At 70.5% G+C, this 56,302-nt stretch carries 47 protein-coding genes and 1 pseudogene (2 of these 48 cut by a window edge); 23 read left to right on the top strand and 25 right to left on the bottom strand.

Translation table 11 applies throughout. The features are described 5' to 3' along the window. Window positions 1-376, top strand: the 3' portion of a protein-coding gene (locus ACODT0_RS01010) for an energy transducer TonB (protein WP_479672811.1). The gene continues 149 nt to the left of window position 1, outside the view; 376 of the gene's 525 nt are visible here — the last part of the coding sequence; its start codon lies beyond the left edge, outside the window; the stop codon is at window positions 374-376. 48 nt (window positions 377-424) lie between these two features. Here the strand turns inward: ACODT0_RS01010 and ACODT0_RS01005 are convergent, their stop codons facing one another. Next, entirely contained in the window at window positions 425-1,303 is an 879-nt protein-coding gene (locus ACODT0_RS01005; protein WP_489040287.1) for an aldo/keto reductase family oxidoreductase, read from the bottom strand. A gap of 108 nt (window positions 1,304-1,411) precedes the next feature. On the opposite strand from ACODT0_RS01005, the gene ACODT0_RS01000 reads away from it, so the two are divergent. Continuing rightward, window positions 1,412-2,314: a LysR family transcriptional regulator gene (locus ACODT0_RS01000; RefSeq protein WP_489040286.1), complete on the top strand. Its 903-nt coding sequence runs from the start codon at window positions 1,412-1,414 to the stop codon at window positions 2,312-2,314. A 9-nt stretch (window positions 2,315-2,323) separates the two neighbouring features. On the opposite strand, the gene ACODT0_RS00995 is transcribed toward ACODT0_RS01000, so the two are convergent. Next, window positions 2,324-2,806: an Lrp/AsnC family transcriptional regulator gene (locus tag ACODT0_RS00995; protein WP_489040285.1), complete on the bottom strand. Its 483-nt coding sequence runs from the start codon at window positions 2,804-2,806 to the stop codon at window positions 2,324-2,326. A gap of 248 nt (window positions 2,807-3,054) precedes the next feature. Between ACODT0_RS00995 and ACODT0_RS00990 the strand changes: the two genes are divergently transcribed. Beyond that, window positions 3,055-4,446, top strand: a complete 1,392-nt coding sequence (locus tag ACODT0_RS00990) for a tryptophanase (protein ID WP_489040284.1) — start codon at window positions 3,055-3,057, stop codon at window positions 4,444-4,446. Here ACODT0_RS00990 and map read toward each other — a convergent pair. The 4 genes from map to ACODT0_RS00970 all read right to left on the bottom strand — a co-directional run bounded on the left by map (window position 4,443) and on the right by ACODT0_RS00970 (window position 8,320). Further along, entirely contained in the window at window positions 4,443-5,237 is a 795-nt protein-coding gene (gene map / locus ACODT0_RS00985; protein ID WP_489040283.1) for a type I methionyl aminopeptidase, read from the bottom strand. The two genes, ACODT0_RS00990 and map, sit on opposite strands and share 4 nt — an antisense overlap. Further along, entirely contained in the window at window positions 5,234-5,512 is a 279-nt protein-coding gene (locus ACODT0_RS00980) for a ParD-like family protein (RefSeq protein WP_057589954.1), read from the bottom strand. The genes map and ACODT0_RS00980 overlap by 4 nt, the downstream gene beginning before the upstream one ends. Window positions 5,513-5,588: 76 nt before the next feature. Next, entirely contained in the window at window positions 5,589-7,055 is a 1,467-nt protein-coding gene (locus ACODT0_RS00975; RefSeq protein WP_489040282.1) for an NAD-dependent succinate-semialdehyde dehydrogenase, read from the bottom strand. Then, window positions 7,052-8,320 carry a 4-aminobutyrate--2-oxoglutarate transaminase gene (locus ACODT0_RS00970; protein WP_489040281.1) on the bottom strand — a complete coding sequence of 423 codons (1,269 nt, stop codon included), beginning with the start codon at window positions 8,318-8,320 and terminating at the stop codon, window positions 7,052-7,054. The genes ACODT0_RS00975 and ACODT0_RS00970 overlap by 4 nt, the downstream gene beginning before the upstream one ends. 117 nt (window positions 8,321-8,437) lie before the next feature. Here ACODT0_RS00970 and pdxR point away from each other — a divergent pair, with 117 nt between their 5' ends. The 3 genes from pdxR (at window position 8,438) to ACODT0_RS00955 (ending at window position 11,926) form a co-directional block, all read left to right on the top strand. Then, entirely contained in the window at window positions 8,438-9,913 is a 1,476-nt protein-coding gene (gene pdxR, locus ACODT0_RS00965; RefSeq protein ID WP_489040280.1) for a MocR-like pyridoxine biosynthesis transcription factor PdxR, read from the top strand. Between the two features lie 113 nt (window positions 9,914-10,026). Beyond that, window positions 10,027-10,776, top strand: coding sequence for an extensin-like domain-containing protein (locus ACODT0_RS00960; RefSeq protein WP_489040279.1), 750 nt, complete (start codon window positions 10,027-10,029; stop codon window positions 10,774-10,776). Between the two features lie 22 nt (window positions 10,777-10,798). Continuing rightward, a complete protein-coding gene (locus tag ACODT0_RS00955; RefSeq protein WP_489040278.1) occupies window positions 10,799-11,926 on the top strand; it encodes a hypothetical protein in 1,128 nt (375 codons plus the stop codon). Window positions 11,927-11,941: 15 nt separating this feature from the next. Here ACODT0_RS00955 and ACODT0_RS00950 read toward each other — a convergent pair whose 3' ends face one another. Further along, window positions 11,942-12,574 carry an ankyrin repeat domain-containing protein gene (locus ACODT0_RS00950; protein WP_489040277.1) on the bottom strand — a complete coding sequence of 211 codons (633 nt, stop codon included), beginning with the start codon at window positions 12,572-12,574 and terminating at the stop codon, window positions 11,942-11,944. A gap of 134 nt (window positions 12,575-12,708) precedes the next feature. Here ACODT0_RS00950 and ACODT0_RS00945 point away from each other — a divergent pair, with 134 nt between their 5' ends. Further along, entirely contained in the window at window positions 12,709-14,367 is a 1,659-nt protein-coding gene (locus ACODT0_RS00945; protein WP_479669570.1) for an AAA family ATPase, read from the top strand. Beyond that, entirely contained in the window at window positions 14,364-15,080 is a 717-nt protein-coding gene (locus ACODT0_RS00940) for an alpha/beta hydrolase (RefSeq protein WP_296740078.1), read from the top strand. Before ACODT0_RS00945 ends, ACODT0_RS00940 begins: the two co-directional genes overlap by 4 nt. Window positions 15,081-15,195: 115 nt before the next feature. On the opposite strand, the gene ACODT0_RS00935 is transcribed toward ACODT0_RS00940, so the two are convergent. From ACODT0_RS00935 to ACODT0_RS00925, 3 genes are all read right to left on the bottom strand, one after another. Continuing rightward, a complete protein-coding gene (locus tag ACODT0_RS00935; RefSeq protein ID WP_296740077.1) occupies window positions 15,196-15,477 on the bottom strand; it encodes a ribbon-helix-helix domain-containing protein in 282 nt (93 codons plus the stop codon). Then, window positions 15,456-16,523: an RNA methyltransferase gene (locus ACODT0_RS00930; RefSeq protein ID WP_489040276.1), complete on the bottom strand. Its 1,068-nt coding sequence runs from the start codon at window positions 16,521-16,523 to the stop codon at window positions 15,456-15,458. The genes ACODT0_RS00935 and ACODT0_RS00930 overlap by 22 nt, the downstream gene beginning before the upstream one ends. A gap of 78 nt (window positions 16,524-16,601) precedes the next feature. Continuing rightward, complete coding sequence (locus tag ACODT0_RS00925; protein WP_489040275.1) at window positions 16,602-19,130, bottom strand: excinuclease ABC subunit UvrA; 2,529 nt, start codon at window positions 19,128-19,130, stop codon at window positions 16,602-16,604. A 116-nt stretch (window positions 19,131-19,246) separates the two neighbouring features. Here ACODT0_RS00925 and ACODT0_RS00920 point away from each other — a divergent pair, with 116 nt between their 5' ends. Beyond that, window positions 19,247-20,536 carry a phospholipase D-like domain-containing protein gene (locus ACODT0_RS00920; RefSeq protein ID WP_489040274.1) on the top strand — a complete coding sequence of 430 codons (1,290 nt, stop codon included), beginning with the start codon at window positions 19,247-19,249 and terminating at the stop codon, window positions 20,534-20,536. A 10-nt stretch (window positions 20,537-20,546) separates the two neighbouring features. On the opposite strand, the gene ACODT0_RS00915 is transcribed toward ACODT0_RS00920, so the two are convergent. The 5 genes from ACODT0_RS00915 to ACODT0_RS00895 all read right to left on the bottom strand — a co-directional run bounded on the left by ACODT0_RS00915 (window position 20,547) and on the right by ACODT0_RS00895 (window position 26,388). Then, on the bottom strand, window positions 20,547-21,875 hold the full coding sequence (locus tag ACODT0_RS00915; RefSeq protein WP_489040273.1) for an aminotransferase class III-fold pyridoxal phosphate-dependent enzyme: 1,329 nt from the start codon (window positions 21,873-21,875) through the stop codon (window positions 20,547-20,549). Next, window positions 21,875-22,786, bottom strand: a complete 912-nt coding sequence (locus ACODT0_RS00910) for an alpha/beta fold hydrolase (protein WP_489040272.1) — start codon at window positions 22,784-22,786, stop codon at window positions 21,875-21,877. The genes ACODT0_RS00915 and ACODT0_RS00910 overlap by 1 nt, the downstream gene beginning before the upstream one ends. 140 nt (window positions 22,787-22,926) lie before the next feature. Continuing rightward, window positions 22,927-23,895 carry a LysR family transcriptional regulator gene (locus ACODT0_RS00905; protein ID WP_422098719.1) on the bottom strand — a complete coding sequence of 323 codons (969 nt, stop codon included), beginning with the start codon at window positions 23,893-23,895 and terminating at the stop codon, window positions 22,927-22,929. A gap of 32 nt (window positions 23,896-23,927) precedes the next feature. Then, window positions 23,928-25,592, bottom strand: a complete 1,665-nt coding sequence (locus tag ACODT0_RS00900) for an MFS transporter (protein WP_261206155.1) — start codon at window positions 25,590-25,592, stop codon at window positions 23,928-23,930. 40 nt (window positions 25,593-25,632) lie between these two features. Next, a complete protein-coding gene (locus ACODT0_RS00895) occupies window positions 25,633-26,388 on the bottom strand; it encodes an SDR family oxidoreductase (RefSeq protein WP_489040271.1) in 756 nt (251 codons plus the stop codon). A 255-nt stretch (window positions 26,389-26,643) separates the two neighbouring features. Between ACODT0_RS00895 and ACODT0_RS00890 the strand changes: the two genes are divergently transcribed. Further along, window positions 26,644-27,864, top strand: a complete 1,221-nt coding sequence (locus tag ACODT0_RS00890; protein WP_489040270.1) for an amidohydrolase — start codon at window positions 26,644-26,646, stop codon at window positions 27,862-27,864. A gap of 99 nt (window positions 27,865-27,963) precedes the next feature. After that, entirely contained in the window at window positions 27,964-29,442 is a 1,479-nt protein-coding gene (locus ACODT0_RS00885) for an amidase (protein ID WP_479669581.1), read from the top strand. A gap of 9 nt (window positions 29,443-29,451) precedes the next feature. Here ACODT0_RS00885 and ACODT0_RS00880 read toward each other — a convergent pair. Further along, window positions 29,452-30,122, bottom strand: a pseudogene (locus ACODT0_RS00880) (HD domain-containing protein). Between the two features lie 272 nt (window positions 30,123-30,394). On the opposite strand from ACODT0_RS00880, the gene ACODT0_RS00875 reads away from it, so the two are divergent. The 4 genes from ACODT0_RS00875 (at window position 30,395) to ACODT0_RS00860 (ending at window position 34,724) form a co-directional block, all read left to right on the top strand. After that, entirely contained in the window at window positions 30,395-31,012 is a 618-nt protein-coding gene (locus tag ACODT0_RS00875; protein WP_479669582.1) for an amino acid synthesis family protein, read from the top strand. 92 nt (window positions 31,013-31,104) lie between these two features. Beyond that, on the top strand, window positions 31,105-32,781 hold the full coding sequence (locus ACODT0_RS00870; protein WP_479669583.1) for an MFS transporter: 1,677 nt from the start codon (window positions 31,105-31,107) through the stop codon (window positions 32,779-32,781). Between the two features lie 76 nt (window positions 32,782-32,857). Beyond that, window positions 32,858-33,781: a LysR family transcriptional regulator gene (locus tag ACODT0_RS00865; RefSeq protein ID WP_489040269.1), complete on the top strand. Its 924-nt coding sequence runs from the start codon at window positions 32,858-32,860 to the stop codon at window positions 33,779-33,781. A 43-nt stretch (window positions 33,782-33,824) separates the two neighbouring features. Further along, window positions 33,825-34,724 carry a dihydrodipicolinate synthase family protein gene (locus ACODT0_RS00860; protein ID WP_489040268.1) on the top strand — a complete coding sequence of 300 codons (900 nt, stop codon included), beginning with the start codon at window positions 33,825-33,827 and terminating at the stop codon, window positions 34,722-34,724. A gap of 38 nt (window positions 34,725-34,762) precedes the next feature. On the opposite strand, the gene ACODT0_RS00855 is transcribed toward ACODT0_RS00860, so the two are convergent. From ACODT0_RS00855 to ACODT0_RS00845, 3 genes are all read right to left on the bottom strand, one after another. Next, the gene (locus tag ACODT0_RS00855; RefSeq protein WP_489040267.1) at window positions 34,763-35,443 is read right to left on the bottom strand and encodes a class I SAM-dependent methyltransferase; all 681 of its coding nucleotides are present in this window, start codon (window positions 35,441-35,443) and stop codon (window positions 34,763-34,765) included. 34 nt (window positions 35,444-35,477) lie between these two features. Beyond that, a complete protein-coding gene (locus ACODT0_RS00850; RefSeq protein ID WP_489040266.1) occupies window positions 35,478-36,233 on the bottom strand; it encodes an SDR family oxidoreductase in 756 nt (251 codons plus the stop codon). Between the two features lie 236 nt (window positions 36,234-36,469). Beyond that, the gene (locus ACODT0_RS00845) at window positions 36,470-37,444 is read right to left on the bottom strand and encodes a GlxA family transcriptional regulator (protein WP_489040265.1); all 975 of its coding nucleotides are present in this window, start codon (window positions 37,442-37,444) and stop codon (window positions 36,470-36,472) included. A gap of 234 nt (window positions 37,445-37,678) precedes the next feature. Here ACODT0_RS00845 and ACODT0_RS00840 point away from each other — a divergent pair, with 234 nt between their 5' ends. The 8 genes from ACODT0_RS00840 to ACODT0_RS00805 all read left to right on the top strand — a co-directional run bounded on the left by ACODT0_RS00840 (window position 37,679) and on the right by ACODT0_RS00805 (window position 50,641). Next, complete coding sequence (locus tag ACODT0_RS00840) at window positions 37,679-40,573, top strand: ATP-binding protein (RefSeq protein ID WP_489040264.1); 2,895 nt, start codon at window positions 37,679-37,681, stop codon at window positions 40,571-40,573. Between the two features lie 177 nt (window positions 40,574-40,750). Further along, entirely contained in the window at window positions 40,751-41,698 is a 948-nt protein-coding gene (locus ACODT0_RS00835; protein WP_479669589.1) for an amidohydrolase family protein, read from the top strand. Window positions 41,699-41,808: 110 nt separating this feature from the next. Continuing rightward, a complete protein-coding gene (locus tag ACODT0_RS00830; protein ID WP_489040263.1) occupies window positions 41,809-44,766 on the top strand; it encodes a type VI secretion system Vgr family protein in 2,958 nt (985 codons plus the stop codon). Window positions 44,767-44,806: 40 nt separating this feature from the next. Further along, complete coding sequence (locus tag ACODT0_RS00825; protein ID WP_489040262.1) at window positions 44,807-47,455, top strand: DUF2169 family type VI secretion system accessory protein; 2,649 nt, start codon at window positions 44,807-44,809, stop codon at window positions 47,453-47,455. Then, complete coding sequence (locus tag ACODT0_RS00820) at window positions 47,452-48,504, top strand: pentapeptide repeat-containing protein (RefSeq protein WP_489040260.1); 1,053 nt, start codon at window positions 47,452-47,454, stop codon at window positions 48,502-48,504. Before ACODT0_RS00825 ends, ACODT0_RS00820 begins: the two co-directional genes overlap by 4 nt. 45 nt (window positions 48,505-48,549) lie before the next feature. Beyond that, complete coding sequence (locus ACODT0_RS00815) at window positions 48,550-49,179, top strand: DUF3540 domain-containing protein (protein ID WP_489040259.1); 630 nt, start codon at window positions 48,550-48,552, stop codon at window positions 49,177-49,179. A 7-nt stretch (window positions 49,180-49,186) separates the two neighbouring features. After that, window positions 49,187-49,582, top strand: a complete 396-nt coding sequence (locus tag ACODT0_RS00810) for a DUF4150 domain-containing protein (protein WP_489040258.1) — start codon at window positions 49,187-49,189, stop codon at window positions 49,580-49,582. Between the two features lie 108 nt (window positions 49,583-49,690). Further along, window positions 49,691-50,641 carry a helix-turn-helix transcriptional regulator gene (locus tag ACODT0_RS00805; RefSeq protein WP_489040257.1) on the top strand — a complete coding sequence of 317 codons (951 nt, stop codon included), beginning with the start codon at window positions 49,691-49,693 and terminating at the stop codon, window positions 50,639-50,641. 15 nt (window positions 50,642-50,656) lie between these two features. On the opposite strand, the gene ACODT0_RS00800 is transcribed toward ACODT0_RS00805, so the two are convergent. The 6 genes in view from ACODT0_RS00800 to ACODT0_RS00775 are tightly spaced (at most 36 nt apart) and all read right to left on the bottom strand, a layout consistent with a single transcriptional unit that may run on beyond the window. Beyond that, window positions 50,657-51,787 (bottom strand): SMP-30/gluconolactonase/LRE family protein, encoded by a 1,131-nt coding sequence (locus ACODT0_RS00800; protein WP_489040256.1) that lies wholly within the window; start codon window positions 51,785-51,787, stop codon window positions 50,657-50,659. Window positions 51,788-51,823: 36 nt separating this feature from the next. Continuing rightward, complete coding sequence (locus ACODT0_RS00795; RefSeq protein ID WP_489040255.1) at window positions 51,824-52,714, bottom strand: alpha/beta fold hydrolase; 891 nt, start codon at window positions 52,712-52,714, stop codon at window positions 51,824-51,826. Then, complete coding sequence (locus tag ACODT0_RS00790) at window positions 52,711-53,526, bottom strand: shikimate dehydrogenase family protein (protein ID WP_489040254.1); 816 nt, start codon at window positions 53,524-53,526, stop codon at window positions 52,711-52,713. Before ACODT0_RS00790 ends, ACODT0_RS00795 begins: the two co-directional genes overlap by 4 nt. Further along, window positions 53,519-54,337 carry a sugar phosphate isomerase/epimerase family protein gene (locus ACODT0_RS00785; RefSeq protein ID WP_489040253.1) on the bottom strand — a complete coding sequence of 273 codons (819 nt, stop codon included), beginning with the start codon at window positions 54,335-54,337 and terminating at the stop codon, window positions 53,519-53,521. Before ACODT0_RS00785 ends, ACODT0_RS00790 begins: the two co-directional genes overlap by 8 nt. After that, window positions 54,334-55,776 (bottom strand): FAD-dependent oxidoreductase, encoded by a 1,443-nt coding sequence (locus ACODT0_RS00780; protein ID WP_489040252.1) that lies wholly within the window; start codon window positions 55,774-55,776, stop codon window positions 54,334-54,336. The genes ACODT0_RS00785 and ACODT0_RS00780 overlap by 4 nt, the downstream gene beginning before the upstream one ends. Window positions 55,777-55,799: 23 nt before the next feature. Beyond that, window positions 55,800-56,302, bottom strand: the 3' portion of a protein-coding gene (locus ACODT0_RS00775; protein ID WP_489040251.1) for an alpha/beta fold hydrolase. Its footprint extends 325 nt past the window's final position; the window shows 503 of its 828 coding nt (coding positions 326-828); its start codon lies beyond the right edge, outside the window — the gene reads right to left on this strand; its stop codon occupies window positions 55,800-55,802.

The following is a 56,302-nucleotide window of genomic DNA, read 5'->3' as shown; positions in this document are numbered from 1 at the left end:
TCCGCCTCCCATGACAAGACTGATTCACGCCCTGGCTTTGCTCGCCGTGCTGGGCGGTTGTGCGTCCGGTGCAAAACCTCCGCCGGAGGCCATGCCCGCGATCCCAAGCCCCTTCATGTCCGTGTGTCGAGACTTGGGAACGCCCACATTTCCCACACTTGTCTTTCCGCGAGCGGCCCGCGAAGCCCGGCAGGATGGCTGGGTCATCCTGGAACATGACGTGGCCGATGGACGAATGACCAACATCAGGGTGATCGCATCGAGCCCCCAGGGCATGTTCGAGGAATCGGTGACCACCTGGGCACCCTCTGTCTACTTTCCATTGCGAAAGGATGGGCGAGGATGTCGTCGAGCGATCGTGTTCCACAACCAATAGAGGTCTTTGACTTTTCTGGAACACGGAGCAGGCATCGACGCCCGTCCTTCAGTGCCTTGCCCCAGCGCCAATGGTGTCCAGCCGCGCCACAGCCTCGGCCGGCAACTTCAGCCCGGCCGCCGCCAGGTTCTCCCGCAGATGCCCCAGCGACGAAGTCCCCGGAATCAGCAGCAGGTTCGGCGAGCGCTGCAGCAGCCAGGCCAGTGCCACCTGCATCGGCGTGGCCCCGAGTTCACCCGCCACATCCGACAGCACCCCCGACTGCAGCGGCGTGAAGCCCCCGAGCGGGAAGAAGGGCACATAGGCAATGCCCTCGCGCGCCAGCTTCTCGACCAGCGCGTCGTCGCCGCGGTTCGCGAGGTTGTACATGTTCTGCACGCCGACGATCGGCACGATGCGCCGGCCGTCGTCGACCTGCTTCGCGGTCACGTTGCTCAGGCCGATGTGGCGGATCAGGCCCTGCTGGCGCAACTCGGCCAGCGCGGTCAGCGGCGCCTCGAGCGAGCCTTCGGCCGGCCCGTGCACGCCCAGCATGCTGCGCATGTTGACGACATCGAGCACGTCGAGGCCGAGGTTGCGCAGGTTGTCGTGCACCGCCTGGCGCAGCTCGGCCGGCGAGGCCGCGAGGTTCCACGAGGCATCGGCCCCGCGCGTGGCGCCGACCTTGGTGACGATGGTCAGGTCGTCGCGGTACGGGTGCAGCGCCTCGCGGATGATCTGGTTGGTGACGTGCGGGCCGTAGAAGTCGCTGGTGTCGATGTGGTCCACGCCGGCCTCGAGCGCGGCGCGCAGCACCGCCACGGCGGCGGCACGGTCCTTCGGCGGGCCGTAGACGCCGGGGCCGGCGAGCTGCATGGCGCCGTAGCCCATGCGCTTCACGTCGCGGCTGCCGAGGCGGAAGGTGGAGATGTCGTCGAGCGGGTTCATCAGGTGTCCTTTCAGGTTGACGCTGAATGTAGGCACCGCGGCGGCGTACGATAAGCCGGCTCGATGCGCACGGGTCGTGCGGAAAAACGAACAATCGAAAGACAGGCGATGACGGAACAGCTCGGCGATCTGGCGGTCTTCGTGGCGGTGGCGCGCGCGGGCGGCTTTCGCGAGGCGGCGCGGCTGCAGGGCGTGAGCGCCTCCAGCCTCAGCGCGTCCATGCGCCGGCTCGAAACGCGGCTGGGCGTGCGCCTCCTGCACCGCAGCACCCGCAGCGTAGTGCCCACCGAGGCCGGCGCGCGGCTGCTCGACCGGCTCGGGCCGGCGCTCGGCGAGGTCGAGGCCGCGCTCGACGTGGTCAACGGCTTTCGCGACAAGCCCGCGGGCACCCTGCGGCTCAACGTGCCCGCGAGCGCGTCGCGGCTGGTGCTGCCGGCGATCGTGCCGCCCTTCCTCGCGGCCTATCCCGAGATCCTGCTCGAGGTGGTGGTCGAGGAAAGCTTCGTCGACGTGCTGGCCGCGGGCTGCGATGCCGGCATCCGCTACGAGGAACGGCTCGAGCAGGACGTGATCGCGATCCCGATCGGCCCGCGCCGCCAGCGCATGGCGACCGCGGCCTCGCCGGCCTACCTCGCGGCGCACGGCCGCCCCCTGCATCCGCGCGACCTGCTGCAGCACGCCTGCCTGCGCGGGCGTTTCGCGAGCGGCGCGATGGCGAGTTGGGACTTCGAGCGCGAGGGCGAGGTGGTGACGGTGGACGTCGACGGCCCGCTGATCGTGCGCCTGGGCGGCGGCGTCGAGCTCGCGGTCGAGACGGCGGTGGCCGGCATCGGCGTGATCCACCTGTTCGAGGAATGGCTGCAGCCGCAACTGACCAGCGGCGCGCTGGTGCCCGTGCTCGAGGACTGGTGGCAGCCCTTCACCGGGCCCTTTCTCTACTACCGGGGCCGCGAGCGGCTGCCGGCGCCGCTGCGCGCCTTCGTCGACTTCGTGCAGTCGCGGCGCGGCTGAGGTCGCCTCTCAGTCGCCGGCCTGCGCCAGCGGCAACGCCGCGCCGCCCTTGAGCTCCTCGAGGCACACGCTCGAGCGCACCATGCTCACGCCGGGCAGCGCCGAGAGCTTCTCGGTCAGGAAGCTGCTGAGCGCCTCGAGGTCGCGCGCGATCACCTTGAGCACGTAGTCGACATCGCCCGTCACCGAGTGGCATTCGAGCACGTCGGGCAGTTGCGTCACGGCCTGGCGGAAGCGCTTGAAGTCGCGCACATGGCCGCGCTCCATCGCGATGTGGACGAAGGCCATCACGCGCAGGCCCACGGCCGCGGGCCGCAGCCGCGCCTCGTAGCGCGCGATCACGCCCTCTTCCTCGAGCCGATGGTGCCGGCGGCTGCATTGCGCGGGCGAGAGCCCGACCGCGGCCGCGAGCTCGAGGTTGGAGATGCGGCCCTGGCCCTGCAGCACCTCGAGCATGCGGGTGTCCATCGAGTCCAGCGGTACGGATTGCAAGATGTTCTCCTGTTTGATGGGAATGGCGAAAGGACTTTTCTTCTTCGAGGGGCGATCCCCAGGCGAGATGAAAACCCATTGCACGAGCCGGACGAAAGAATCGTTGCGAGCTCGACCCAGGGGCGAAGAAGGCGAGACATCTTCTCTCGATAGGCAACGAATGCGCAACTGCATTGCATCGCCATTCGCGAATGCCTCCGGGGTCGGCCATCCGATCCATCCGCACCGAGCTTCGACCAGGAGAACCCATGAAGCGCATCCCCGAACCGTTCCGCATCAAGACCATCGAGCGCATCGCCCTGACCAGCCGCGCGCACCGCGAGCAGGCCCTGCTCGACGCGGGGCTCAACCCCTTCCTGCTGCGCAGCGACGACGTCTTCATCGACCTGCTGACCGACAGCGGCAGCGGCGCGATGAGCGACCGCCAATGGGCCGCGATGATGGCGGCCGACGAGTCCTATGCCGGCAGCCGCAGCTACTACCGGCTCGCCGACACCATCGAGAAGGTCTTCGGCCATCGCCACACGGTACCCGCGCACCAGGGCCGCGGGGCCGAGCAGCTGCTTTACCCAGAGCTCGTGAAGCGCCGCGGCGCGAAGCAGCCGGTGTTCCTGTCGAACTTCCACTTCGACACCACCAAGCTCCACATCGAGCTGGCCGGCGCGCGCGCGCTCAACGCACTGACGAAGGAGGCACTGGACACCGCCACGTACCACGACTGGAAAGGCAACTTCGACCTCGACGAACTCGCGCGGCTGATCGAGACGCACGGCGCGGCCAACGTGGTGGCGCTGGTGGCCACCGTGACCTGCAACACCAGCGGCGGCCAGCCGGTCGCGCTGGCCAACCTGCGCGCGGCCTCGCGGCTCGCGCGCGAAGCAGGTATTCCGGTGGTGATCGATGCCACGCGCTTCGCGGAGAACGCCTGGTTCATCCACGAGCGCGAGGTCGGCCAGGCGCAGCGCGACGTACCCGGCATCGTGCGCGACATGATGGCCTGCGCCGACATCGCGGTGATGTCGTCGAAGAAGGACGGGCTGGTCAACATCGGCGGCTTCTGCAGCTTCCGCGACGACGAGGACCTGTTTCGCGCCGTGCAGGAACGCTGCGTGGTCAGCGAGGGCTTCATCACCTACGGCGGCCTCGCGGGCCGCGACATGGAGGCGCTCGCGGTCGGCCTCGAGGAGGCCATGGATGCCGACTACCTGCGCTACCGCGTCGGCCAGGTCGCCTACCTCGGCGAGCGGCTGCGTGCGCAGGGCATCCCGATCCAGCACCCGACCGGCGGCCACGCCGTGTTCGTCGACGCGGCCGCACTGCTGCCGCACCTGCCGGCCGACAGCTTTCCCGCGCATGCGCTCGCCTGCGAGCTGTACCTCGAAGCGGGCGTGCGCGCGGTGGAGATCGGCTCGCTGCTGCTCGGGCGCGATCCCGTCACCGGGCTCCAGGAGAAGGCGCCGCTCGAATCGATGCGGCTCACGATCCCGCGGCGCGTCTACACCAACGACCACATGGACTACGTGGCCGACGCACTGGCCGAGGTGGCGCGGCGCGCCGCGCGCATCCGCGGCATGGCCTTCACCTACGAGCCGGCGCTGCTGCGCAACTTCACGGCGCGTTTTCGCTGGGCCGACAACTAACCGATGGGCGGGTAGCTGCCCGTGCCCTCGGGCCAGGGCGTCAGCACCTCGAAGCCGTCCTCGGTCACCGCGACCATGTGCTCCCACTGCGCCGACAGCGAATGGTCGCGCGTGACCACGGTCCAGCCGTCGGGCAGCTCGCGCGTTTCGCGGCGGCCCGCGTTGATCATCGGCTCGATGGTGAAGACCATGCCGGGCGCGAGCCGCAGGCCTTCGCCGGGCCGGCCGTAGTGCAGCACCTGCGGATCGTCGTGATAGATCTGCCCGATGCCGTGGCCGCAGTACTCGCGCACCACGCTGAAACGCTCGCGGTGCGCCACGCTCTGGATCGCATGGCCCACGTCGCCCAGCGTCGCGCCCGGGCGCACGGCCAGGATGCCGGCGCGCATGGCCTCGTAGGTGGTCTCGACCAGCCGGCGCGCGAGCGGGCTCGGCTCGTCGACGAAGTACATGCGGCTGCAGTCGCCGAACCAGCCGTCCTTGATCACGGCCACGTCGATGTTGACGATGTCGCCCTTCTTCAGCGTCTTCTGCGCCGAGGGAATGCCGTGGCAGACCACGTGGTTGACGGAGGTGCATACCGTCTTCGGGAAGCCCTTGTAGCCCACGTTGGCCGGGATCGCGTGCTGCACGTTGACGATGTAGTCGTGGCAGAGGCTGTCGAGCTCCCCGGTGGTGACGCCGGGCTTCACGTACGCGCCGATCATCCGCAGCACCTCGGCCGCGAGGTGCCCGGCCTTGCGCGACAGCGCGATCTGCTCGGGCGTCTTCAGGGACACGGCCATGTTCATTGCACGACCTTCGCCGCCCGCCCCGCCGCGCGGCCCGATGGCCGCGGCGCATGCGGCTCGCTCGGCGCGCAGGCCATCGCGAGGTCGAGCCCGCCGGCCATCTCGGCGCGCACCAGCAGCTGGCACAGCTCGCGGTGATCGAGGTCGGGATGCAGCTCGGCGAGCATGCCGATGCGCATCCAGTGCTCGGCCTGCGCGTTGATGGAGCGGCTCAGCGCGGTGCCCGCGACGCGCAGGTTCTCGTGCATGAGGTCGGAGATCTTGACGATGCCCATGGTTGTTCTTCTATATGAAACGTATACAAATCATATAGCATCATTCCCATCAGGGCAAACCGCCGCGCCGCCATGCTCAGTCCTGCAGGCAGAGGTACTTGAGCTCGAGGTAGTCCTCGATCCCGTGCCGCGAGCCCTCGCGGCCCAGGCCCGACTGCTTCACGCCGCCGAAGGGCGCGACCTCGTTCGAGATCAGGCCGGTGTTGATGCCGACCATGCCGGTCTCGAGCTGCTCGCCCACGCGCCAGAGGCGGCGGCGGTCCTCGGTGAACAGGTAGGCGGCGAGGCCGAACTCCGAATCGTTGGCCATCGCGACGACCTCCTCCTCGGTCTCGAAGCGGAACAGCGGCGCCAGCGGCCCGAAGGTCTCCTCGCGCGCCACGCGCATGGCCTGCGTCACGCCGGTCAGCACGGTGGGCTCGAAAAAGCTGCCGCCCAGCGCATGCGGCTTGCCGCCGGTGCGCAGCTCGGCGCCCTGCGTGAGCGCGTCGTCGATGTGCTGGCGCACCTTGGCGACGGCGCGGCCGTCGATCAGCGGGCCCTGCGTGGTGCCGGCCTCGAGGCCGTTGCCCACGCGCATCGCCTCGACCGCAGCCACCAGCCGCGCGGCCACGGCGTCGTAGACGCCGGCCTGCACGTAGATGCGGTTGGCGCAGACGCAGGTCTGGCCCGCGTTGCGGAACTTGGAGGCCACGATGCCCTCGACCGCGCGGTCGATGTCGGCGTCGTCGAACACGATCAGCGGCGCATTGCCGCCGAGCTCGAGCGAGAGCTTCTTGATGGTCGGCGCGCACTGCTGCGCGAGCACGCGGCCCACGCCGGTGGAGCCGGTGAAGCTGAGCTTGCGCACGGTCGGGCTCTCGCACAGCGCGGCGCCGATCTCGGGCGCGTTGCCGGCCACGATCTGCAGCACGCCGGGCGGCAGGCCGGCCTCGAGCCCCAGCACGCCGAGCGCGAAGGCGCTCAGCGGCGTGAGCTCGGCCGGCTTGACGACGATGGTGCAGCCCGCGGCCAGCGCGGGGCCGACCTTGCGCGTGATCATCGCGGCCGGGAAGTTCCACGGCGTGATCGCGGCGCAGACGCCGATCGGCTGCTTGAGCACCACGATGCGTTGGCCGGCGCGCTGCGGCTGCAGCACCTCGCCGTCCACGCGCTTGGCCTCCTCGGCGAACCATTCGATGAACGAAGCCGCGTAGGCGATCTCGCCGCGCGCCTCGGCCAGCGGCTTGCCCTGCTCGAGCGTCATCAGCCGGCCCAGGTCGTCCTGGTGCGCGAGCATCAGCTCGGCCCAGCGGCGCAGCACGCGTGCGCGATCGGGCGCGGTGCGCGCGCGCCAGGCGGGCAGCGCGGCGGCGGCGCCGGCGATGGCGCGCTCGGTCTCGACGCGGCCCATCCGCGGCACGTCGGCCAGGTGCCGGCCGGTGGCGGGGTCGTTGACGGCGAAGGTGGCGCCGTCGTCGGCCGCGACCCACTGGCCGTCGATCAGGCCGGCACCGCGCAGCAGGTCGGGGCGCTGCAGGCCCAGGGTGGATGCGGAGTTCATGCCGAGAACGCCTCCTCGACGATGGCCAGCGCGCGTTCGAACTGCGCGTCGGGAATGGTCAGCGGATACAGGAAGCGGATCACGTTGCCGTACATGCCGCAGCTCAGCAGCACCAGGCCCTGTTCCAGTGCCTTGGCCTGCACGCGCGCCACGGCCTCGGCGTCGGGCGCGCCCGTGGCCGCGTCGCGCAGCTCCACCGCGACCATCGAGCCCTGCGCGCGCACCTCGGCCAGCGCCGGATTCGATTCCTTGATCTTCAGCAGCCGACCGACCAGGCGCTCGCCCAGCGCGGCGGCGCGTTCGCAGAGCTTCTCGTCGGCGATCACGTCGAGCACCGCGTGCGCCGAGGCCACCGCCAGCGGATTGCCCGCGTAGGTGCCGCCGAGGCCGCCAGGCGCCGGCGCGTCCATGATGGCGGCGCGGCCGGCCACGGCCGACAGCGGCATGCCGCCCGCGAGGCTCTTGGCCATGGTGATCAGGTCGGGCTCGACGCCGTGGTGCTGCATCGAGAACAGCCGGCCGGTGCGCGCGAAGCCGGTCTGCACCTCGTCGGCGATCAGCACGATGCCGTGCGCGTCGCAGATGCGGCGCAGGCCCTGCAGCAGCGCGGTGGGCGCGACGTTGAAGCCGCCCTCGCCCTGCACCGGTTCGATCACGATCGCGGCCACGCGCTTCGGGTCGATGTCGGTCTTGAACAGCTTCTCGATCGCGGCCAGTGAGTCGTCGGCGCTCACGCCCTGCAGCGCGCTCGGGAACGGCACGTGGAACACGTCGGCCGGGAACGGGCCGAAGCCGGTCTTGTAGGGCGCGACCTTGCCGGTCATGGCCAGCGCCATCAGCGTGCGGCCATGGAAGCCACCGCCGAAGGCGATCACGCCGGCGCGGCCGGTGTGGACGCGCGCGATCTTCACCGCGTTCTCGAGCGCCTCGGCGCCGGTGGTGAAGAAGGCCGTCTTCACCGGGCCGGAGATCGGCACCAGCGCGTTGAGGCGCTCGGCCAGCGTCACCACGCTCTCGTAGGGAACGATCTGGTAGGCCGTGTGCGTGAAGCGCCCGAGCTGCTCCTGGATCGCGGCCACCAGGCGCGGATGGCGGTGGCCGGTGTTGAGCACCGCGATGCCGGCGGCGAAGTCGATGTATTCGCGGCCCTCGATGTCCCACAGCGTCGCGTTCTCGGCGCGCTGGGCATAGAAGCCGCACATCACGCCCACGCCTCGCGGCGTGGCCGCGAGGCGGCGGGTCTGGAGTTCGGAGTTGGTGGTCATGGCTGAAGGCGTCCGGGAAAGGCTGGAGGTCGATCGGAAGTTCTGATTGAATGCGCAATTGGCTCCATCAAAAAGATCCACTTCCTGCAATCAGGATGGAGCCAATCCAAAAAACCCATGAAATCCATCTGCGCCGACCTGGTGCTGCAGCGCATCGCTCCCGCCGCCGGTGCCGCGCTCAACCGCCAGCTCTACGACTGCCTGCGCGGCGCCATCCTCGACGGCAGCCTGCCGCCCTCGAGCGCGCTGCCGGCCTCGCGCGACCTGGCGCGCGAGACCGGCATGTCGCGCAACACCGTGCTGCATGCCTACGAGCAGCTGCGCGCCGAGGGCTACGTGCATTCGCGCGTGGGCAGCGGCACCTTCGTGGCCGCGACCACGCCAGAGAGCCAGCTCGCCACCGGCCGCGGCGCCGCCGCCGCGCCGGCCCGCGCCGCGCCGGTACGGCTGGCCCGGCGCGCCCAGGCGCTGGTCGACGATGCCTCGGCCGCGGCGCGCCAGTGGGGCGCCTTCATGCCCGGCGTGCCCGACGTGACCCAGTTCCCGCACCGCGCCTTCGGCCGCATCGTCGCGCGCCTGTGGCGCGATCCCGCGCCCGAGCTGCTGACCTATTCGCACGGCGGCGGCCATCCCGCGCTGCGCGAGGCGGTGGCCGAGCACCTGCGCGTGGCGCGCGCGGTGCGCTGCGACGCCGACCAGGTGCTGATCACCGAGGGCGTGCACCAGGCCATCGACCTGTCGCTGCGCATGCTGGCCGACCCGAGCGACACCGTGTGGGTCGAGGAGCCCGGCTACTGGGGTTTCCACAAGCTGCTGCAGATGGGCGCCTGGCGCGTGCGGCCGCTGCGCGTGGAGGCCGAGGGCGACGGACCCGGGGCCGGCTGGCCGCGCGGCGGTAGCGCGCCGCGGCTGATCTTCGTGACGCCTTCGCACCAGTACCCGCTGGGTTCGGTGATGAGCCTGGCGCGCCGGCGCGAGCTGCTCGACTTCGCGCGCCAGTCGGGCAGCTGGATCGTGGAGGACGACTACGACAGCGAGTTCCGCTTCGCGGGCCGGCCCATTCCCTCGATGCAGGGGCTCGAGGACGACAGCCCGGTGATCTACATCGGCACCTTCAGCAAGACCCTGTTTCCGGGCCTGCGCGTGGGCTACATGGTGCTGCCGCGCGCGCTGGCCGCGCATTTCCGCACCGCCCATGCCGACCTCTATCGCGAGGGCCACGCCATCACGCAGGTGGCGCTGGCCGAGCTCATCGGCCAGGGCCACTACGCCGCCCACATCCGCCGCATGCGCGTGCTCTATGCGCGCCGGCGCGCGCTGCTGGCCGGGCTGATCGGCGAGCACCTGGGCCCCGACCATCTGCACCCGCAGGCCAGCAATGCCGGGCTGCACCTGGTGCTGCGGCTGCCCGAGGACCGCGACGACGTGGCGATCATGGAAGCGGCGCAGGCGCGCGGCGTGCTCTCGCGGCCGCTGTCGCGCTACTACCGGCGCGGCGACGGGCGGCGCGGGCTGCTGCTGGGCTATGCCTGCGTGGAGGAGGCGAACATCGAGCCGGCGTTTCGCGTGCTGCTCGACTGCATCCGGCCTTGAGCGGCGCCCGGCCGGTTCGCATCGGCCTACACGCGCTGGCCGATCATCCCGACAGCACGGTGCGCGCGGTCCGGTCCCAATAGGACTTCCCCCATCCACAGCCTTCGTCACCCGTGCCCCTGCCGCCCGCGCAAGACCGACCCGCCCGCCCCGAACGCCGACTGGCCTTCGCGCTGGTCATCGCCTTCGCCGCCGGCGTGGTGGCCGTCTTCACGGGCGCCGTCGAGGTGCCCGAGCGCCACGATCCCTGGGCGCCGCTCGATGTGACGGCAGCGCCCAACTGGCTGACCACCTACAAGCTCGCGCGCGCACGCGGCGATCCGGTGCGCTGCCAGGCCGCGCTGGCCGACACCGGCATGCGGTACGAGCGCGTGCCCGACCGCGTCACCGGCCCGGGCTGCGGCTTCGAGAACGCGGTGCGCCTGCGTTCGGCCGGCGTGCGCCTGGGCAGCGCGCCCACGCTGAGCTGCCCGATGGCGCTGTCCTTCTTCATGTGGGAGCACCATGCGCTGCAGCCCGCGGCCCTGCGGCACTTCGGCCAGCCGGTCGCCGCGATCGACCACCTCGGCAGCTATGCCTGCCGCAACGTGAACCGCGGCGAAGGCGCGATGCCCGGCGCGCCGCGCAGCCGGCATGCCACGGCCGACGCCTTCGACGTGGCCGGCTTCGTCCTCGCGGACGGGCGCCGCGTCAACGTGCGCAGGGACTGGCACACCGACGCTTCGAACCCTTCGGCCGCGCTGCTGAACGACGCCCATCTGGGCGCCTGCCGCTTCTTTCGCGGCGTGCTCGGGCCCGAGTACAACGCGGCGCACCGCGATCACTTCCATCTGGAGACGGGCGGGTTTCCGATGTGCCGCTGAGCCCGTCTGCTAGAAAGCCACCATGAGCGCTTCCCTCGCTGCCTCTCTCGTCGATCTCGTGCTGGGCCTGGAACTCGGCGCGCGCGGCGATGCCGATCCGAACCGCTTCGCGCTCGAGGGCGTGCGCTGGACCACGGGGCAGGACGGCACGCGCGAACTGCGGATCGCGCAACTCGAAGCGACAGCCCTGCGGCTCGCCACGGGCGCGCTCGTGCTGGAGATCGATCGCATCGCCGTGCACGAACTGGTCGCGCGCGTGCATGCCGGGAACGGGCCGCTGCGCGTCGGCGCCATCGAGGCCCGCGACGCGGAATTCGTCGGCCTGAAGTTGCACGGCCCGCTGGTGCTGCCGCGGCAGTTTCGCCAACTGTGGGAAGCCACCCACCCCGCCGACGGCACGGCGCTGCCGCCACCGGCCGACGCCTGGCAACTCGGCCCGCTCGGCGAGATCGACGGCACCCTGCGCGGCCGCATCACCGACGCGCACCTGCTGTTCGATGCCGACGTGACCGTGCCGATCCGCCATGGGCTGGTCGACTTCAACGACGCCACCGTCGAGCACGTGGGCCCCGACTCGCGCATGGGCGTGAGCCCGCTCGGCTTCTACGTCGATGCCCCGAACGGCCGCAGCTACCTCTACCAGTTCGCCTCGGCGCCGCTCGCGGGCGTGGAGTTCGAGCGCCGCAAGAGCCTGATCGGCCCGTGGATCTCCGAGCGCGGCAAGCTCCGGCTGCGGCCCTTCGCCGAATCGATGCTTCGCCAGGGCCTGGGCACGCAGGCCCAGGGGTTGACCGCGCAGGCGCGCACGCTGCTCGGGCGCACGGCCTTGTCGGGCGAACTGCGGCTGGGCGACGGACTGCTCGCACTGCCGGGCCTGCAGGTGTCGATGGACGGGCACGAGCAGGGCCTCAACACGGTCGTGCTGCGCTCGGAATCGGTGGGACGCGGGCTGGGCACGGAGATCGCCGCGCTGTCCGCGCGCGAGATCGCGGCGAGCTGGGGCGGCGCGCAACTCGCCGGCGGCGCCGTGACGGCGAAGCTCGGCGTGCAGGTCGTCGTCGAGGGCGACACCCTGCGCTTCGTGCTCGCGGCCGCGAACGGCCGCATCACCGCACCCCGCATCGGCTTCGCGGCCGTCGAGCCCGCGTGATCGTCCCCTGGAGGTCTATCCAGGCCGAGATCGCTTCGACCGCTCGAGCCGTTCGATGAACTCCTTCGGCAGACGCCGCGCCCGCGCGATATCGACCGCATCGCGCCCCTGCTCGTCGGTTACGGAAGCATCGGCACCGGCCGCGATCAGCAGCGCCAGGGTCTTCAGCCGCTGCAGCCGGGCCGCATAGAAGAGCGGCGTTTCGCCGTGCGCGCGCAGGTTCAGCTCGGGCCTGTTCGCGAGCAGCACGCGGCACATCGCCGCGTCGTCGCGCCACACAGCGGCCCACAGCGACCAGCTCGTGTTCGCGCCGCGCTTGGCAAGGAACTTCACCAGCGGCAGGTTCTCGCCGCGCGCCACCGCGTACCAGATCGGCGTGGCGCGGAAGTCGCCCTCGTCCTCGTCCATGGGCACCACGGCCTCGAGGTCGGCACCCGCATCGAGCAGCGCGGTCACGGTCTTGATCCCATGGGGTTCCGCGAGCTGCGCGCCCTCGGCCTTCACCGTGCAGGCCAGGTGGATCGCCGCGCGGCCGCGCGGATCGGTGGCGCCGACCAGCGCCGGCGTCTGGGCCAGCTGGGCCCGGACCGAGGCCGCGTCCCAAGCCTTCGCGGCGGCGAACAGCGATGTCTTCGAGGGCGGGGGCATGGGCGCTTTCCTTCCTTGTCTGCGTCGGGCCATGGCGGCGCGATGGCCGCCGCCATCTTCCCACGGGCTTGACCCAGGTCAATCGCCTGGCGCCCGCTGCGGGCTAGCATGGACAGGCGACACGAGGAGACGCCGTGGAACTCGAGATACCGGAGATGCTGGCCGCCGTCCTGCGCAGCCAGGTCGGCGCGCAGTCGCCGCTGGGCCTCCAGCTGGGCGGCCAGGGGGCCTGCAGCGGCATACGCGTCGTGTCGAGCCGCCACTTCGATGGCCGCTCGCTCAACCTGCTCTATCAGTTGAGCCTCGGCAACGGCGCGCGCGACCTGGTGTTCCAGCTGCTCGCGCTCGACAACCTCAACGGCGAATCGCAGCTGCAGCCGATCGCGAACCTCGAGGCGATGGTGCCGGCACTGACCGAATGGCTCGCGCGCGACGCCATCGACGGCTGGCTCTACCAGCGCGGCAAGGACGGCGTGCTGCTGCCCTGGCTGGTCCACACGGTGCGGCTGGTGAAGCCCACCGAAGGCAACGCCTACGTGCTTGTGGGCCTGCTCGCCAACACCTTGCAGGCCGCCGGCCGCGAGCCGCCCTCCGAGCCCCGGCTGCGCTTCGCGGGCATGACCTGGGGCCTGAGCTTCTACGAGGAGCAGTTGCCGCATCGCACGCTGGCCGACCTGTTCGCCGACCACGGCTTTCACAAGGAGTGCGCGGAGTTCAAGCGCGAGTACGAGATGCAGCTCGAGCGCTTCGGCAAGCTGCAGCCGCAGCACGGCGCGCAGTTCACCGTCGGCGGCAGCGTGTGGACCGCGGGCGAGGGCCCGCGCGCGGCGCTCGAGTGCCACCGGCTGCCCGAAGGCGCCGCCGTGCGCTGCGTGAACGACGAGGAGCTGCTGCGCCGCCGCTTCGACCTGGCGGCCGACCCCCACCACTGGCGCGAGAGCGGCATCGCCCAGGGCTTCGACCGCATTCCCCAGCACTGCTACCTGCACCTGTTCCACCTCGACTGGCACCGCAACATCTGGGTCCATGCCCAGCATGTGCAGGAGTACCGGTACCAGCCCGGCCTGCGCGAGCGGCTGGTGCTGCCGCAGGCGCACCGCGACCTGATCGACATCCTCACGGCCGACCGCAACTTCCTGGTCGAGGACGTGGTGCCCGGCAAATCGGGCGGCACCACCATCCTGTGCAAGGGCGCGCCCGGCCTGGGCAAGACGCTGACCGCCGAGGTCTACGCCGAAGTGGTCGGCAAGCCGCTGTACCGCGTGCATTCGGGCCAGCTCGGCGTGACGGCGAGTTCGGTGGAGACCAGCCTCACGCGCATCCTGCAGCGCGCCGCGCGCTGGGGCTGCGTGCTGCTGCTCGACGAGGCCGACGTCTACATCCGGCGCCGCGACAACGACCTGCAGCACAACGCCATCGTGGCCGAGTTCCTGCGCACGCTCGAGTACTTCAGCGGCCTGCTGTTCATGACTACCAACCGCGTCGGCGACATCGACGAGGCCATTCTCTCGCGCTGCATCGCGGTGATCGACTACCAGCCGCCCGGGCCCGAGGATGCGCGACGCCTGTGGACCACGCTGTCGGCCCAGCTCGGCGTGGAGCTGCCCGCCGCCGTGATCGACCGGCTGGTGGTCGACTACGCGGGCGCCAGCGGCCGCGACATCAAGGAACTGCTCAAGCTCACCAGCAAGTACTGCCGGCGCAAGGAACTGCCGCTGTCGACGCAGTCCTTCGCGCAGTGCGCCGTGTTCCGCGGCATCGCGCCCGCCGCAGCGCCCGGAGGCACCGCATGATCGATCCCACCCTGTTCGGCGGCGCGCTCACGGGCCGCATGGCCTTCCGGCCCGGTGCCGCGCCCCTGTACGAGCCGCTGCCACCCGGGCGCCACGACCTGGGTTTCGACGAGGGCCGCGACGCGGTGCTGGTCGTGCCCGAGGGCCTGCCCGCCGATGCACCGCTGCCCCTGCTCGTGATGTTCCATGGCGCGGGCGGCGAGGCCAACCGCGTGCTGCCGCACTTCGTCGCGCATGCGCGCTCGCGCGGCTTCCTGCTGCTGGCGCCGCAGTCGATGTACGCCACCTGGGACATCGTGGTCGGCGGCCATGGCCCCGACCTCGAGCGGCTCGACAACGCGCTGGCCACCGTGTCGCGGCATTTCCGGCTCGACCCCGCGCGGCTCGCGCTCGCGGGCTTCTCCGACGGCGGCAGCTACGCGCTGTCGCTGGGCCTCACCAACGGCGACGTGGCGAGCCACGTGATCGGCCTGTCGGCCGGCTTCATGAACAGCTTCGCGCAGGCCGGCACGCCGCGCTTCTTTCTCGCGCACGGGCGCTCGGACAGCCAGTTGCCGATCGAGACCAGCGCCCATCCGCACGCCCGGCGGCTGCTCGAGAGCGGGCACGACCTCACGCTGCAGCCCTTCGATGGGGACCATGTGATCGTGCCTTGGGTGGTGGGGCGGGCGGTGGAGTTCTTTCTGGGCAGGGAGGCAGCGAAGCAGGTTTGAGAGCCCAAGAACTCCAGATGCACAAAAGCCGCGCGACTTCTCGCAGCGGGACATCGATCCACACTCGATCCGTGATCAAGCCGAGATCGCATGCCCCGCAGACGCTGACTTTCGGTCAACTGGAACGGGCGGCCAAGAGCAAGCGTCCGCGCTCAACGATGCGATCGGTATCGAAGGCCTGGACGCAACCAGCGGTCGCGTCTGCCAGACCACGATCGATATCCGCCTTGAGAGTGGAAAACTCATTGAGTACCAACCAGCGCCGCGCTTTCCATTCACGCAAAGCTTCTCGTACCACTTCGCCAGGCGATTCGTACTCTCCGCGCTCCACCGCCTGCCTGATGGTGGCAGCTATCTCGACGGGCACCGTGACGGTCATTCGTTTGGCGCTGCGCACGCGTCGGCCTCCTTCCGCGGTCTACGATCACTGCGAACCATCACCTGCGTGCCGACAGCCCGCGCCCGCAACTGCCCACACCCCCCATCCACGTCCTGCCCCGCCGAATTGCGCAACTTGGTCAGGATGCCGCGCTCGTGCAGGGTGCGCGCGATCTGCTGGCAGCGCGCCCAGGCCGGGCGCTGGAAGTCCACGCCGTCGACCGCGTTGAACGGGATCATGTTGAGCACGCCGTACTTGCCCGACAGCAGCCGCACCAGCCCCTCGATCTCTTCCTCGCTGTCGTTGATGCCTTCGAGCAGCGTCCACTGGTACTGGATCGGATAGCCGGTGGTGCGCGCATAGCGTTCGCCGGCCGCGACCAGTTCCTCGGGCGTGAGCCGCGGCGCGCGCGGCAGCAGCTTGCGGCGCAGTTCGTCGCGCGTGGTGTGCAGCGACAGCGCGAGCGCGGGCCGCACGCGTTCCTGCAACAGCCGCTCGAACACGCGCGGATCGCCGACGGTGGAGAACACCAGGTTCTTGTGGCCGATGTTGCCGACCGTGCCGAGCAGCTCGATCGCCTCCATCACGTTGTCGAGGTTGTGGGCCGGCTCGCCCATGCCCATGAACACCACCTTGCGCACCGGCCGGCGCAGGCGCGCGAGCGCGACCTGGGCAATGATCTCGGCGCTGCCGACTTGGCGCAGCAGCCCCTCGCGCCCGGTCATGCAGAACTGGCAGCCGACCGCGCAGCCCACCTGCGAGGACACGCACAGGCCGTCGCGCGGCAGCAGCACGCTCTCGACGGTCTGGCCGTCGGCAAGGGCCACGAGCAGCCGCTCCGAACCGTCGGCACCCGGATGCACCGCATGCACGCGCGCGAGGCCCGCGAGCTCGGCCTCGATGGCCGGCAACTCGGCCATCAACCCGGCCGGAAAGAAGCTGTGCGGCAGCCGCCGGCCGCTGTCGCGCGGCAGCGCATGGGACCACAGCCGCAGCACGCGCTGCTCATGGCTGGGGCCCGCGCCTGCTTCGCGCAGTCGGTGTCGGATGTCGTGGATTCGCATGGGGGCTGGAACGGGAAGGCGGGCGCGCGCGGCGGCGCGGATCGGGGGCCCAGATTGTGCACCCGGGCCGCGCCCGGCTCAGCCCCACTGGCGCGCGAGGTACTTCGCCGTGGGCGTGCCGGCCTTCGCGACCTCGCGCGGCGTGCCCGCCGCCACCACGCGCCCGCCCTCGCCGCCCGCGCCCGGGCCCATGTCGATGACCCAGTCGCAGCGCGCCACCACGCGCATCTCGTGCTCGACCAGCACCACCGTGTTGCCCGCGTCGACCAGCTCGTCGAGCTGCGCCATCAGCCGGTCCACATCCGACGGATGCAACCCGGTGGTCGGCTCGTCGAGCACGTAGAGCGCGTCGCCGCGCTGCGCGCGCTGCAGCTCGGTCGCGAGCTTGATGCGCTGGGCCTCGCCGCCCGACAACTCGGTGGCTGGCTGCCCCAGGCGCAGGTAGCCCAGGCCGATCGCCGCGAGCAGGCGCAGCGGCCGCTCGATCGGCGCGTCGTCCTTGAAGAAGGCATGCGCCTCGTCCACCGTCATCGCGAGCACGTCGGCGATGCTCTTGTCGCGCAGCCGCACCTTCAGCGTCGCCGCGTCGAAGCGCGAGCCGCCGCATGTCGGGCACGGCGCGTAGACGCTGGGCATGAACAGCAACTCGACGCTGACGAAGCCCTCACCCTCGCAGGTCGGGCAGCGGCCCTTGGCGACGTTGAAAGAGAACTGGCCGGCATCGAAGCGGCGCGCCTTCGCGGCGCGGGTCTGCGCGAACAGCTTGCGCACATGGTCGAACAGCCCGGTGTAGGTCGCGAGGTTGGAGCGCGGCGTGCGGCCGATCGGCTTCTGGTCGACCCGCACCAGCCGCCGGATCCGGTCCAGGCCCTCGACGATGCGGCCCTGCGTCTCCTGGGCGAGCGAGGGCTCGCCCTCGCCCGGCTCGTCGTCGGCCGGTGCCTCGTGGCCCAGGTGGGCCGCCACCAGCTGCACCAGCGCCTGGCTCACGAGGCTGGACTTGCCCGATCCCGAGACGCCGGTGACCGCGGTCATCGCGCCGATCGGAAAAGCCGCATCGACCGCCTCGAGGTTGTTGCGCGTGACGCCTTCGAGCCGCAGCCAGCCCCGCGCCGAACGCGGCGGCCGGCCCGCATCGCCGGCCGCCTCGGGTGCGAACAGGTAGGCGGCCGTGCGGGAAGCCGCCACTTCGCGCAATCCGGCGGGCGGCCCGCTGTAGAGCACCTCGCCGCCCTTCTCACCCGCGCCGGGCCCGACATCGACCAGCCAGTCGGCGCGGCGCATCAGGTCCAGGTCGTGCTCGACCACGAACACCGAGTTGCCCGCGCGCTTGAGTGCATCGAGCGCGTCGACCAGCGCCTCGGCGTCGGCCGGGTGCAGGCCGGCCGAGGGCTCGTCGAGCACGTACACCACGCCGAACAGCTTGGAGCGGATCTGCGTCGCGAGCCGCAGCCGCTGCAGCTCGCCCGGCGACAGCGTGGGCGTTGCGCGATCGAGCGAGAGATAGCCCAGCCCGAGGCCCAGCAGCGTCTCGAGCCGCGCCAGCGCGTCCTGCGCGATGCGCTGCGCCACGATGCGTTTCTCAACGGACGGCACGGTCTTGCCATGCGCCTCGCCATGCGCCGCCGGCCGCAGCACCTGCGCCAGCGCGCCCAGCGTCAGGTGCGAGATCTGCCCGATGTCGAGCCCCGCGAAACGCACCGACAACGCCTCGGCCTTGAGCCGCTTGCCCTGGCAGGCGGGACATGGCGCGCCCGACATGAAGCGCGAGACGCGGTTCTTCATCAGCGCGCTCTGCGTGGTCGCGAAGGTGTGGAGCACGTACTTGCGCGCGCCCATGAAGGTGCCCTGGTAGCTGGGCTCGAGCTTGCGGCGCAGCGCGGCGCGCGTCTCGGCCGGCGTGAAGCCCGCATAGACCGGCACCGTCGGCTGCTCCTCGGTGAACAGGATCCAGTCGCGCGTCTTCTTCGGCAGCGCGCGCCACGGCGTGTCGACGTCGATGCCCAGCGTGACGAGGATGTCGCGCAGGTTCTGCCCCTGCCAGGCCGAGGGCCAGGCGGCCACCGCGCGCTCGCGGATCGTGAGGCTGTCGTCGGGCACCATCGCGCGCTCGGTCACCTCGAACACCCGGCCCAGACCGTGGCAGACGGGACAGGCACCCTGCGGCGTGTTGGGCGAGAAGTCCTCCGCGTGCAGCATGGCCTGGCGCGCCGGGTAGTCGCCCGCGCGCGAATAGAGCATGCGCAGCAGGTTCGACAGCGTGGTCACGCTGCCCACCGAGGAGCGCGTGCCCGGCGTGCCGCGCTGCTGCTGCAAGGCCACGGCCGGCGGCAGCCCGTCGATGGCATCGACCGCCGGCACGCCGACCTGGTCGATCAGCCGCCGCGCATAGGGCGCCACCGATTCGAGGTAGCGCCGCTGCGCCTCGGCATACAGCGTGCCGAAGGCCAGCGAGGACTTGCCGGAACCCGAGATGCCGCTGAAGACCACGAGGGCATCGCGCGGGATGTCGACGTCGACGTTGCGCAGGTTGTGCTCGCGCGCGCCGCGCACGGAGACGAAACGGTGGGAGGCCGGATCGGCCGGAGGTCCGGGTTGTTGAGGCATGGTGTTCGCAGTGGCTGGCGCCGCAGGCCGATATTGATGGCAGACATCGCAGCGGCGCCTTGCAGGACAAGGGCGCGAACTCGATTCGGCGTGGGCAAAGGCCGGCACGATAAGGCATGCGTGCCACTGCCCCCCGCAAACCCTGGAAAGCCATCGCCTGGACCTTCGTCCTGACGCTCGCCGCCACCCTGCTCGTGCTCAACCTCACGAGCGGCGAGAAGAAGCTCGACGAACAGGTGCGCCGCGAATACGCGCTGCACGATCCCCAGTACCAGCGCGCGCTCGGTGCCATGCTCGGCCCGCCGATCGCCGACGGCAACCGCTTCGAGGCCTTCCAGAACGGCGACCGGATCTTTCCGCCGATGCTCGCGGCGATCCGCGCCGCGAAGCACAGCATCACCTTCGAGACCTACATCTACTGGTCGGGCGACATCGGCCGCGCCTTCGCCGATGCGCTGTCGGAACGCGCGCGCGCCGGCGTCAAGGTGCATGTGCTGCTCGACTGGGTCGGCAGCGCGAAGGTCGACGCGGACTTCATCCGCGAGATGGAGACAGCGGGCGTGGAGATCCGCAAGTTCCACAAGCCGAGCTGGTACGACATCGCGCGCATGAACAACCGCACCCACCGCAAGCTGCTGGTGGTCGACGGCCGCATCGGCTTCACGGGCGGCGTGGGCATCGCGCCCGAATGGACCGGCAACGCGCAGGACCCGGCGCACTGGCGCGACTCGCACTACCAGGTCGAGGGCCCGGTGGTGGCGCAGATGCAGGCGGTCTTCATGGACAACTGGATCAAGGTCTCGGGCGACGTGCTCCACGGCGAGCGCTATTTCCCGCCGCTGCCGCCAGTGGGCAACGGCCGCGCGCAGATGTTCAGCAGTTCGCCCTCGGGCGGCAGCGAGAGCATGCACCTGATGTACCTGCTCTCGATCGCCGCGGCCACGAAGACCATCGACCTCTCGAGCGCCTACTTCGTGCCCGACGACCTCACCGTGGGCGCGCTGGTCGCGGCGCTGCATCGCGGCGTGCGGGTGCGCATCGTCACGCCGGGGCCGATCATCGATTCGCAGACCGTGCGCCGCGCCTCGCGCGCCGCCTGGGGCCCGCTGCTCGAGGCCGGCGCCCAGATCAGCGAGTACCAGCCGACCATGTACCACTGCAAGGTCTTCCTGGTCGACGGCCTGCTGGTGTCGGTGGGCTCGACCAACTTCGACAACCGCTCGTTCCGGCTCAACGACGAGGCCAACCTCAACATCTACGACGAGGCCTTCGCCGCGGCGCAGACCGTGCAGTTCGAGGTCGACCTCGCGCAGTCGAAGCGGTTGAGCTACGAGGCCTGGAAGGAACGGCCGCTGCTCGAGAAGGCCTGGGAGCATCTGGCGGCGGTGCTGTCGCCGCAGCTCTGAGCGGCCGGCCCTATGCCGACACCCTGGCCTCGAGGGCCTGCAACGCCTCCGAGACGATGGCGAGCCCTTGCATCAGATCGGCCTGGGAGATGGTCAGCGGCGGCGCCACCACGCACAGGTTGTACTTGACGTACAGCCACACGCCGCGCGCCAGCAGGTCGGACTGGAAGTCCTCCATCAAGCGCTGATCCGCGCCCTGCCACGCGACCAGCGGCTCGCGCGTCTCGCGGTCGCGCACGAGCTCGATGCCGAAGAAGGCACCGATGCCGCGCACGTCGCCCACGATGGCGCTGCGTTCGCGGATGTCGTCCAGGCCTTGCCGGAGCCAGGCTTCGATCTCGCGTCCTCGCGTGAAGAGGCCTTCGGTCTCGTAGGCGCGCAGCGCGCCAAGCCCCGCCGCCATGCAGACCGGGTGGCCCGAATAGGTGTGGCCGAACGGAAAGGGCCGATGATCGAAGGCTTCGGCGATCTCCTCGCGCATCAGCACGCCGCCCAGCGGCATGCAGGCGCCCGTGACGCCCTTGGCGAAGCTCAGCATGTCGGGCGCGACGCCGACGCGGCGCGAGGCGAACATCTCGCCGACGCGGCCGAAGCCGCACATGACCTCGTCGTGGATCAGCAGCGCGCCGCAGCGCCGTGCGAGTTCGCGCACGCCGGCCAGATAGCCCTCCTCGTACGCGACCAGGCCGTCCGAACCGAGCACCGGCTCGATCAGGATCGCCGCGATGTTGGCGGGGTTCTCCTGCTCGATCACGCGCTCGAGATGCGCCAGCGCGCGTCGCACCTCCTCGGCCCTGTCGTCGGTGTGGAAGGGACTGCGATAGGGGTGCGGCGCGAAGAAGCGCGCGATGCCGCCCGGCGCCGCCTGCTCGCTGGCCCAGCGGCGGCTGCCGCCCGTGAGCGCGGCCGCGCCGGCGCTGGTGCCGTGGTAGGAGCGGTAGGCGCTCAGCACCTTCAGCCGGCCGGTGACGAGGCGCGCGATCTTCACCGCGTCGTCGTTGGCCTCGCCGCCGCCGGTGGTGAAGTGCACGCGCGCGCCGCCGCGCCAGGGCGCCCGTGCGCACAGGCGCTCGGAGAAGACCTCGCGGATGTCGCTGCGCAGCGTGGGCGACACGAAGCACAGCGACTCGGCCTGGCGCCTTATCGCCTCGATCACCATCGGATGGCCGTGGCCCAGGTTGGCGCACATGAGGCCGCTCGACAGGTCCAGGCAGCGCGCGCCATCGGCCGTGTGCAGGTGGACGCCAGCCCCGCCGACGAAGACGGGACCGGGCCGCTGCCCCTGGCGCGACCACGGCGTCATGAAGCGCGCGGCCGCCTCGCCCGGCATGGCGGCCATCACCAGCCCTCGAAGAAGGCCTTGATCTCGCGCGCGCAGACCGCGGGCGCCTCGCGGTGCACGAAGTGCCCGGCATCGGCGAAGTCGATGCTGAAGTCGGCGAAGTAGTCGCCCAGGCGGTCCGACCACTCGGGGCGGATCAAGGGATCGCGTCGCCCCCAGAGGAAGCGCGAGGGCACCGTGATGCGCGGAGGTGGCGGCAAGGTGCCGTCGAGCCACTTGCGGCGGTTGGCGGCCGAGCTCAGGTACCAGTCGAAGCCGCCCTGGATGTTGTCGTTGCGCATGAACATGTCGACGTAGATCTCGATCATGTCGGCGAACACCTCGGGGTTGTCGCCCGACCAGTGATCGAGGAAGTGCGACATGTAGAGCCTGCAGCTCTCGCGCGATGCGCCGACCAGCTTCGCGGCCCATGGCAGCTGCTGGAAGTACTGGTACCAGACCTCGATCAGGTGGTCGGGCTGCCCGTAGCGCGAACCGAGGCCGGGATAGGGGGTACAGAAATAGAACGCGCCCTTAAGCCGATCGCCGTGCGCCTGGCTGAAGGCCTGCAGCACGTAGGCGCCGAGGTCGCCGCCCACCATGCCGAAGCGGTCGAGGCCGAGGCGCCGCGTGAATTCGGCGATGTCCTCGGCGTGCGTCGCGGCGTTGGCGTTGGCATCGGGCCCGGACGTGGGCTTGCCGGTGAAGCCGCAGCCGCGCAGGTCGGGAACGATGAGTTCGAAATCGTTCTTCAGCAGCTCCATGAGCGGCCGGTACACCATCCAGAACTCGGGCCAGCCGTGCAGCAGCACGAGCGGCGCGCCCTGGCCGACGCGCGCATAGTGCATGTTCAGGCCGTTGGCCGGTACGTGATCGAATCGGATGCCGGAAGCGGCGGCGTCGCGCATGGCGTCATCTAGTGCAGACATGGTGTTCCTGTGGTTCATCGGTGAAAAGGCACCGCTTCGAAGCGGTGCGATGAACTTTAGGAATGGCCCCGCGCAGCGTCCAATACCGACGCGATACGCTGGCAGAGGCGCGGCGTCTGGCGCGCCCCGCGCACCTCGGCTCAGCCCGGCGCCGGGCCCGTCGTCTCGACGATCTGCAGGAAGTTCCTCAGCGCGACCGAGGCGTGGTCCCTGCGCCAGACCACGGTCATCGGCGAGGTCAGCACCTGCGGCTCGATGCCCACGAAGCGCACGCCGCTGCGTCCGTGCCCGCAGACGCTGGCGGGCACGAAGCTGATGCCGGCGCCGGCCGCCACCAGGCCCAGCGCGGTCTGCATGTTGCGCGCGCCCTCCTTGAGTTCGAGCACGATGCCGCGCTCGCCGAGCGCATCGAGGATCAGGTCGGTCAAGCTGGGCCGCGGGTGACGCGGATAGAGCACGGCAGCCTGGCCATGCAGCTCCTCCACGGGAATGGTGGCCCGCGCGGCCAGCGGATGCCGCGTCGGCACCGCGGCCATCAGGGGCTCGGTGATCAGCAGCCGCTGCTCGATCGACGGATCGGGCGGCAGCCCGGGGCGCGAGAAGCCGACGTCGATCGAACGCCGCGACAGCGCCTCGGCGATCTCGGCCGCCAGCAGCTCGCTGAAGGACAGCTCGACCTCGGGATAGCGGTCGCGAAACGCGTTGAGCACATCGGGCAGCACGCTGTACATGGCCGAGCCCGCGAAGCCGATCGCCAGCTTGCCGCTGTGGCCGCGGCCGATGCGCCGCACATCGTCCACCGCGGCATCGAACTGCGACATGATCGCGACCGCGCGCTCGAGCAGCAGCGTGCCCGCCTCGGTGAGCCGCACCGGCCGGTTGTCGCGGTCGATGAGCTGCACGCCCAGCTCCTCCTCGAGCTGGCGGATCTGCTGGCTCAGCGGCGGCTGCGCGATATGCAGCCGGTCCGCCGCGCGCGTGAAGCTCAGTTCCTCGGCCACCGCGCGGAAGTAGCGCAGGTGCCGGATCTCCAGGCGCGCGGACGGCCCGCCCGAATGCGCGGGTCGCGAATCGTCGTCGTTCGATGGGGCGGGCGGGTGGTCGCGCATTGCGTGCTCCTGCGCGGTGCGCCGTCGGCGGCTCAGCTGTCGAGCGGCCGGTCCCGGGTCTCCGGGACGAACAGCCAGCACAGCACGAACCCCGCGCCCGCGATCAGCACAGGGTACCAAAGCCCGTCGAAGATGCTGCCCGTGGCGGCCTGGATGGCGACGACCGTCGCGGGCAGCAGGCCGCCGATCCAGCCGTTGCCGATGTGATAGGGCAAGGACATCGAGGTGTAGCGGATGCGCGCCGGGAACATCTCGACCAGCATCGCGGCCATGGGGCCGAAGGCCATGCCGGTGAGCAGCTGCAGGTAGACGATGATCAGCACGATCATGAGGTGGTTGATCTGCGCGGGATCGGCGCTGGCACGATAGCCGGCGTCCTCCAGCGCTTTGCCCAGCGCCTGGTCGAAGGCGGCCGCGCGCTCCTTCGCGTCGGCGGCCGCGCCGTCGTAGGCCGGCAGCGACAGCGTGCCGATGCGCACCACCGCCGTCGTGCCCGGCGCCGCGGCCTCGTTGCTGTAGGGAATGCCACGCCGCACCAGCGCGCTCTTCGCCACGTCGCAGCTCGAGGTGAACTTCGAGGTGCCGACCGGGTTGAACTGGAACGAGCAGCGCGCCGGATCGGCCGCCACCACCACGGGCGAGCGCGCCTGCGCGGCCTCGAGCGCCGGATTGGCGAAGTGCGTGAGCCCGTGGTAGACCGGGAACAGCGACACGGCCCCGAGCACCAGCGACGCGAGCACGATCGGCTTGCGTCCGATGCGGTCGCTGAGGTAGCCGAAGATCACGTAGAAGGGCGCGCCCAGCAGCAGGCCGATGGTCGACAGCGTGGTCGCGGTGACGGGATCGACACGCAGCGTGTTCACCAGGAACAGCGACGAGTAGATCGGCCCCGCGTTGGTGACCACGGCCTGCCCCGCCTGCAAGCCGAACAGCACGATCAGCACCAGCTTGAGGTTGCGCCAGTTGCCGAAGCTCTCGCGGATCGGCGCGCGCGACAGCGCACCGGCCGACTTCATCTCGGCGAACACCGGCGACTCGTGCAGCTTCATGCGGATCCACACGGAGATCGCCAGCAGCACCATCGAGAGCAGGAAAGGCACGCGCCAGCCCCAGGTCTCGAAGGCCTCGGGCGACATCGCGAGCCGGCAGCCCAGGATGACGCCGAGCGCCAGGCACAGGCCGACGATGAAGGCGGTCTGCAGCCACGAGGTGTAGCCGCCGCGCTGACCCGGCGGCGCATGCTCGGCGATGTAGACCGCCGCGCCGCCGTATTCGCCGCCGATCGCCAGCCCCTGCAGCATGCGCAGCCCGATCAGGATCGCCGGCGCGAAGCTGCCGATCGACGAATAGGTGGGCAGCAGGCCGACCGCGAAGGTCGCGAGGCCCATGATCAGGATGGTCGCGAGGAAGGTGTACTTGCGCCCGATCATGTCGCCGAGCCGCCCGAACACCAGCGCGCCGAAAGGCCGCACCACGAAGCCGGTGCCGAAGGCCAGCAGGCCGAAGATGTAGGCCTCCAGCGGCGTGGCGCTGGCGAAGAAATTCTTGCCGATGATCGCGGCCAGCGCGCCATAGAGATAGAAGTCGTACCACTCGAAGACGGTACCCAGGGTCGAGGCGATCACCACGTGCCTGGCCTTGGCGGGGCTCGGCGCGTGGGCGGGCGTCGCGGATGCATTCCGTGCAGATGCTTGCATGCTTGTCTCCAATTCTCTTTTCTTGGGGTTCAGCGCGGGCTCAGCGCCCGCCGGCGACGGCCACGATGGCCGCGGTCACGTAGCCGGCCGAGGGCGACACCAGCCAGGCGACGCTCTGCGCAACCTCCTCGGGCAGGCCCGCGCGGCCCATCGGAATGCCCGGCGCCATGCGCGCGGCGCGGTCGGGCTTGCCGGCGGCCGCATGGAGTTCGGTCTCGATCAGGCCCGCGGCCACGGCGTTGACGCGGATGCCCTCGAGCGCGACTTCGCGCGCGAGGCCGGTGGTCAGCGTGTTCAGCGCGCCCTTGGTCGCCGCGTAGTGCACCCACTCGCCGCCGCCGCCGATCTCCGCGGCGCGCGAGGACACGTTGACGATCGCGCCGCCGCGCCCGCCGTGGCGGATCGACATGCGCCGCACCGCCTCGCGGCAGCACAGGAACGCACCCACGACGTTGACGCCGAACACCTGCGCGAGCATGCGCGCGTCCGCCTCGTCCACGCGCGAGAAGCCGCCGGTGATGCCGCCGTTGTTGACGAGCACCGTCGGCACGCCGAGCTGCGCGTCGGTCTCGCGGAACAGCCGCAGCACGTCCTCTTCCTTCGAGACGTCGGCCTGCAGCGCGATGGCGCGGCCGCCGCGCGACTCGATGTCGGCGACCACGGCGCGGGCGCTCGCGGCGTCGCCCGCGTAGTTGACGACGACCGCATGGCCGTCCTTCGCCAGTTGGCGCGCGATCGCCGCGCCGATGCCGCGGCCGCCGCCGGTCACGATGGCGACCTTGTGGGTTGAAGGCATGTCTTCTCCATTCCTGTGTTGCGTGGGTGAAAACAGCGGGCGTGGTGCCTGCTGCGAACTGCCGCGGAATGAGAAGGCTTTTGCTGAAATGCGTCCAATAGCGTTGGCGTCAGAAACTATATGCAGCGCCTACATGCGCGCATCCGCACCGTCGCCTTCATAGGCTGCGCATCTGGAAGCGGATGCCTTCGGTCTTGGACACGGGTGTCGCGCCGTTCCTAGGATGGCCGCATCGCAATCCAGGAGCGCCACCCGATGAGCCTCGTTCTTCCCACGCCCGGCGCCGGCACCCTGCGCGCCATCTCGGACTTCCACCCCTTCCTCTCGGCTTTCCGCCGCGATCTGCATGCGCACCCCGAGCTCGGCTTCGAGGAGCGGCGCACCGCGGCGCGCGTGGCCGAGGCGCTGCAAGGCTTCGGCCTCGACGAGGTGCACACGGGCGTCGGCCGCACCGGCGTGGTCGGGGTGCTGCGCGGCCGATGGGCCGGCTCCTCGAAGTCCGTCGGCCTGCGCGCCGACATGGATGCGTTGCCGGTGCAGGAGGAAGGCGATTGCGCGCACCGCTCCGTGCATGCGGGCCTGATGCATGGCTGCGGCCACGACGGGCACGTGACGATGCTGCTGGGCGCCGCGCGCCATCTGGCGCACACGCGCGACTTCGGCGGCACCGTGCACTTCATCTTCCAGCCCGGCGAGGAAGGACATGCGGGTGCGCGCGTGATGATCGAGGACGGCCTCTTCGAGCGCTTCCCCTGCGATGCGGTCTACGCGCTCCACAACTGGCCCTCGCTGCCGGCGGGCACGGTGGCCGTCAACCCCGGTGCGATGATGGCCGCGCGCGACGATTTCTGGATCCGCATCGAGGGCGTGGGCGGACATGGCGCGATGCCGCATCGCGCGGCGGACCCGGTCGTCGCCGCCTGCGCCGTGGTGGCGGCGCTGCAAACCGTGGTGAGCCGCAACCTCGACCCCGCGCTGAGCGCGGTGCTCACCGTGCATTCGCTGCAGGCCGGCAGCGCCATCGTGCATGGCGTTCCCACGCAGAGCGTGACGGTGCCGCCGCATGCGGACATCGCCGGCATCGCGAAGTGGTTCGACGCACCCGCGGGCGAGACGCTGCGCAAGCGCGTCGCGGAGATCGCGGGGGATTGCGCCAGCGCGTTCGGTACCCGGGCGGACGTGCGCTACCTGCCGTTCCTGCCGCCGACGGCGAATGCCCCGCCGTGCGCCGAGCTCGTGCGGCGAGCCGCGACCGGCCTGTTGGGCGCAGGGCACGTTTTCACGGCCATGCTGCCCAGCATGGCCTCGGAGGATTTCTCCTTCATGCTGAACGAGCGCCCCGGTGCCTATTTCTGGCTCGGCGTCGGCGAGGACGTGCCGGGCCTGCACCATCCGCGCTACGACTTCAACGACGCGGTGCTCCCGATCGGCGCGGCGCTGCTGGCGACGATCGCGCGCGACGCGCTCGCGGACTGACGGCGGGTGCCACGGCAATACACGACCGCCGCGCAGGCACACCGTGTCTTGGCTAGAGTCGACCCGACCCTCTTTCTACTTTCTCGACAGGAGCGACGGATGACTTTGGCAATGAGCTGGCAGGCATGGAGCGAACAGGACGGCGTGGGGCTCGCCGCGCTGGTGCGCAGCGGGCAGGTCACGCCGGCCGAGCTCGCGGCCCAGGCCAGCGCCGCCATCGCGCTCACCAACCCCGCGCTGAGCGCGGTGGTCGAGGTCTTCGACGACGTGGTGGCCGATCCGCTGGCCGACGGCATGAACCCCGCGGGCGCGTTCGCGGGCGTGCCCTACCTGATGAAGGACCTGGGCCCGACCATGAAGGGCCGGCTGCAGGAGATGGGCTCGCTGCTGATGAAGGGGCAGCGCGCCACCGCCGACACGCACCTGACGCAGCAGATCCGCAAGGCCGGGCTCAACATCATCGGTCGCACCACCACGCCCGAGTTCGGCGTCTGCAGCTCGGCCGAGAACCCGGCCGTCTACGTCACGCGCAATCCCTGGAACCTCGACTACACCACCTGCGGCTCCTCGGCCGGCACGGGCGCGGCGGTGGCGGCAGGCGTGCTGCCGCTGTCGCACGCCACCGACGGCGGCGGCTCGATCCGCATCCCCGCGGGCGTGAACGGCAACATCGGCCTCAAGCCCTCGCGCGGCGTGTTCTCGATCGCGCCGGCGCTGTCGGACCTCACGGGCCTGGTGTCGATCCAGGGCTGCCACAGCCGCACGGTGCGCGACACCGCGGCCTTCGTCGACCACTGCCGCGGCGGCGCGCCCGGCGAGTTCATGCCCTACTGGAAGGCCGACGAGCCCTGCACGCAGCTGATCGAACGCGACCCGAAGCCGCTGCGCATCGCGATGTCGCACGAGTGGGGCGACTTCCGCGCCACGCCGCACATCGTGGCCGAGCTCGAGCGCGTGGGGCGCTTCCTCGAGGGCCTGGGCCACCACGTCGAATGGGCGCTGCCCGCGGTCGACATCCGCGCCGCCTTCGCGGCCCAGACCACCTGCTACATCAGCAACTTCGCGCAGACCATCGAGGGCTTCCTCGCGCGCTTCGGCCTCGAGCAGCCGCCGGCCGACCTGATCGAGCCGATCAACATCAAGATCTGGGAGGCCGGACGCGACATCTCCTATGCCGAGCGCTTCAGGATGCAGACGGTGTTCAACACCACCGCGCGCGGCTTCGGCGCCTTCTTCGAGGAGTGGGACATCATCCTCACCCCGATCACCGCGCTGCCCACGCCGCGCGTGGGCACCACCGAATACCTCACGCTCAGCGACAACCCCTCGGTGCTCGACTGGTTCGACAACCTCTGGCAGAACTTTGCCTACACGCCGCTGGCCAACCTCTGCGGCATCCCGGGCATCTCGCTGCCGCTGGCCTTCAACGAGCACGGCCTGCCGCTGGGCATGCAGCTGCAGGCGAAGCAGGCCAACGACGGCCTGCTGCTGCAGCTCGGCGCGCAGATCGAGCGCGCGATCGGCGGCCGCTGGAACGATGGCCGCCGGCCCGGCGTGCACGTGACGACAGCCGGCTAGAAGCCATGCTCAGTGCCGGCAGCCCGGCACGCCGCAGGCGCCGTCGTTCCACGACGAGCCGAGGATCATCCCGCAGAAGTTGAGCCGCTTGTACGTGGGGTCCTTGAGCGCCAGCACGTCGGCCTTGACGTTGCCGAAGGTGGTCTCGGGCTTGAAGCGCGTGCCCTTGGCGAAGGCGTCGATGATGCCCTCCTTGAAGTCGGCCTCGCGCGGATGCGCGCGCACCACCGCCTCGCGCTGCTCGGTCGGAAAGGCGTCGTAGGCCAGGCCCAGCACGTCCATCTCGACACCCGCGGTGACCAGCGCCACCACCGGCTTCTTGTGCTGCGGAATGCCCGGCGTGGTGTGCAGCGCGATCGCATCCCACACCTGCTCGACCTCGGGCTCGGCGATGCCGTGGCGCACGAGGAAATCGCGCGCGGCATTGGCGCCGTCAACCTCGAAGCGCTCGGTCCTGCTGCTGTAGGGCGCCACCAGGCCATGTCGTGGAACATCGCGCCGATGTAGAGCAGCTCGGGGTCGTAGGCCAGGCCGCGGCGCTCGCCGGTCAGCGCGCCGAACAGGAACACGCGCCGCGAGTGGTTGAACAGCAGCGCGGTCTCGGTGTCGCGCACCAGCTCGGTGGCCTCGCGCGCCATCTGGCTGTCGGGGATGCGGATGCCGGCAATGGATTCGTTCATGGGTTCTCCGGGATGAGGGTTGGCGAAAGTGCGAACCCAGTGTCCGGCGCGCCGGCGCTCCCTGCGCATGCCCGAGGTGGCATGGACTGCCAGATCGGGTGCGCTTCCTGCCAACGCGCTTCGGCGCCCACCGCCAGGCCAAAAAACGCAAGCCCGCTTGCGTTCTTGCAAACTGACAACAGGGCCTCGCAACCCTAATCTCCGTCCGCCACTTCAGCCCCTGCGACGCAGGGACCCGGCGATTCAGCCACATCCACAGGACGGAGACCCCCATGAGCCCATCAACGCTCGAGACCATTCGACAGATCTTCGTGTTCGAGAGGAACACGCTCGCCGAGGGCGGCCGCGCCGCTGCCGCGCCTTCGCGCCACGTGGTCGCCGCCGCGATCTTCAAGAACCCCTGCGCCGGACGCGGCGCCGCGACCGACGCCGAGCTGGCCGACCTGGCGCAGCGCTCGGTCGAGATCGGCACGCTGCTGACCGAGCGCGCGCTCTCGCACTTCGCGGGCGAGGAGAAGCCCCGCGCCTACGGCAAGGCCGCGCTGGTGGGCACGGCCGGCGAGTCGGAGCACGGCGCGGCCCTGATCCATCCGCGCCTGGGCCTGGCCATGCGCACCGGCCTGGGCGCGGGCCCCGCGCTGATTCCGGGCAATGCCAAGATGTCGACGGCCGGCGGCTCGGTCGACCTGCTGTTCGGCGGCGCCGACGATGCCTGGGACTACGACGCCATGGACGGCATCACCCTCGCGATCCCGGGCGCGCCCGGCCCCGACGAGCTCGTGCTGTTCGTCGGCTTCGGCACGGTGCGCATCAATGCGCGCGTGAAGGGCGCCAGCGCCGAGCAGGTCGCCAAGGTGGTGGCCGACATCCGGGCGCGCCGCCAGGCCTGAAGCGCCCGCCACCGGCCACGCCACGTGGCCGGCCAGGGAGGAGCCCCACCGGGCGGCCTCCTCCCTTCAGAACCACAAGATAGGAGACAAGCATGGACATCCCCGCAACCCTGACGGGTGCGACGCATCGCGCGGAAGGCAGGAAGGTCATCGTGGCCTCTTCCGTGGGCGCCGTCATCGAGTACTACGACTTCTTCCTCTACGGCTCGCTCGCGACCATCATCGCGAAGCAGTTCTTCTCGGCGCTCGACCCCTCGGCCGCCTTCATCTTCGCGCTGCTCGCCTTCGCGGCGGGTTTCATCGTGCGGCCGCTCGGCGCCGTGCTGTTCGGGCGCCTGGGCGACATGATCGGGCGCAAGTACACCTTCATGATCACGCTGCTGCTGATCGGCATCTCGACCTTCTCGGTCGGTTTCCTGCCCAACTACGCCACCATCGGCGTGGCCGCGCCGATCATCCTGATCGTGTTGCGGCTGTGCCAGGGGCTGGCGCTCGGCGGCGAGTACGGCGGTGCCGCCACCTACGTGGCCGAGCACTCGCCGCCGCACAAGCGCGGCGCCAGCACGGCATGGATCCAGACCACCGCGACGCTGGGCTTCCTGCTGTCGCTGGTCGTGATCCTCGGCGTGCGCAGCACCATGTCGCCCGAGCAGTTCGACGCCTGGGGCTGGCGCATCCCCTTCATCATCTCGCTGGGCCTGCTCGTGCTCTCGGTCTACATCCGGGTCTCGATGAAGGAGTCGCCGGTGTTCCTCAAGCTCAAGGCCGGCAACGGCATCAGCAAGGCGCCAGTGCGCGAGGCCTTCGGCGAATGGAAGAACCTGCGCATCGTGCTGATCTGCCTGTTCGGCCTGTGCGCCGGGCAATCGATCGTCTGGTACACCTCGCAGTTCTACGCGCTGTTCTTCCTCACGCAGATCCTCAAGGTGGATCCGATCTACGCGAACACGCTGTTCGCCACCTCGCTGGTGCTGAGCATGCCGCTGTTCATCTTCTTCGGCGCGCTGTCGGACCGCATCGGCCGCAAGTGGCTGATCATGATCGGCATCCTGGTGGCCGCGCTGTCCTACGGCCCGCTGTTCAAGGCGCTCGCGCACTATGCGAACCCGGCGCTGGAACGCGCCCAGCGCAGCGCCTCGATCGTGCTGACGGCCGACCCGCGCGAATGCTCGTTCCAGGGCAACCCGATCGCGCGCGACGTCGACTTCCGGACCTCCTGCGACATCGCCAAGCGCGTGCTGGCGCAGAGCGCGGCCAGCTACGAGGTCAAGGACGCGGCCGCCGGCGAGCTGGCGACCGTGACCGTCGGCGACCGGGCCATCGCCTCGGTGCAGGGACGGCTGGTCGCGAACGGCAATGCCTTCGAGCCCGCCAGCAAGGCCGAGATCGACGGCTTCCGCGCGCGGATCGGCGCCGCGCTCCAGGGTGCCGGCTATCCCGTGACCGCCGATCGCGCGGGCATCGACTCGCCGATGGTGGTGCTGATCCTGCTGGTCTTCATGGGCTTCGTGGCCATCACCTACGGGCCGCTCGCGGCGCTGCTGGTGGAGATGTTCCCCGCGCGCATCCGCTACACCTCGATGTCGCTGCCCTATCACATCGGCGCCGGCTGGTTCGGCGGGCTGCTGCCGACCATCTCGTTCGCGCTCGTGGCCGAGCACGGGAACATCTATGCCGGCCTCGCCTATCCGGTCGCGGGCGCGCTCATGACCTTCGTGATCGGCGCGATCTGGCTGCGCGACACCAGGGAGACCCGGGCCGCGGCCTGAACCGCAAGCTTGCACCGATGGCGCCCGGGCCCACGCTGGACTAATGTCCTCGCTCCTTCGTTCAGCCTTCAATGCCATGGCCACCAAGCACCTGCCCCTGGATCAACTCGGATGGGACCACCTGCGCGCATTGCTCGAAGTCGCGCGCGGCGGTGCGCTCGCGCCCGCCGCGCGCAAGCTGGGCGTCGACCAGTCGACCATCAGCCGCCGCCTCGCGCAGGTGGAGTACAGCTCGGGCGGCACGCTGTTCCGGCGCGACCGCAAGGGAATCGTCCTGACCCCGTTCGGGCGGGAAGTGTTCACGAGGGTGGAGAAGATGGAAACGGCCTTACACGAAATCCAGGGACTGACCGCCGACCGCTACGGGCAGAACGCCGGCACCGTCTCCATCGCAACGATGGAGGGCGTGGGCGCGATGCTGATCTCGCGCGCGGTCAGGAAGCTGCACGAGCGCTTCGCGGCGATCGAGATCCAGCTCGCCACCACCTCGAACTACGTGGACATCGCGCGCCGCGAGTCCGACATCTTCGTGAGCTTCTTCGAGCCGCCGCCGAAGTCGCTGCACACGCAGAAGGTGGCCGACGTGCATTTCCATCTCTATGCCAGCGCCTCCTATCTCGCGGGCCGCGAGATCGCGCGGCCCGAGGACCTGGCGCAGGACTTCTTCATCGGCTACATCGACGACCCGATCTACCTGCCCTCGGCACGCTGGCTCGAGGAGTTCGTCGATGCGCCGCGCATCGGCTTCCGCGCGACCAGCATGTTCTCGCAGCTGTTCGCGGCGCAGGAGGGCCTGGGCGTGGTGCTGCTGCCTTCCTATGCCGAGGCCGAGTCCTTCGGACTGATCCGGCTGCTGCCCGATCGCTCCGCGCGCGTGCCGCTGTTCATCAGCGTGCAGTACGACCTGCAGTACCTGCCCCACATCCGGGCCGTCTTCGACCTGCTCGCGCAGCTCATGGCAGAGAAGCTCGCGGCCCAGCAGCCGATGGCGCCGGCCTGACACCTATCGCTTTCTTTCATCCACCCTTTGCTCATTCATTTCCATGAACAAGAAAATCCTCGGCATCGTTTCCTATCCCATCACCGCCTTCGACGAGCGCAGCGGCGCCGTCGACATCGAGACCAGCCGCCGCGTGGTCGAGCGGCTGGTGCTCTCGGGCTCGCATGCCATCGCGCCGCTGGGCAGCACCGGCGAAAGCGCCTACCTGTCCGACGAGGAATGGGACGCCGTGGCCGAGGCCTCGATCGCGCAGGTCGCGAAGCGCCTGCCTGTGATCGTCGGCATCTCGGACCTCACGACCCGCAACGCGGTGCGCAAGGCCCGGTTCGCCGAAGCGGCGGGCGCCGACGCGGTCATGGTGCTGCCCGTGTCCTACTGGAAGCTCGGCGAGGCCGAGATCTTCCGCCACTACCAGAGCATCGCCGACGCGATCGGCCTGCCGGTCATGCTCTACAACAACCCCGCGACCAGCGGCGTCGACATGCAGCCCGAGCTGATCGTGCGGATCGTGCGGGACATCGCGAACGTCACCATGGTCAAGGAGAGCACGGGCGACATCCAGCGCGTGCACCGCATCCGGCAACTGTCGAACCGCGAGATCCCGTTCTTCAACGGCAGCAATCCGCTGGCGCTCGAGGCCTTCGCCGCCGGTGCCGTGGGCTGGTGCACGGCGGCGCCCAACATCATTCCGACCTGGCCCGTAGCGCTCTACGACGCCTGCCTGTCGGGCGACATGGAAGCGGCGCGCACGATCTTCTACGGGCAGCTCGAGGTGCTGCAGTTCATCCTCAAGGGCGGGCTGCCGACGACCGTGAAGGCGGGGCTGCGGCTGCGGGGGGTCGAGGCGGGGGTGCCGCGGCTGCCGCTGCAAGGGCTCGACGAGGCGTCGACCGGGCAGTTGCAGCGTTTGCTCAGGGAACTGGATTCGCGAACGATCGCCTGACAAGGTGTGAAGAAACCGTAGCGAGCGGCCGGTCGCCGTCACGCGTAGGCGACCCACCCCCTGAACGTGAACCCCACGTAGAAGAGCTGCACTCCGCTGAATCCCGCCTCGCGCAGGACCGCCTCGTCTTGCGCCGGCGACAGGATCGCCAGCTCCTTCTGCACCTTCTCGCTCGTGGCGGCCGCCTGCTTCGGGTCGGAGCCCGATGACACGAGGAAGGCCGCGTAGCGTTTCATCCAGGTTTCGCGCTGGCCCTCGCCGTCCTCCACGCTGAGGTGCGCCACCACGAAGGGCGCGCCCGGCTTCAGGCGGCGATGGATCTCGCGCGCCGTCGGCAGGCGCTGGTCGGGCGGCACGAAATGGAAGGTCAGCAGGCAGGTGGCGCCGTCGAAGGGGCCTTCGGGCGCGTCCTGCACATAGCCTTCGTGCAGGGCCACGCGCGACGTCAACGGGCCGAGCCGCCGGGCCGCGAGATCGAGCATCGGCGCGCTCGGGTCGACGCCGTCGATCCTCCAGCCGGGATGGGCGAGCGCGAGGTCCTCGAGCTCGAGACCGCCACCGGCGCCGACCACCAGCACGCGGCCTTCCGCCGGCACGCGCTCGGCCAGCAGGATGCGTGTCATCGGCAGCAGGCCGCTGTGGCCGGGCACGTTGCGCTTCGGGCCCTCCGCGTACTTGGCGACCGCGTCGGCACTGTTGAATGCACTGTGAGAGTTCATCCAACGATGATGGCATGGCGCCCCGGCGCGCGCTTCAGCAGGGGTTCAGCGACGCGAAGACGGCCTCGTAGCGGCCATCGCGCTCGGCCCAGCGACGCGCGTAATCGCGTTCGAGCATCAGTTCGCCGTGCGGATGATCGCCGCGCTCCAGCTGTCGCATCACCTCCGCCACATAGGCGCCCACGGGCATGGCGCGCGGGTCCGAGGCCTGCGCACTGCCCGTGAGTTCGGTCTGCACATAGGGCGGTGCGAGTTCGAGCACCTCGACCGGCACCGCGCGCAGCTGGTGACGCAGCGACTGCAGCCACGAGTGCAGGAAGGCCTTGGTCGCGCAGTAGACCGGGAAGTCCGCGCGCGGCACGAAGGCCAGCGCCGAGCCAGTCGCGATGAAGCTCGCATCGGGCCGGCCCTTCAACAGCGGCAGGAACGCCGCCGCCGTGCGCAGCACGCCGAGGATGTTGGTCCGCACCATCGCTTCGGCATCGGCGACGGTCCAGGCGTCGGCGCGCATGTCTTCCGCGCGCGAGATGCCGGCATTGGCGATCAGCACGTTGAGCTCGGGAAAGCGCTCGCGCACCTCCCGCGCGACGCGTGGCAGCGACGCGGGATCGTCGAGGTCGAGCCGCAGGCCGAACAGGCCGGCTCGGCCGGCCGTGACCTCGTCGAGCAGGGCCTCGCGCCTGCCGGTGACGATGACGCGGTTGCCGCGCCGGTGCAGGGCCTCGGCGAGCGCGCGGCCGATGCCGCTGGTGCCGCCCGTCACGAGGATGGTGTTGCCGCTGGTTTTCATGGGTGCTGTCTTTCGATGGGTTGGGGTCATGGAGAAAGCCATGGCAACCCTCGCAGCACGCTTCGGCGAGCAGGATGAACGAGAGGAAGAGAGAGGGCATACCGTGGCGTCTTTGCATCGAGATCTCCCTGCTGGGAACCCCTCGACAAAGGACGCGTTGGATGACGGTAACGCCTACGGCAGCGCGCCGCGAAGGCGACTGCGGGCCGGATTGTCCGCGTGCCCGCGCGTCGCCGTCAAGCCCCGGGCCGCGCGGCGCCGAAGTTCGCGCGGTACTGCTGCGGCGTGACGCCCAGGCGGCGCAGGAACACCGCGCGCATGCGGTGCGCGTCGTGGAAGCCGCAGGCGAAAGCCACGGTCTTCATCGGCGCCTGGCCGCTCTCGAGCATCACGCGCGCCGCGTCGAGCCGCGCGCTCTCCACGAATTCGGCCGGCGTGAGCTTCGCGTCGCGCGCGAAGGTGCGCGCGAAGCTGCGCTCGCTCATGTGCGCGACCCGCGCCAGCACCGCCACCGTGAGTTCGTCGCCGAGGTGCGCCATCACGTACTGCTGCACCTGCGCGACCGGCGAGGCCGGCTCGAGCCGTGGCGTGAGGAAGGGACTGAACTGCGACTGCCCGCCCGCGCGCTGCGTGAACACCACGAGCCGCCTGGCCACGTGCAGCGCCACCTCGTTGCCGTGGTGCTGCGCGAGCAGGTAGAGCGACAGGTCGATGCCGGCCGTGACGCCGGCCGAGGTGTAGAGCTTGCCGTCCTGGTTGAAGAGCCGGTTCGATTCGACGCGCGCGCTCGGGCACAGGCTGGCCAGCGCCGCCGCGTCGTTCCAGTGCGTGGTGACGGTGCGGCCATTCAGCAGGCCCGCACGCGCCAGGATGAAGGCGCCGCTGCAGATCGAACCGAAGCTCGCGGCCCGCGCGCTCGCGGCCTCGAGCCAGCGATACAGCGCCGGATCGAAATGCTGCCGCACCAGCGCCGGGCCGCCGGCCACCAGCAGCAGGTCGAAGGCATCGTCGACCTCGGCATAGTGGCGATGCGCCTGCAGCGAGAGGCCGTTCGAGCACGGCATGGTGCCGTGCTCCACGCCGATGGTCTCGAGCCGGTAGTGGTCCTCATCCGGCAGGAAGCGGTTGGCTTCCGAGAACACGTCCATCGGGCCGCTGACGTCGAGCGACTGGACGCCGGAGAAAACGAGCAGGGCGACGGTGCGGTGCATGGGCGGGAGGTCGGACGGGCGATCGGTATCGGTCCGGGATTCTGGCGCACCCCGAGATTCGTGGCTTGAAAAACGCCGTGCCTCGTTCGTCTGGAAGACTTCGAGTGCCGCGGGCGGCATGCATTCACCCCGACGGCATCGGTACATCCCACCCAGCGAGCCCCTGCCCCATGACAATCGCCCGATGCGCATCGCCCCGCCGCCTCGCAACCGACGCCCCGCGATGAACCGATGGTGAGTGCCCCGCTTCCGCCCCTGCGCTTCGGTCCCTTCGTGCTCGACGTGGCCGCCGGCCGCCTGCTGCGCGACGACGCGCCCGTCGCGCTGCAACCCAAGGTCTTCGCGCTGCTCTGCACGCTCGCGGGCCACCCCGGCCGGCTGATCGCCAAGGCCACGCTGTTGCAACAGGTCTGGCCCGCGCAGGTGGTCAGCGACGCCGTCGTGAAGACCGCGATCAACCAGCTGCGCATCGCGCTCGGCGACGATCCCTCGCAGCCGTGCTACGTCGAGACCGTGCCGCGCCGCGGCTACCGCTTCATCGCCGGCATCGAAGGCGCCACGGTGGCGCCACCCGCCTGGGTGCAGCCGGCCGGCGACCGGCTGGTCGGTCGCCAGGCCGCGCTCGATGCGCTCCATGCGGCCTGGCAGCAGACGCGCGAAGGCACGGCGCAGCTGGTGTTCGTGATCGGCGAGGCCGGCATCGGCAAGACCACGCTGATCGACCACTTCGCGCGGCACGCGGGCGCGGCGCTGGTGGCACGCGGCCAGTGCGTCGAGCAGGGCGGGCAGGATGAGCCGCACATGCCGATCCTCGAGGCGCTCAACGGCCTGTGCCGCAGCCACCCGGGCGCGGTGCCGCAAATACGGCGCATCGCGCCCACCTGGCTGGCCCAGATGCCCTGGCACGCGAGCGAGGCCGAGCGCTTCGCGCTGCGGCAGGAGATCGACGGCGTGGGTCCGGGGCGCGTGCTGCGCGAGTTCCGCGAGATGCTGGACCGGCTGGCCGAGCCCCAGCCCATCCTCCTGGTCCTCGAGGACCTGCAGTGGAGCGACCTGCCCTCGCTGCAACTGATCGAGCACCTGGCCAGCCGGCACGAACGCGCGCGCTGGATGCTGGTGGCGAGCCTGCGCCCCGCCGATGCGCAGGGCCGGCCCACCGCCGTGGCCGACCTGCATGCGCGGCTGCGGCTGCGCGGCCTGGCGCGCGGCCTCGAACTGGCGGCGTTCTCCGCGGGCGAGGTGGCCGAGTACCTCGCGGGCCGCTATGCCCGGCAGCCCCCATCGACCCACCTGGCGCAGCGGCTGCATGCGCAGACCGGCGGCCTGCCGCTGTACCTCGCGACCTGGCTCGATGCCGCCGACCGCGAGCACGCGGACACGCAAGACGGCCCGGGCGGGCCTCCGCCCGACGCCTTCGCCGAGCCGCCGGCACGACTGGCGCACGGGCTCGCGCACCTGATCGAGCGGCAGCTCGAGCTGCTCGAGTCCGAGGACCAGTCGCTGCTCGAGGCGGCCTCGGTGCTCGGCGTGGAGTTCTGGAGCCAGCCGCTGGCCTCGATGCTCGAACGCTCGCGGCTGTCGGTGCGCGCGCAGATCGACCGGCTCGCCAGGCAGGGCCAGTGGCTGGTGCCGCTCGCGGTCGAGCGGCTGGCCGACGACAGCTTCGACGCCCGCCATGCCTTTCGCCATGCGCTGCATCGCCACGTGCTCTATCAGCGCCTGGGCGCGGCGCGGCGCGCCGAACTGCACCGCCGCGCGGCGCAGGGCCTCGAGGCCATGGCACCGCTCGGCCTGCCGGTGGCGGCCGCGGAGCTGGCCGAGCACCACGAGCGCAGCCACGACGCCACCGCCGCGATCCGCCACAGCGCGGAGGCGACGCGGCTCGCGGTCGCGCGCTTCGCGCCGCAGGAAGCGGTGCGGCTCGCGCGCCGGGCGCTGGCGCTGCTCGGCCGCAGCGATGCGCTGCCGCGGCCCGAGCGCGATGCGCTCGAACTCGGGCTGCATGCCCACCAGGCCGTGGCCTTCGCGCAGTACCTGGGCTTCGCGGCGCCCGAGCGCGAGGTCTCGCTGGCTCGCGCGCTCGAGCTCTGCGAACGCCGGCCGGCGGCGGCCGCGCATGGCTGGATCCATGGCGGCCTCGGATGGATCCACATGGCGCGCGCCGACTACCGGCAGGCGCTGCGGATGGCCGAGCGCGTCGAGACCCTGGGCCGGCGCTTCGACGATCCCGCGGTGGTGGTCTGCGCCCTGAACCTGCGCGGCACCACGCTGTCGTTCCAGGGCGACTACGCGGCGGCGGCGAGCTGCATGCGCGAAGGGCTCGCGATCTGCGCGCGCGACGAGTCGCGCATCGCGGGCGCGCCGTTCCCGATCGACCCGGTGGTGTCGATGCTCGCCAATTCCGCGCTGCCGCTGGTGATGGTCGGCGAGATCGACACCGCCTTGCAGCATCTCGCGCGGGCACGCGAACGCGCCCTGCGGCTCGGCGCACCGATGGCCAGCATGCTGGCCGCCTGGGGTGCATCGACCGCGGGCGCCGCGCTCGGCGAAGCCGCGCTGGTGGCCGAGATGCTGCCCACCCTGCAGGCCGCGGCCGGTGCCGACGACATCGGCCAGGCCGAGGGCCCGGCCCTGTGGTTCGACGGCTGGATCGCCGGGCATGGAGCGCGCCGGCCCGCGCAGGTCGCGACGCAGCGCATCCGCGCGGCGCTCGAGCGGCACCGCCAGCGCGGCATGTTCGCGGGCGCGAGCCAGGTCCACCTGTATGCGGCCGAGGTGGCGCTGCGCGCCGGCCAGCTCGACGAGGCCCGCGCCGAGATCGACGCCGGGCTGCACAGCGCCGAGCAGTTCGGCGAAGCCGGCCATCTCAGCGACATCCACCGGCTCGATGCCCGCTGGCACGCCGCGCAGCACGACGATGCCGAATCGCGGCGCGCGCTCGAGCGCGCGCTGCACCACGGTGCGGCGCAGCAATCGGCCTGGGCCGCGCTCGCGGCGTGGATCGAGCTCTGCGAACGGCCCGATGCCGGCGAGGCGGAGCGCGCGGGACTGTCGCGGGCGCTCGCGCAGGTGCGCGGTGGCGAGAGCCTCGCGCGCGTGCAGCGCGCCAGGTCCCTGTTGCAGCGCTGAAGGACTTTCCCCCTCCCCCTCTGGGGGAGGGCCGGGGTGGGGGCAAGCGACGTCTCCACGGCCAATCCCTATCTCTTTCGGCAGACGCTTACCAATCGCTGACCGTCTTTCCTGCTCCCCGCGTTTAACGTGCATCTCCCCCAGGGCGAAGGCCCTCCCGCCGCACGAGGACACGCCATGCAATGGACCGATCGACAACGACTGCACCGCCTGGCGCGCGCGCTCTGCCTGCGCGCAGGCCTGCTGTGGGCCGCGGCCCTGCCGGCCTGGTCGCAGACCGCGCCGATGCCCGATGCGCGCTCCGCCGCGCCGATGATCACCTTCGCCGACGCGCATGTGCATCTCAACGACCTCGCGATGCAGCTCGCGCTGATGGACCGCTGGGGCGCCACGCATGCCGTGGTGTTCTGGGGCGGGCGCAGCAGCAACGATTCGGTGGCCGAGGCCGCGAAGCGCCATCCCGACCGGCTGATCCCCTTCGCCTCGATCTCGCCCGAGCGCAGCATCTACCGCCCGGGCTGGAGCGCCGACGATCCGGCCCTGCTCGCGCAGCTCGACGCGCTGCTGGCCACCGGTCTCTACAAGGGCATCGGCGAGATCTCGGCCGCGCACTTCCCGGCATCGGGCTTCGCGGAGACCGACTACAGCCCGACCGGCGCGACCATGACCGGCATCATGGCGCTCGCGCGCAAGTACCGGCTGCCGGTGATGGTGCACGTGGAATCCACGCGCATGGCCGAGCTGCAACAGATGCTCGAGCGCTTTCCCGACGTGCCGGTGATCTGGGCCCATGGCGGCTACACGCCGTTGTTCCTCGCGCGGCGGCTGCTCGATCGGCATCCGAACCTGCACTACGAACTCAGCGCGCGCACCTGGCCGCGCCATCCGCGCTCGCCCGACTACACCGTGCTGCGCGACGGCCAGAACGTCTGGCCCGAATGGCTCGCGCTGATCGAGGCGCAGCCCCACCGCTTCCTGATCGGCACCGACGCGAGCCACCGCTCGGCCGACGCCGAAGCCATGAAGTTCGCGAGCGTGCAGAACTTCCTGGGCCAGCTCGCCCCCGAGGCGCGGGAACTGGTGGCGCGCGGCAATCTCCTGCGGCTCGTGGGGGTGAAACCTTGAAGCGAACGGCTGCGGCCGAGGAATTCGCGGCCATTGCAGGACGCGCGGCCATCCATTCGAGCGGAACGACCATCGCGCCGCGCCCGCCGATTTCGAACAATCGATGACCCATGCACACGCACGACATCCGTATCGACACCGACTCCCCCGTCGCCAACGACCTCATGTTCTGGAGCCTCATCGGCCACGAGGGCCTGTCGCGCGCCGCGGTCTACGAACTCACGGTGCTGTCGAAGAACGGGCATGTGCAACCCAAGGACATCCTGGGCCGCGCCTTCGACATCGGCATCGACTTCATCGATGCCCATGAGCTCCCGCACACTCGCCACTGCCACGGGCACGCCGTGCGCTTCCTGCGCGAAGGCCGCACCGGGCGCTACCACCGCTACCGCATCACGCTGCGCTCCTGGTTCTGGCTGCTGACCAAGCGGCGCAACTCGCGCATCTTCCAGGACAAGCCGGTGCTCGATGTGCTCAACGGCGTGTTCGAGGACAGCCCGGCGCGGCGCATCCGCAAGACCAATGCCGACGGCGTGATCGGCGCGCACGAACCGCACCGCTACTGCGTGCAGTTCCAGGAGAGCGACCACGATTTCCTCTCGCGGCTGCTCGAGGCCGAAGGCATCTACTACTGGTTCGACGCGCACGACGAGCCGGGCCGGCTGCAGCTCGCCGACACCAGCTTCGTCGCGCACAAGCGCCTGCCGGCCACGCCGGTGCTGCACTACACCGACGTCGCGGGCGAGGCGCGCTTCAACGAGATCACGCGCTGGATCTCCACGCAGCGCCTCGACACCGGCAAGCATGCGGCGCGCGACAGCGACTTCAAGGCCATCCGCAAGAACATCGGCGCCACCATCGACGCCGCCGACGAGCACGAGCTCGCCGAGTTCGAGGACTTCGAATACCCGGGCGACTACTTCAGCGTCGAGCACGCCGAGGCCACGGCCAGGATCCGCGGCGAGGAACTGATCGCGCGCCGCGACCGCCACTGGGCCGTGACGACCTGGCCCGACGTGGGCGTGGGCCGCAGCTTCGTGCTCGAGGGCGATGCGCCCGAACTGGCGCGCGGCGAACACCTGATCGGCGCCTGCAGCTTCGTCATCACCCATCCGGGCCATGAAGGCGCCGACGACGAGCGCACGCGCAAATGGCATGCCGAGCGGCTGTGCGGCCTGATCGCGGGCGACGCGGTCAACGATGGCGCGGACGGCGTGCTCGACGAGCTGATCCGCACCGAGCGCACGCTGCACGATGCGCAGCGCGGCGTCTGCGTGTTCTTCCTCACCGTGCTGCCGCTGCAGCTGCCGTTCCGCCCGCCGCGCCTCACGCCGCGCGTGACCATGCCCGGCCCGCAGACCGCGATCGTGGTCGGCCCAGAAGGCGACGAACTGCACGTGGACGAACACGGCCGCGTGAAGGTGCACTTCCACTGGGACCGTTACGACGAGAGCAACGAGAAGTCGACCTGCTGGGTGCGCGTGTCGCAACCCTGGGCCGGCAAGGGCTGGGGCGGCTACTTCGCGCCGCGCATCGGTCAGGAGGTGATCGTCGACTTCCTCAATGGCGACCCCGACCGGCCCGTGATCGTGGGACGGGTCTACAACGACGACCAGCCGATCCCCTACAAGTCGCCCACGCAGAGCGGCTTCCGCACGCGCTCCACGCCCGGGGGCGATGCGAGCAACTACAACGAGATCCAGTTCGAGGATCGCAAGGGGGAGGAGCTGTTGTCGGTGCATGCGGAGCGGGACATGCGGCGCAGCGTGGAGCGCGACGACACGACCGGCATCGGCCGCGATCAGTGGCTGCGCGTGGATCGCGACCAGCACACGCATGTGCACCGTGACCAGACCTTGCTGGTGGACCATGAGCGCAAGCTGCACATTCGCAAGAACGAATCGCACAAGGTCGACCTGACGCAGCGCACGGAGATCGGCGAGGAGCAGCTCACGCACGTGGTGTCGAACCAGGTGACGCAGATCGATGGCGTGCAATCGACGACGGTCAAGGGCGATCTGTTCACCCACACGCAATCGTCACGACAGGACATGACGGACGGCGACGAGCGGCGCCAGGTCAAGGGCAACCAGGACATCGTGGTTCACGGCAACCTCGGCTACAAGGCCACCAACATGACCTTCGAGGCGAAGCACATCGACTTCAAGGTGACGGGTTCGAGCTCGATGGTGTTGGAGTCCCCGAAGGGCCCCTACACGATCATGGCCAACAAGTACACGCTCGTGAGCAACACCGATGCGTCGATCATCGCGGTGGGGAACATCAACCAGACATCGATCGAAAACAACGTGACCGTGTACGGGTCCAACAACGGCAGCTTTCACGGCATGTCGAGCGATACGAACATCGGATTCGCGCGAAGCACTTTCCTGGGGCTTGCGATGGAATCGACCATCGGACTCGGAATCAGCAGTACCGCAGGCGCGCAGCTCGAGTACTTTGCCGGTGCGCGCTCCAGTACGACACTGAGCGCGGACATGGAGATGTGCTCCGTCAAGATGTTTCTACCGGCGGGAAGCACGCCCGGTGACAACATCACCGTGTTGACGGCGAGTCAGACCAGTGCGTTCACCCTGGCTCATACGCTGGTGGGCTTCTCGGGTCTTATGACCTGGGCCCTGGGCATCGGCGAAGACGGAGCGCAACACAGCCAGGCGGCGCAAGAGCTGCGCGAGGTCGCCCAGGCAGCTGCCAACGCCGGTCATCCGGGTTTGGCCGCGAGACTCAGACGCCTGGTGGAAGACGGCGCCGGCACCATGGGCGACGATGCACCGACAAGCACGATGTCGACGAAGGGCGATAAGTTCTCCGAGGACTACCACGACTTCTATGTGCGTCCAAGAAAGCCCGGCGAAGCGCCGAAGCTCTTCGACATCGACTATCCCTGGTATCAACCACGAAGGTCGGAGCAGTACACCTGGACTCCGGACAACTCCCGCCTCTTCGGCACGCGGAAACCACCTCCGCGTCCCGAAGGATTGGATGAACAGCTCAATCCACCGAGCCCACCCGATCCTGGAGCCGGGCCCGAAGATTCCGAGAAGTAACCGGCTTGACCGAGCACGCGCCCGCTCGCGCAGATCACCCATGCACATCATCAAGCCCCAATCCCTGGGCCTGTCCTTCCGCCCCATGGAGTTCCGCCACCGCTTCGGCCTCAGCGTCTCCGGCTACCTCCATGTCCCCTTCGCCCAGGCCGAGCGCGGCACGCTCTGGGCCGAGCAATCGATGTGGGACTTCCTTGCCAAGGAAATGGCGTCGCCGGTCATCGACGAAGGCATCGCCAAGCTGCATCCCGAATTCCTGGTCCATGGCCATGCCTACGCACCCGCGGTGGACACGCGCGCCGTCGCGGTGCGCGCGCGCATCGGCCAGCGGGAGAAGACCGTGCTGGTCTTCGGCGAGCGTCGATGGGAAGGGCGCGACCCCACGGCACCGCTGCCGTTCTCGAAGATTCCGCTCGACTGGGCCCATGCCTACGGCGGCCCCGATCACCCGGCGAATCCACAGGGCAAGGGCCGCGCGGTGCTCGAAGGCATTCGCGCCCTGCCGCACCTCGAACTGCCGCACGATCGCCTGCTCGAGATCGACCAGGCCATCGCGCCGGCGGCCTTCGGTCCGCTCGATCTGACGCATCCGCAGCGCGCGGCCTGGCGCGGCACCTACGACGAGGACTGGCTCACGCGGCATGCGCCCGGGTTCGCGCCCGATACCGATTGGCGCTTCTTCAATCTCGCGAGCCGGGATCAATGGTTCGATGCGCCGCTCAAGGGCGACGAGGACTTCGCCTTCGATCACATGCATCCCGACCGGCCCTACGTCGCGGGCCGCCTGCCGGGCCTGCGCGTGCGTCTGTTCGCGGGCCGCGCGCCGGACCAGGGAAGCGGCGAGCCCGCGACGCTCGACGAGATCCCGATGCAGCTCACCACCGTCTGGTGCTTTCCGCACGCCGAGCGGCTGGTGCTGATCTTTCACGGGCTGGCGCAGACCGAGCGCGACGATGCCTGCGACATCACGCGCCTGCTCGGCGCGGTCGAGCGCATCGACGAGCCGCGCGATCCGCAGCACTACCTCGACACGCTGAACAAGCGCGCCACCGGCAGGCATGCCGCGCTCCATGCGCTCGACGACAGCGCGCTGCTGCCGCCGGGGATCGACACCGCCGATCCCGCCACCGAAGCCGCGCAGGCCGCGCTGCGCCCCGACGGGCTTCAGGAGGACGCGCAGTACCGCCGCGCCGCGATCGACGTCGAGATGGCACGGGACCAGGTGCGCACCCAGGGCAAGGATCCCGATGCGCTGGGACTTCGGCTGCCGCCGCGCCAGCAGCCGCCCAAACCCGAGGAGATGCCCGCCTTCATCGAACGCACGATCAAGGACATGGAAGCCCAGGAGTGGGCCGCCCTGGAGGACACGGTCACGCTGCTCGAGAACGCCAGGGAATTCGCGCAGAAACACCGGGTCGACCTGAAGCAGGCGCAGCACCGCGGGCCGCCGCGGTTCAACGCGCGCGACGAACTCGCGCGCCTCGAATCGGCCCATGCCGGCGCCGGCAAGGCCTTCGACCGCAACGCCTTCGTTCCCCGGCTGCAACAGGCGGAAGCCGTTGCGCGTTCGAACTACCTGCAATCGGCGCATCGCCAGCCACCGGTGGACTCGCTGCCCGCGGCGCAGGCGGCCGAACGCCGGCGCGAGCTGCAATGGATGCTGGCGCACGGCTTCCGGCGCTGGCTGGGCTTCGACCTGACCGGCGTCGACCTGTCGAACCTCGACCTGCGCGGCGTCGACATGACGGGCTCTTGGCTCGAGAGCGCGAACCTCACGAACGCCAACCTGACGGGTGCGGTGCTGCGCCTGTGCGTACTCTCGCACGCCTGCCTCGAAGGTGCGGTGGCGATCGAGGCGCAGCTCCAGGGCAGCAACCTCGGCGGCGCGCGGCTCGCGAACGCGGTGTTCGACCGCGCCGACCTCACGGGCGCGCAGCTCGGCGGCACGGCGCTTACCGCAACGCAGCTGCGCGAGGCCGTCATCGACAACCTGCAGTCGATGGACACCACCTGGGGACCGGCCGACTGGAGCGGCGCGCGCGGTGCCGGCCTTCTGTTCCACAAGCTCGACCTGCGGGGCCTGGTGCTCGATGGCGCGCGGCTGACCGGCTGCCAGTTTCTCGAATGCCGCCTCGAGGGCCTGAGCGCGCGCGATGCGGTCTTCACGGGCAGCACCTTCGTCGGATGCCGCCTCGACGACGCCCGCCTCGCGGGTGCGAATCTGTCCGGAGCCACCTTCGTGCAGTCCTGCGTGCTGCGCGGCGCGGACCTGTCGGACGCCCGGCTCGACGGCGCCAATCTGGCGGACTGCGATCTGGGCGCGGCCCGGCTCACGAGCGCCGTGCTCGACGGCGCGCACCTCGCGGGCGCCTGCTTCGAGCACTGCGATGCCGAACTCCTCAGCGCGCGCGGCGCGATGCTCTCGCGTTCGCGCTGGGCCGGTGCCAGGCTCTCGGGCGCGAACCTGCGCGAGGCGATCCTGCAGCATGCCGACCTACGCGGCTGCGACCTGCGCAACGCCAACCTGTTCGGGGCCGACCTGTCGCGCATTCAGCTCGACGCCGACGCCCGTTTCGACGGGGCCTTGTTGACGCGCGCACGAACCTATCCGCGACTGACGCCCGAGCAGCAGGCGGCGGCCGCGCGCCAGGCGCACGCACGCGCACAGGCCCTGGAGCAGCCCGCATGAACGCCACGCTGCTGGGCATCGCGATCCTGTTCGGCGAGACCCTGGAGGGCAAGGACTTCCGCAAGGGTGCCTATGCGGGGGCCCGCGTGGCGGGCGGTGTCTTCTCGCGCAGCCAGCTGAACGAGGCGGACTTGCGCGGCGCCGATGCGCGCGAATGCGTGTTCGATCGCTGCGACCTGCGCGGCGTGCTGTTCGGCGGCGCCAACCTGCGCCGCACGGTCTTCAACCAGTGCGAGATCGACCATGCGGACTTTCGCGACGCCAACCTGCAAGGCGCCGTGTTCTCCGAATGCCGCGCGACGCATGCCCAGCTCTCGGGGGCCGCGCTCGCCATGGCCACCTTCACGCGCTGCACGCTCGACCATGCGGGCATGGCGGGCGCGGGGCTGCGGTCGAGCAGCTTCAGCAGCTGCAGCCTGGTCGACGTGAACGCCGACGACACGCACTGGGAGCATGCGGCGATGATCGAATGCGATGCGTCGCGGCTGACCTGGGAGCACGCGACGCTGCGGCGGGTCACCTTCCACAGGACGGGCCTGGAGCGCAAGTCGTTCCGCGGCCTCGCGCTCGAGGCCTGCCAGTTCAACGAGGCACGTCTCTCGGGTGCCGACTTCCGCGAGGTCGCGCTCGCGCAGTGCAACTTCATGCAAGCGCAACTCGACGACGCCGACTTCACGCGCGCCCGCGCGCCCCAGGCGATCTTCTGCGGCGCTTCCGGCAGCGGCGTCCTTTTCGCCGGGGCCCATCTGTCGCAGGCCCTGTTCACCAGCGCCACGCTGCCGGGCGCGCGCTTCGATGCCGCCAACCTGCACCAGTGCCATTTCGCCGACGCGCGACTGCAGCGCGCGTCGCTGCGCGATGCCGACCTGAGCCATGCCGATTTCAGCGGCGCCGACCTCTGCGGCGTGGATGCACGCGGCGCGACGCTCGTGCGCGCGATGCTGCATGGCGCCTGCACCGACGATGCGCAACTGCCCGACCGGGCGCGCGCCATCGAGATCGACGAAGACCGCGCCCGGGCCGATGCCTGGCGGCCGGTCGCGGCCTGAACGCACCCTCCCCACCGCCAAGAAGAAGACGAAAGCACGGACACCATGTCGAACCTCCCGGCGCTCGAGCGCCTCGCCCCTTCCACCCGCGCCGAGGCCTTCGTGGCGATCGTCACCGCCGCGCTGCCCGACGGCTGGACCGTGGCCGATGCCGGTGCGAGCCATCGGGCGCGACGCGCCGCCAGCTGCCTGCTGCGGCCCGAGGTCGGCGACAGCGTCGCCTGCATGCGCGTGGCGATCGGCGAATGGTGGATCACCGCGGTGCTCGACCGCGCGGAGGGCACGCCGCAGACCTGGCATTGCGACGGGCCGGCGCGCCTCGAAGTCGGCGGCGGAATCGCGATCGCGGGCGCGGACGTGCGTATCGACAGCCCGCGCTTCGCGGTCCGCTCGCGCAGCGTCGAGTTCACGGCCGACGAGACGCTCTTCGTCGGCGAGCGCATGAGCCTCATGAGCCGGCAGGTGCGGTTCGTCGGCGACATGCTCCACAGCGTGTTCGACCGGGTCAGCCATTTCAGCCGCAGCTACCTGCGGCGCACCGAGGGGCTGGACCGCGTCCACGCGGAACACCTCGAGCAGGAGGCCGACACCTTGCTGCGCATCAGCTCGGAACACACGCTGATCGACGGCGAGAAGCTGGTCAAGGCGCGCGGCGGCCAGATCCACTTCGGTTGAGGCCACGATGTTCTCGAACTGCCAGCTCATGGGCACCGACATGGCCTTTCCCGACGTCTGCATGACGCCGGCCGCGCCGTCGCCGATCCCGGTGCCCTACCCCAACATCGCGATGGGCCCGATGGCCATACCGAACTGCCCGACCGTGCTGATCATGGGCGGCCCGGTCCACAACATGGCCACCACCATCCCCATGACCAACGGCGACAACGCGGGCGTGCTGCTCGGCGTGGCCTCGGGCACGGTGATGGGGCCGAGCCGCCATACGACCGGGTCCACCACCGTTCTCTACCACGGCATGCCCGCCACCCGCCTCACCAGCACCACGATGCAGAACAGCACCAACGCCATGGGCACGCGCATCGCGCCGAGCCAGACGCTGGTGCTGATCCTCGCACCCTAAGGCCTATCGCCAATGGCCAACGCGGCAAGGGGCGCCCTAGGACCTCCGGCGGAGTGCCAAGCAGGCGTGCGATCACTAGCATCCGCTGTTTTCCGATTTCTTCCTCGCATGTCGAAGACCTTCAAGCGCGGGCGCCACCACGCCGCCCCGCACGAGACCGCACCCGACACCGAACGGCTCATCGCACGCCTCTGGTTCGAGCCGGTGCTGAGCTTCCAGTACCGCTGCGCGGCGAACGACGCGGTCGAGGTCCGCAGCCGCTCGCATGCGCCGCTGTACGTGTTCTGCGACGACGGCTGGCGCGTGCGGATGGCCGACGGGGTTCATCTCGCGAACAGGGGCGACATCCTGTTCCTGCCGCGTGGCGGGGTGCACCTGGTCTTTCGCGACGAACAGGTCGTGCCGCGCGGCATCGAGGACCTGGTGCGCGCGGGCTTTCGCAACCGCCACGGTGTCTATGCGGTGGGCTCCGAGCACGACGCGCTCGTCGTGGGCAGCTTCTTCGAGACCAGCGCCCTGATGGAACACCCCCTGATGGCGCTGCTCCCCGAGGTGGTGCACTGCAAGGCCGGCGAAGGCGCCGGGGATGCGCGCGTGGTCGACTGGGTGCGCTGGATTTCCGACCTCGACGCCGGCAATGCGATGGCGATGGGGCCTTCGATCAACGGCATCCTGCGCATGCTGCTGTCGCGCCACTTCGCCGACCCGGCCCATGCGGTGGGACTGGAAGCCGCGCCCGGACGCCGCGATCGCCAGCTCTCGACGGCCGTGCTCGCGATGCACGAGCATCCCGCGCGCAACTGGACCGTCGATGCGCTGGCGGCGCTGTGCCACCTGAGCCGCAGCGCCTTCGCTTCGCGCTTCAGCCAGCAGTTCGGCCTGCCGCCGCTGCGCTACCTCTTCCACACGCGCATGCGCATCGCCGCGCGCCTGCTGAAGGAGCAGCGGCTCACGCTCGACCAGGTGGCGCAGCAGGTGGGCTACTCGAACGGGCTCGCGCTCTCGCGTTCCTTCAAGCGCGCCACCGGCATGCGGCCGCGCGGCCAGGCGCAGCCCTGAGGAAGCTTCGCGGCCTCAGGGCGCGGGTGCAGCTCCGCTCTTGCCCACGCGCAGCCGGTACACCTTGCCCACGCCCACGGTCGCCACGTAGAGCATGTTCGCCTCGGCGCCGCGGCCGAAGCCCACGTTCACCGGGCTCTCGCGGTTCGGCAGCACGAGCCGCGCCACCAGCTGGCCCGCGGGCGTGAGCACGTAGAGGCCCGGCCCGCCGGGCGAGGACGGCAGCGCGAGGTAGACGTTGCCCTCGGTGTCGGTGGCCATGCCGTCGACGCAGCCGGCCTTCTCGAGGTCGAGCAGCACGCGCGGCGCGCCAGGATTGCCCTCGGCATCGAGCGCATAGGCCAGCAGGCCGCCCGAGCCGGTGCGGTCGAGCGGGGCCGGGCCCTGCTCGCCGAGCGCGTTGCTGCCGGGGTCGCACAGGCCCGCGTAGAGCGTGCGCCCGTCGGGCGAGAGTTCGACGCCGTTGACCTTGGCGTTGTCGCCGAGGATGCGGGCGATGGGCCACAGGCCCTTGGCGCCGCTGCCCGCGACCGGCGGGTCGAGGCGGTAGACGGCATGGATGCGCTGCTCGATGGTCTCGGGGCCGAACAGCCGCAGGTCGGAGAAATAGATACGGCCCGCGCGGTCGATGGCCACGTCGTTGGGCGCATTGAGCTGCCGGTTGTCGTGGAAGTAGGCGACCACGCGGTAGTCACCGCTGCGCAGATCGGTCACCGACACGCGGCGACCGCCGAAGTCGGCACCCTCGGCCGCCACCAGGCGGTCCTGCGCATCGATGGCCAGGCCCGCCGCCATGTTGCTGGGCTCGCGGAACACGCGCGGCCGGCCGCCCGGCGGAATCATCCAGATGCGGCCGCCCTGCACGCCCCTGGCGTCGCTGCAGCCGACCGAGCGCGTGATCTCGGTGAAATAGACGCTGCCATCCGATGCGGTGGCGATGCCCTCCATCACGCCGCAGCCGCCCGCATGCACGGTCTCGAACGCGGTCGATGGAAAGAACTCCTGCTGGCGAGTCAGCGCCGCGTCCTGCAGGCCGCTCAGGCGCACGGGTGGTTGGGGTTGCGCGTGCGCAAGGGTGGACTGCAGCAGCGCCAGCGCGATGCACAGCGGCGCCAGCAGGCGCGAACGCAGGGTTCTGTCTCTCATGGTCTTCTTCTCCTTCGTGAATCCGGGTACGGCAATTCAGGCATGGCGCCGCAGGAACGGCAGCACGTGTGCCAACACCTCGTCGGGCGCCTCCTCGGCCATCAGGTGGCCGCAGTCGACGGTGCCGCCCTCCACCGTGTCGGCCCAGGTCTTCCAGACTTCGGCCGGATCGGGCCGCGCGGTGTTCGACGCGCTCCACAGCACCTGCACCGGGCAGGCCAGGCGACGTCCGGCCGCGAGGTCCTCGCGGTCGTGCTGCAGGTCGATCGAGGCGGCGGCGCGGTAGTCCTCGAGCATCGCGTGGCGCACCGACTCCTTCGCGAAGGCGCGGTGGTATTCGGCCAGCGCCTCGGGCGTGACGGCGTCGACCTTCTGCACCATGTTGCGCAGGGTCCAGTCGAGGTAGTAGGCGGGATCGGCGCGCAGCATGCGCTCGGGCAGGTCGAAGGGCTGCGCGAACAGGTACCAGTGGAAGGCCTTGAGCCCGAAGGCCATGCCGGCGCGCTTCCACATCTCCTCGGTGGGGATCACGGTGAGCGAGACGAAGCAGCGCACGGCTTCCGGCGTGTCAAGCGCGAGCCGGTAGCCCACGCGCGCGCCGCGGTCGTGGGCCATGACGGCGAAGCGCTCGAAGCCCAGCGCGCGCATCAGCGCGAGCTTGTCGGCGGCCAGCGTGCGCTTGCAGTGGTTCAGATGCAGCGGATCGCCGGCGGGCCCGGTGCTGTCGCCATAGCCGCGCAGGTCGGGCGCGACCACGGTGAAGTGCCGCGCCAGCACGGGAGCGACGCGGTGCCAGGCCACATGCGTCTGCGGGTAGCCATGCAAGAGCAGCAGCGGTGGTCCGCTGCCGCCGACTTCGACGTGGATCCGCGCATCGCCGAGTTCGATGGAGCGCGCCTCGAAACCGGGGAAGAAAGCCGCACTCATCGCAGCACCTCGGCGAAGAAATCGGCCATGGCCTCGAGCTGCTCGTTCATCATGTGGCGGCCATGGACGATGCGCGCGCCCATGGATTCGGCGAGCGCGAGCAGCGCGGTGGTGGGCGGCTCCATGATCACGTCGGCCACCGCCTGGCCCGCGCGGATCGCCGAGGGCGCGATCGGCAGCGGATCGTCCGCGCGCATGCCGGCGGGCGTGGCGTTGACGAGCAGGTCGCGCGGGCTCTCGCCATCCCATGCGCCGGCGTTGCAGCCGAGCGCGCGCAGTCGCGCGACGAGATCGACGCGCTTCGCGTCGTCGGCATCGCGGATGTCGATGGAGGCGGCACCCGCGGCGGCGAGCGCGAAGGCGATCGCATTGCCCGCGCCACCGGCGCCCGCGAGGCCGACGCTGCGGCCCCGCACCTCGAAGCCGTTGCGCACCAGGCCCGCGAGAAAACCGGCGCCATCGAGCAGCTCGCCCTGCCAGCCCTGGCCATGGCGGCGCAGCACGTTCACGGCGCGCGCTTCGCGCGCCGCGCGCATCAGCTCGATCGGCAATGCCGCCACCTGCTGCTTGTGCGGCACGGTGACGACGATGCCCGCGAGGTTGCGTACGGCGTGCAGGCTGTGAAGCAACGGCGCCAAGTCGTCGGCGTGCACGTGCAGCGGCACCAGCACGGCGTTGAGGCCGCGCCGCTGCAGGCACTGCGTCAGCAGCAGCGGCGCCTTCACCTGCGCGATCGGGTCGCCGATGATGCCGAGCACGGCGGTGCTGCCGTCGAGCTTGAGGCCGTTCCAGTCGAGGGTGTTGTCAGGCATGGGCGAAGCCGTTTCGTTGCAGGAATGACGTGGTGGCGCGATAGGCGGCCGCGGCGCGCGCCTGCGGATCCATCGTGGCCATGCGGATGGCGCTGGGCGCCTCGACCGACAGCAGCGCATCGCCGGCCAGGGAGGCGAGCAGCGCGGCCAGCGGCAGCGCGCCCTCGCCCGGAAACAGCCGGTGGGCCCGGCCTTCCTCGGCGGGCGAGAGGCCCGGGTGGCGCTGCGCGGGCGCGTCGTTGATCTGCATGAAGCCGTGGTCGATGCGCTCGGCATGCATCTGCGCAGGCTGGCAGCCGGCACGGCAGAAGTGCAAGGCATCGACCACGATGCGTGCATCGGACGCCGGCACCGCGGCCACCAGCCGCTGCGCATCGGCCAGGCTGCGCGCGGCGGTGTAGACCATGAACTCGACGCCGAGCGACAGCCCGTGCGGCCGCGCCCGTTCGGCCAGCGCGGCGATGCCGTCGGCGGCGCGCGCGAGGTCGGCATCGTCGACATTGACCATGAGGCAGCGCGCGCCCAGCGCCTGCGCCGACTCCATCACGCCGGCCAGGGCCGCGGCGTCGAAGTCCGGCTTGATGCGCGCGATCTCGATGTCGTGCACCGCCATGCCCAGGTCGCTCAGCCGCGCCAGCGTTTCGCGCAGCATCGCGCCGCCCACGGCCATCGGGAACGGCGCCTCGCCGAGGCGCGCGGGCAGCAAGCGGATGCCGACACCCGCGAAGCCCGCCGCATGCGCGGCCTCGACCAGCCGCGGCGGCGTCGCATCGAGCATGCCGAGATGGGCCAGTGCGAGCCGGAAGCTCATGCGGTCGCCTGCGCTTCCGTTGCCACCGGTGCGGTCTGCCGCAGCGGCACGCCCTGTGCGATCAGCAACGCCTGCAGCCGGCCCACGTCGACCTCGCGCGGCAGCACGCCCGCTTCGGCCGCCAGCGCGGCCGCGGTGCCGGCCGCCTGTCCCGTGAGCCAGCATTGCGGGATCTCGCGCATGAAGCCGTGCGAGTTGGTGTCGCACGAGATGTGCTTGCCCGCGGCGAGCACGCCATCGAGCCGCTCGGGCACCAGCGCGCCGTAGGGCACCGAGATGTTCGGAAACTTCGGCGAGGGGCTGGGGCTGATGCCGATCTCGTCGGCCTCGACCGCGCCCGCGTCCCAGTCCGCGCGCCGCACGCTCTTGACGCCCGCGAGCCGCCGGCCATGCCGGGTGCCGATCTGCGGCGCCATCAGCATAGTCCAGGCCTGCTCGAAGCCCGGCGCATGCGCGCGGTAGAAAGCCAGGTGCTCGGCCATGCTGCGGCGCGACTCCCATTCGACCTGCGTCATCTCGTCGACGTCGAGCGCGCTGAAGCCCGACTTGCGCGGACCGAGGAAGGTGGCGACGTCGTCGCGCCAGGAGACGATGGGCTTCTCGAAGCTGCCCAGCGTCTCGCGCCCCCGCGCCAGCAGCGCCGAGTAGGCCCGCGGCTGGTGCGCGCGGAAGTCGAGCCAGCGCCGCATGTCGACGCCCGCGAACAGCCACGAGGTGTTGATGCAGTGGTGGATGTCGTGTGCGTCGATGTCGGACGAGAAGGCCGCGCCCGCGGCGGCGTAGAGGTCGCCCTCGCCCGTGGTGTCGACCACCACGCGCGCGAGGATGGCGCGCCGGCCCTGCTTGCTCTCGAACACGGCGCCGGTCACGCGCCCGGCCTCGGCGATCGGCGCGACCATCCAGCCATGCAGGATCAGGTCGACGCCGGCCTCGCGCACCATCTGGTGGTACACGCCCTTGAGCATCTCGGGGTCGATGGTCGGCGAATGGGTGACCACGCCATGGAAGGCCGCGGTGCGCAGCGACCAGTGCTCGGCCTTGGCGGCGTCGCGCGAACCCCAGTCCTCGCGCGGCGGGCCCGCCACGGCCTCGCGACCCAGGCGGTCCATGAACTCGGCCGCCAGGCCCTGGATCACGTGCCGGCCCGACCAGTCGGTCATGCGGTCGATCCAGATCACGAGGCCGCCGGTCGACAGGCCGCCCAGGTGGTTGTAGCGCTCGAGCAGCACGGTGCGCGCGCCGCTGCGTGCCGCCGCCACGGCGGCCGCCACGCCCGACGGGCCGCCGCCAAGCACCAGCACGTCGCAGCGCTCGTGCACCGGCACCTGGCGCGCCGGCTCGGTGATGTGGCCGTGCGGCTGGCGCGTGCGGCGCTCGCCCTGGCGCGCATGCACGTCGGAGCGGAAAAAATGGCGTTCTTCGGGGGTCAGGGTTCCCATCGCGAGGCTTTCATTCAGGTCAATCAGGAGGACGAAGCGGCCGGGGCCGCGAGATCGGTCAGCAGTTCGGTCAGCGCCGCGGGTGCGGTGACCATGGCGTCGTGCCCGGTGGCCAGCGTGCGCAGTTGCCAGTCGGCATCGGCGCGCACGCGCGCCTTGGTGGGTTCGAGCGTGGCGATCGGGTCGCCCGTGCACTCGATGTAGGTCTTGGGCAGGCCGTTGCCCAGCGGTGCCTTCAGCAGCAGCGGCTGCAGGTAGGTGCCCACGGGCTGCGGCGTGAGGTGGCGCGCGACCCAGGCCGCATCGGCCGGGTCCTTCACGCCGAAGGCCGCGGGTGGCAGCGCGGCGGCCGCGCCCACGCCGCCGCCCGTCTCGCGGATGGCCTTGAGGCGCTGCTCGACCACGGCCGGCGGGAAGTCCGAGAACAGGCTCTTGCCGGGCTCGAGCAGCAAGGCATCGAGGTAGACGAGCTGGCGCAGCCGCTGCGGCACGCGGTCGGCCACACCCGAGATCACGATGCCCGCGT

It is taken from the genome of Variovorax sp. FG153 (genome assembly GCF_057809595.1).
The sequence above is the reverse complement of the archived record's forward strand: the minus strand, read 5'-3'. Positions and strand labels throughout refer to the sequence as shown.

What these genes read in the sequence shown, in the direction of transcription:
- ACODT0_RS01005 (WP_489040287.1), bottom strand. Translation starts at nt 1,303, where the DNA reads ATGAACCCGCTCGACGACATCTCCACCTTCCGCCTCGGCAGCCGCGAC.
- ACODT0_RS01000 (WP_489040286.1), top strand. Translation starts at nt 1,412, where the DNA reads ATGACGGAACAGCTCGGCGATCTGGCGGTCTTCGTGGCGGTGGCGCGC.
- ACODT0_RS00990 (WP_489040284.1), top strand. Translation starts at nt 3,055, where the DNA reads ATGAAGCGCATCCCCGAACCGTTCCGCATCAAGACCATCGAGCGCATC.
- map (WP_489040283.1), bottom strand. Translation starts at nt 5,237, where the DNA reads ATGAACATGGCCGTGTCCCTGAAGACGCCCGAGCAGATCGCGCTGTCG.
- ACODT0_RS00980 (WP_057589954.1), bottom strand. Translation starts at nt 5,512, where the DNA reads ATGGGCATCGTCAAGATCTCCGACCTCATGCACGAGAACCTGCGCGTC.
- ACODT0_RS00975 (WP_489040282.1), bottom strand. Translation starts at nt 7,055, where the DNA reads ATGAACTCCGCATCCACCCTGGGCCTGCAGCGCCCCGACCTGCTGCGC.
- ACODT0_RS00970 (WP_489040281.1), bottom strand. Translation starts at nt 8,320, where the DNA reads ATGACCACCAACTCCGAACTCCAGACCCGCCGCCTCGCGGCCACGCCG.
- pdxR (WP_489040280.1), top strand. Translation starts at nt 8,438, where the DNA reads ATGAAATCCATCTGCGCCGACCTGGTGCTGCAGCGCATCGCTCCCGCC.
- ACODT0_RS00955 (WP_489040278.1), top strand. Translation starts at nt 10,799, where the DNA reads ATGAGCGCTTCCCTCGCTGCCTCTCTCGTCGATCTCGTGCTGGGCCTG.
- ACODT0_RS00950 (WP_489040277.1), bottom strand. Translation starts at nt 12,574, where the DNA reads ATGCCCCCGCCCTCGAAGACATCGCTGTTCGCCGCCGCGAAGGCTTGG.
- ACODT0_RS00940 (WP_296740078.1), top strand. Translation starts at nt 14,364, where the DNA reads ATGATCGATCCCACCCTGTTCGGCGGCGCGCTCACGGGCCGCATGGCC.
- ACODT0_RS00930 (WP_489040276.1), bottom strand. Translation starts at nt 16,523, where the DNA reads ATGCGAATCCACGACATCCGACACCGACTGCGCGAAGCAGGCGCGGGC.
- ACODT0_RS00925 (WP_489040275.1), bottom strand. Translation starts at nt 19,130, where the DNA reads ATGCCTCAACAACCCGGACCTCCGGCCGATCCGGCCTCCCACCGTTTC.
- ACODT0_RS00920 (WP_489040274.1), top strand. Translation starts at nt 19,247, where the DNA reads ATGCGTGCCACTGCCCCCCGCAAACCCTGGAAAGCCATCGCCTGGACC.
- ACODT0_RS00915 (WP_489040273.1), bottom strand. Translation starts at nt 21,875, where the DNA reads ATGGCCGCCATGCCGGGCGAGGCGGCCGCGCGCTTCATGACGCCGTGG.
- ACODT0_RS00910 (WP_489040272.1), bottom strand. Translation starts at nt 22,786, where the DNA reads ATGTCTGCACTAGATGACGCCATGCGCGACGCCGCCGCTTCCGGCATC.
- ACODT0_RS00905 (WP_422098719.1), bottom strand. Translation starts at nt 23,895, where the DNA reads ATGCGCGACCACCCGCCCGCCCCATCGAACGACGACGATTCGCGACCC.
- ACODT0_RS00900 (WP_261206155.1), bottom strand. Translation starts at nt 25,592, where the DNA reads ATGCAAGCATCTGCACGGAATGCATCCGCGACGCCCGCCCACGCGCCG.
- ACODT0_RS00895 (WP_489040271.1), bottom strand. Translation starts at nt 26,388, where the DNA reads ATGCCTTCAACCCACAAGGTCGCCATCGTGACCGGCGGCGGCCGCGGC.
- ACODT0_RS00890 (WP_489040270.1), top strand. Translation starts at nt 26,644, where the DNA reads ATGAGCCTCGTTCTTCCCACGCCCGGCGCCGGCACCCTGCGCGCCATC.
- ACODT0_RS00885 (WP_479669581.1), top strand. Translation starts at nt 27,964, where the DNA reads ATGACTTTGGCAATGAGCTGGCAGGCATGGAGCGAACAGGACGGCGTG.
- ACODT0_RS00875 (WP_479669582.1), top strand. Translation starts at nt 30,395, where the DNA reads ATGAGCCCATCAACGCTCGAGACCATTCGACAGATCTTCGTGTTCGAG.
- ACODT0_RS00870 (WP_479669583.1), top strand. Translation starts at nt 31,105, where the DNA reads ATGGACATCCCCGCAACCCTGACGGGTGCGACGCATCGCGCGGAAGGC.
- ACODT0_RS00865 (WP_489040269.1), top strand. Translation starts at nt 32,858, where the DNA reads ATGGCCACCAAGCACCTGCCCCTGGATCAACTCGGATGGGACCACCTG.
- ACODT0_RS00860 (WP_489040268.1), top strand. Translation starts at nt 33,825, where the DNA reads ATGAACAAGAAAATCCTCGGCATCGTTTCCTATCCCATCACCGCCTTC.
- ACODT0_RS00855 (WP_489040267.1), bottom strand. Translation starts at nt 35,443, where the DNA reads ATGAACTCTCACAGTGCATTCAACAGTGCCGACGCGGTCGCCAAGTAC.
- ACODT0_RS00850 (WP_489040266.1), bottom strand. Translation starts at nt 36,233, where the DNA reads ATGAAAACCAGCGGCAACACCATCCTCGTGACGGGCGGCACCAGCGGC.
- ACODT0_RS00845 (WP_489040265.1), bottom strand. Translation starts at nt 37,444, where the DNA reads ATGCACCGCACCGTCGCCCTGCTCGTTTTCTCCGGCGTCCAGTCGCTC.
- ACODT0_RS00835 (WP_479669589.1), top strand. Translation starts at nt 40,751, where the DNA reads ATGCAATGGACCGATCGACAACGACTGCACCGCCTGGCGCGCGCGCTC.
- ACODT0_RS00830 (WP_489040263.1), top strand. Translation starts at nt 41,809, where the DNA reads ATGCACACGCACGACATCCGTATCGACACCGACTCCCCCGTCGCCAAC.
- ACODT0_RS00825 (WP_489040262.1), top strand. Translation starts at nt 44,807, where the DNA reads ATGCACATCATCAAGCCCCAATCCCTGGGCCTGTCCTTCCGCCCCATG.
- ACODT0_RS00820 (WP_489040260.1), top strand. Translation starts at nt 47,452, where the DNA reads ATGAACGCCACGCTGCTGGGCATCGCGATCCTGTTCGGCGAGACCCTG.
- ACODT0_RS00815 (WP_489040259.1), top strand. Translation starts at nt 48,550, where the DNA reads ATGTCGAACCTCCCGGCGCTCGAGCGCCTCGCCCCTTCCACCCGCGCC.
- ACODT0_RS00810 (WP_489040258.1), top strand. Translation starts at nt 49,187, where the DNA reads ATGTTCTCGAACTGCCAGCTCATGGGCACCGACATGGCCTTTCCCGAC.
- ACODT0_RS00805 (WP_489040257.1), top strand. Translation starts at nt 49,691, where the DNA reads ATGTCGAAGACCTTCAAGCGCGGGCGCCACCACGCCGCCCCGCACGAG.
- ACODT0_RS00800 (WP_489040256.1), bottom strand. Translation starts at nt 51,787, where the DNA reads ATGAGAGACAGAACCCTGCGTTCGCGCCTGCTGGCGCCGCTGTGCATC.
- ACODT0_RS00795 (WP_489040255.1), bottom strand. Translation starts at nt 52,714, where the DNA reads ATGAGTGCGGCTTTCTTCCCCGGTTTCGAGGCGCGCTCCATCGAACTC.
- ACODT0_RS00790 (WP_489040254.1), bottom strand. Translation starts at nt 53,526, where the DNA reads ATGCCTGACAACACCCTCGACTGGAACGGCCTCAAGCTCGACGGCAGC.
- ACODT0_RS00785 (WP_489040253.1), bottom strand. Translation starts at nt 54,337, where the DNA reads ATGAGCTTCCGGCTCGCACTGGCCCATCTCGGCATGCTCGATGCGACG.
- ACODT0_RS00780 (WP_489040252.1), bottom strand. Translation starts at nt 55,776, where the DNA reads ATGGGAACCCTGACCCCCGAAGAACGCCATTTTTTCCGCTCCGACGTG.